This window comes from Alkalibacillus silvisoli, assembly GCF_039521975.1.
GTDB classification, from domain to species: Bacteria; Bacillota; Bacilli; order Bacillales; family Alkalibacillaceae; genus Alkalibacillus; species Alkalibacillus silvisoli.
Genome location: NZ_BAAACZ010000018.1, coordinates 57,672 through 115,342, shown reverse-complemented (window position 1 = coordinate 115,342; position 57,671 = coordinate 57,672). Strand labels below are relative to the sequence as shown.

The 57,671-nt window shown below is 37.2% G+C and carries 60 protein-coding genes (2 of these 60 cut by a window edge); 5 read left to right on the top strand and 55 right to left on the bottom strand.

Annotated features, from left to right (window positions below; all coding sequences use genetic code 11):
- Nucleotides 1–2,221 carry the 5' portion of a DEAD/DEAH box helicase gene (locus ABDZ63_RS11375; protein ID WP_343783644.1) on the bottom strand. The gene continues 935 nt to the left of window position 1, outside the view, so 2,221 of the gene's 3,156 nt are visible here — the first part of the coding sequence; it begins with the start codon at nt 2,219–2,221; its stop codon lies beyond the left edge, outside the window.
- A gap of 151 nt (nt 2,222–2,372) precedes the next feature.
- Between ABDZ63_RS11375 and ABDZ63_RS11370 the strand changes: the two genes are divergently transcribed.
- A complete protein-coding gene (locus ABDZ63_RS11370; protein ID WP_343783643.1) occupies nt 2,373–4,289 on the top strand; it encodes a 3'-5' exonuclease in 1,917 nt (638 codons plus the stop codon).
- Between the two features lie 12 nt (nt 4,290–4,301).
- Nucleotides 4,302–4,598, top strand: coding sequence for a TIGR04104 family putative zinc finger protein (locus tag ABDZ63_RS11365; protein ID WP_343783642.1), 297 nt, complete (start codon nt 4,302–4,304; stop codon nt 4,596–4,598).
- 26 nt (nt 4,599–4,624) lie between these two features.
- On the opposite strand, the gene ABDZ63_RS11360 is transcribed toward ABDZ63_RS11365, so the two are convergent.
- From ABDZ63_RS11360 to ABDZ63_RS11350, 3 genes are all read right to left on the bottom strand, one after another.
- On the bottom strand, nt 4,625–6,103 hold the full coding sequence (locus ABDZ63_RS11360) for a flavin monoamine oxidase family protein (RefSeq protein WP_343783641.1): 1,479 nt from the start codon (nt 6,101–6,103) through the stop codon (nt 4,625–4,627).
- 109 nt (nt 6,104–6,212) lie between these two features.
- Nucleotides 6,213–6,644, bottom strand: a complete 432-nt coding sequence (locus tag ABDZ63_RS11355) for a DinB family protein (protein ID WP_343783640.1) — start codon at nt 6,642–6,644, stop codon at nt 6,213–6,215.
- Nucleotides 6,645–6,686: 42 nt separating this feature from the next.
- The gene (locus ABDZ63_RS11350; RefSeq protein ID WP_343783639.1) at nt 6,687–7,523 is read right to left on the bottom strand and encodes an aminoglycoside 6-adenylyltransferase; all 837 of its coding nucleotides are present in this window, start codon (nt 7,521–7,523) and stop codon (nt 6,687–6,689) included.
- Nucleotides 7,524–7,713: 190 nt separating this feature from the next.
- On the opposite strand from ABDZ63_RS11350, the gene ABDZ63_RS11345 reads away from it, so the two are divergent.
- Nucleotides 7,714–8,667 (top strand): arsenic resistance protein, encoded by a 954-nt coding sequence (locus ABDZ63_RS11345; RefSeq protein ID WP_343783638.1) that lies wholly within the window; start codon nt 7,714–7,716, stop codon nt 8,665–8,667.
- Nucleotides 8,668–8,692: 25 nt separating this feature from the next.
- Here ABDZ63_RS11345 and ABDZ63_RS11340 read toward each other — a convergent pair whose 3' ends face one another.
- The 34 genes from ABDZ63_RS11340 to paaA all read right to left on the bottom strand — a co-directional run bounded on the left by ABDZ63_RS11340 (nt 8,693) and on the right by paaA (nt 43,595).
- Nucleotides 8,693–9,319 carry a metal-dependent hydrolase gene (locus ABDZ63_RS11340; protein ID WP_343783637.1) on the bottom strand — a complete coding sequence of 209 codons (627 nt, stop codon included), beginning with the start codon at nt 9,317–9,319 and terminating at the stop codon, nt 8,693–8,695.
- Between the two features lie 262 nt (nt 9,320–9,581).
- Nucleotides 9,582–11,105, bottom strand: a complete 1,524-nt coding sequence (putP, locus tag ABDZ63_RS11335) for a sodium/proline symporter PutP (RefSeq protein WP_343783636.1) — start codon at nt 11,103–11,105, stop codon at nt 9,582–9,584.
- 306 nt (nt 11,106–11,411) lie between these two features.
- Nucleotides 11,412–12,506 carry an ABC transporter permease gene (locus tag ABDZ63_RS11330; protein WP_343783635.1) on the bottom strand — a complete coding sequence of 365 codons (1,095 nt, stop codon included), beginning with the start codon at nt 12,504–12,506 and terminating at the stop codon, nt 11,412–11,414.
- Entirely contained in the window at nt 12,503–13,774 is a 1,272-nt protein-coding gene (locus tag ABDZ63_RS11325; RefSeq protein WP_343783634.1) for an ABC transporter permease, read from the bottom strand. Before ABDZ63_RS11325 ends, ABDZ63_RS11330 begins: the two co-directional genes overlap by 4 nt.
- Before the next feature lie 12 nt (nt 13,775–13,786).
- Entirely contained in the window at nt 13,787–14,716 is a 930-nt protein-coding gene (locus ABDZ63_RS11320) for an ABC transporter ATP-binding protein (RefSeq protein ID WP_343783633.1), read from the bottom strand.
- A 125-nt stretch (nt 14,717–14,841) separates the two neighbouring features.
- Complete coding sequence (locus ABDZ63_RS11315; protein WP_343783632.1) at nt 14,842–15,477, bottom strand: response regulator; 636 nt, start codon at nt 15,475–15,477, stop codon at nt 14,842–14,844.
- Nucleotides 15,470–16,615 carry a sensor histidine kinase gene (locus ABDZ63_RS11310; RefSeq protein WP_343783631.1) on the bottom strand — a complete coding sequence of 382 codons (1,146 nt, stop codon included), beginning with the start codon at nt 16,613–16,615 and terminating at the stop codon, nt 15,470–15,472. Before ABDZ63_RS11310 ends, ABDZ63_RS11315 begins: the two co-directional genes overlap by 8 nt.
- A 58-nt stretch (nt 16,616–16,673) precedes the next feature.
- Nucleotides 16,674–16,850: a hypothetical protein gene (locus ABDZ63_RS11305; protein ID WP_343783630.1), complete on the bottom strand. Its 177-nt coding sequence runs from the start codon at nt 16,848–16,850 to the stop codon at nt 16,674–16,676.
- A gap of 600 nt (nt 16,851–17,450) precedes the next feature.
- Nucleotides 17,451–18,851: an SLC13 family permease gene (locus ABDZ63_RS11300; RefSeq protein ID WP_343783629.1), complete on the bottom strand. Its 1,401-nt coding sequence runs from the start codon at nt 18,849–18,851 to the stop codon at nt 17,451–17,453.
- A 12-nt stretch (nt 18,852–18,863) separates the two neighbouring features.
- Complete coding sequence (locus tag ABDZ63_RS11295) at nt 18,864–20,357, bottom strand: tripartite tricarboxylate transporter permease (RefSeq protein WP_343783628.1); 1,494 nt, start codon at nt 20,355–20,357, stop codon at nt 18,864–18,866.
- A gap of 12 nt (nt 20,358–20,369) precedes the next feature.
- Complete coding sequence (locus tag ABDZ63_RS11290; RefSeq protein WP_343783627.1) at nt 20,370–20,828, bottom strand: tripartite tricarboxylate transporter TctB family protein; 459 nt, start codon at nt 20,826–20,828, stop codon at nt 20,370–20,372.
- A 67-nt stretch (nt 20,829–20,895) separates the two neighbouring features.
- Nucleotides 20,896–21,918 (bottom strand): tripartite tricarboxylate transporter substrate-binding protein, encoded by a 1,023-nt coding sequence (locus tag ABDZ63_RS11285; protein WP_343783626.1) that lies wholly within the window; start codon nt 21,916–21,918, stop codon nt 20,896–20,898.
- A gap of 267 nt (nt 21,919–22,185) precedes the next feature.
- The gene (locus ABDZ63_RS11280) at nt 22,186–22,866 is read right to left on the bottom strand and encodes a response regulator (RefSeq protein WP_343783625.1); all 681 of its coding nucleotides are present in this window, start codon (nt 22,864–22,866) and stop codon (nt 22,186–22,188) included.
- A gap of 4 nt (nt 22,867–22,870) precedes the next feature.
- Complete coding sequence (locus tag ABDZ63_RS11275; protein ID WP_343783624.1) at nt 22,871–24,454, bottom strand: ATP-binding protein; 1,584 nt, start codon at nt 24,452–24,454, stop codon at nt 22,871–22,873.
- Nucleotides 24,455–24,888: 434 nt separating this feature from the next.
- Nucleotides 24,889–25,683, bottom strand: a complete 795-nt coding sequence (locus tag ABDZ63_RS11270) for an ABC transporter ATP-binding protein (RefSeq protein ID WP_343783623.1) — start codon at nt 25,681–25,683, stop codon at nt 24,889–24,891.
- Nucleotides 25,676–26,671 carry an ABC transporter permease gene (locus tag ABDZ63_RS11265; protein WP_343783621.1) on the bottom strand — a complete coding sequence of 332 codons (996 nt, stop codon included), beginning with the start codon at nt 26,669–26,671 and terminating at the stop codon, nt 25,676–25,678. Before ABDZ63_RS11265 ends, ABDZ63_RS11270 begins: the two co-directional genes overlap by 8 nt.
- Before the next feature lie 93 nt (nt 26,672–26,764).
- The gene (locus ABDZ63_RS11260) at nt 26,765–27,769 is read right to left on the bottom strand and encodes an ABC transporter substrate-binding protein (RefSeq protein WP_343783620.1); all 1,005 of its coding nucleotides are present in this window, start codon (nt 27,767–27,769) and stop codon (nt 26,765–26,767) included.
- A gap of 69 nt (nt 27,770–27,838) precedes the next feature.
- Nucleotides 27,839–29,272 (bottom strand): dihydrolipoyl dehydrogenase, encoded by a 1,434-nt coding sequence (gene lpdA, locus ABDZ63_RS11255; protein ID WP_343783619.1) that lies wholly within the window; start codon nt 29,270–29,272, stop codon nt 27,839–27,841.
- The gene (locus ABDZ63_RS11250) at nt 29,273–30,493 is read right to left on the bottom strand and encodes a dihydrolipoamide acetyltransferase family protein (RefSeq protein WP_343783618.1); all 1,221 of its coding nucleotides are present in this window, start codon (nt 30,491–30,493) and stop codon (nt 29,273–29,275) included.
- A gap of 18 nt (nt 30,494–30,511) precedes the next feature.
- On the bottom strand, nt 30,512–31,480 hold the full coding sequence (locus ABDZ63_RS11245) for an alpha-ketoacid dehydrogenase subunit beta (protein WP_343783779.1): 969 nt from the start codon (nt 31,478–31,480) through the stop codon (nt 30,512–30,514).
- A 52-nt stretch (nt 31,481–31,532) separates the two neighbouring features.
- Nucleotides 31,533–32,588, bottom strand: a complete 1,056-nt coding sequence (pdhA, locus tag ABDZ63_RS11240) for a pyruvate dehydrogenase (acetyl-transferring) E1 component subunit alpha (RefSeq protein ID WP_343783617.1) — start codon at nt 32,586–32,588, stop codon at nt 31,533–31,535.
- 21 nt (nt 32,589–32,609) lie between these two features.
- Nucleotides 32,610–33,764 (bottom strand): Leu/Phe/Val dehydrogenase, encoded by a 1,155-nt coding sequence (locus ABDZ63_RS11235; RefSeq protein WP_343783616.1) that lies wholly within the window; start codon nt 33,762–33,764, stop codon nt 32,610–32,612.
- A 41-nt stretch (nt 33,765–33,805) separates the two neighbouring features.
- The gene (locus tag ABDZ63_RS11230; protein ID WP_425541986.1) at nt 33,806–34,207 is read right to left on the bottom strand and encodes a thioesterase family protein; all 402 of its coding nucleotides are present in this window, start codon (nt 34,205–34,207) and stop codon (nt 33,806–33,808) included.
- A gap of 136 nt (nt 34,208–34,343) precedes the next feature.
- Nucleotides 34,344–35,318, bottom strand: a complete 975-nt coding sequence (locus ABDZ63_RS11225; protein WP_343783615.1) for an NAD(P)H-dependent flavin oxidoreductase — start codon at nt 35,316–35,318, stop codon at nt 34,344–34,346.
- Between the two features lie 35 nt (nt 35,319–35,353).
- Nucleotides 35,354–36,553 (bottom strand): thiolase family protein, encoded by a 1,200-nt coding sequence (locus tag ABDZ63_RS11220; RefSeq protein ID WP_343783614.1) that lies wholly within the window; start codon nt 36,551–36,553, stop codon nt 35,354–35,356.
- Nucleotides 36,550–37,425 (bottom strand): 3-hydroxyacyl-CoA dehydrogenase, encoded by an 876-nt coding sequence (locus ABDZ63_RS11215; RefSeq protein ID WP_343783613.1) that lies wholly within the window; start codon nt 37,423–37,425, stop codon nt 36,550–36,552. Before ABDZ63_RS11215 ends, ABDZ63_RS11220 begins: the two co-directional genes overlap by 4 nt.
- Nucleotides 37,426–37,455: 30 nt before the next feature.
- Complete coding sequence (locus ABDZ63_RS11210) at nt 37,456–38,973, bottom strand: aldehyde dehydrogenase family protein (RefSeq protein ID WP_343783612.1); 1,518 nt, start codon at nt 38,971–38,973, stop codon at nt 37,456–37,458.
- Between the two features lie 30 nt (nt 38,974–39,003).
- Nucleotides 39,004–39,786 (bottom strand): enoyl-CoA hydratase/isomerase family protein, encoded by a 783-nt coding sequence (locus tag ABDZ63_RS11205; protein WP_343783611.1) that lies wholly within the window; start codon nt 39,784–39,786, stop codon nt 39,004–39,006.
- 3 nt (nt 39,787–39,789) lie between these two features.
- Nucleotides 39,790–40,563, bottom strand: a complete 774-nt coding sequence (locus ABDZ63_RS11200; RefSeq protein WP_343783610.1) for an enoyl-CoA hydratase/isomerase family protein — start codon at nt 40,561–40,563, stop codon at nt 39,790–39,792.
- The gene (locus tag ABDZ63_RS11195) at nt 40,556–40,867 is read right to left on the bottom strand and encodes an EthD family reductase (protein ID WP_343783609.1); all 312 of its coding nucleotides are present in this window, start codon (nt 40,865–40,867) and stop codon (nt 40,556–40,558) included. The genes ABDZ63_RS11200 and ABDZ63_RS11195 overlap by 8 nt, the downstream gene beginning before the upstream one ends.
- A gap of 20 nt (nt 40,868–40,887) precedes the next feature.
- Nucleotides 40,888–41,385 (bottom strand): 1,2-phenylacetyl-CoA epoxidase subunit PaaD, encoded by a 498-nt coding sequence (gene paaD, locus ABDZ63_RS11190; RefSeq protein WP_343783608.1) that lies wholly within the window; start codon nt 41,383–41,385, stop codon nt 40,888–40,890.
- Between the two features lie 30 nt (nt 41,386–41,415).
- Entirely contained in the window at nt 41,416–42,252 is an 837-nt protein-coding gene (gene paaC / locus ABDZ63_RS11185; RefSeq protein WP_343783607.1) for a 1,2-phenylacetyl-CoA epoxidase subunit PaaC, read from the bottom strand.
- Nucleotides 42,228–42,587 carry a 1,2-phenylacetyl-CoA epoxidase subunit PaaB gene (gene paaB / locus ABDZ63_RS11180; RefSeq protein ID WP_343783606.1) on the bottom strand — a complete coding sequence of 120 codons (360 nt, stop codon included), beginning with the start codon at nt 42,585–42,587 and terminating at the stop codon, nt 42,228–42,230. The genes paaC and paaB overlap by 25 nt, the downstream gene beginning before the upstream one ends.
- 18 nt (nt 42,588–42,605) lie before the next feature.
- Nucleotides 42,606–43,595: a 1,2-phenylacetyl-CoA epoxidase subunit PaaA gene (gene paaA / locus ABDZ63_RS11175; RefSeq protein WP_343783605.1), complete on the bottom strand. Its 990-nt coding sequence runs from the start codon at nt 43,593–43,595 to the stop codon at nt 42,606–42,608.
- A 254-nt stretch (nt 43,596–43,849) separates the two neighbouring features.
- Here paaA and paaX point away from each other — a divergent pair, with 254 nt between their 5' ends.
- Entirely contained in the window at nt 43,850–44,671 is an 822-nt protein-coding gene (paaX, locus tag ABDZ63_RS11170; RefSeq protein ID WP_343783776.1) for a phenylacetic acid degradation operon negative regulatory protein PaaX, read from the top strand.
- Nucleotides 44,672–44,747: 76 nt separating this feature from the next.
- Here paaX and ABDZ63_RS11165 read toward each other — a convergent pair whose 3' ends face one another.
- Nucleotides 44,748–45,281, bottom strand: a complete 534-nt coding sequence (locus ABDZ63_RS11165; protein ID WP_343783604.1) for a gamma carbonic anhydrase family protein — start codon at nt 45,279–45,281, stop codon at nt 44,748–44,750.
- 159 nt (nt 45,282–45,440) lie between these two features.
- Here ABDZ63_RS11165 and ABDZ63_RS11160 point away from each other — a divergent pair, with 159 nt between their 5' ends.
- Complete coding sequence (locus ABDZ63_RS11160; protein WP_425541989.1) at nt 45,441–46,439, top strand: NAD(P)/FAD-dependent oxidoreductase; 999 nt, start codon at nt 45,441–45,443, stop codon at nt 46,437–46,439.
- 56 nt (nt 46,440–46,495) lie between these two features.
- On the opposite strand, the gene ABDZ63_RS11155 is transcribed toward ABDZ63_RS11160, so the two are convergent.
- The 16 genes from ABDZ63_RS11155 to ABDZ63_RS11080 form a co-directional block, all read right to left on the bottom strand.
- A complete protein-coding gene (locus tag ABDZ63_RS11155) occupies nt 46,496–47,008 on the bottom strand; it encodes a hypothetical protein (RefSeq protein WP_343783602.1) in 513 nt (170 codons plus the stop codon).
- Nucleotides 47,009–47,037: 29 nt separating this feature from the next.
- Complete coding sequence (locus ABDZ63_RS11150) at nt 47,038–47,247, bottom strand: hypothetical protein (RefSeq protein WP_343783601.1); 210 nt, start codon at nt 47,245–47,247, stop codon at nt 47,038–47,040.
- An 18-nt stretch (nt 47,248–47,265) separates the two neighbouring features.
- Entirely contained in the window at nt 47,266–47,928 is a 663-nt protein-coding gene (locus tag ABDZ63_RS11145; RefSeq protein WP_343783600.1) for a Tad domain-containing protein, read from the bottom strand.
- Nucleotides 47,928–48,326, bottom strand: a complete 399-nt coding sequence (locus tag ABDZ63_RS11140) for a TadE/TadG family type IV pilus assembly protein (protein ID WP_343783599.1) — start codon at nt 48,324–48,326, stop codon at nt 47,928–47,930. The genes ABDZ63_RS11145 and ABDZ63_RS11140 overlap by 1 nt, the downstream gene beginning before the upstream one ends.
- 55 nt (nt 48,327–48,381) lie before the next feature.
- Nucleotides 48,382–49,203 (bottom strand): hypothetical protein, encoded by an 822-nt coding sequence (locus tag ABDZ63_RS11135; RefSeq protein ID WP_343783598.1) that lies wholly within the window; start codon nt 49,201–49,203, stop codon nt 48,382–48,384.
- Nucleotides 49,204–49,213: 10 nt separating this feature from the next.
- Nucleotides 49,214–50,038: a hypothetical protein gene (locus tag ABDZ63_RS11130; RefSeq protein ID WP_343783597.1), complete on the bottom strand. Its 825-nt coding sequence runs from the start codon at nt 50,036–50,038 to the stop codon at nt 49,214–49,216.
- 36 nt (nt 50,039–50,074) lie between these two features.
- Nucleotides 50,075–50,905, bottom strand: a complete 831-nt coding sequence (locus tag ABDZ63_RS11125) for a hypothetical protein (protein WP_343783596.1) — start codon at nt 50,903–50,905, stop codon at nt 50,075–50,077.
- A 174-nt stretch (nt 50,906–51,079) separates the two neighbouring features.
- The gene (locus tag ABDZ63_RS11120) at nt 51,080–51,880 is read right to left on the bottom strand and encodes a hypothetical protein (RefSeq protein WP_343783595.1); all 801 of its coding nucleotides are present in this window, start codon (nt 51,878–51,880) and stop codon (nt 51,080–51,082) included.
- A 101-nt stretch (nt 51,881–51,981) separates the two neighbouring features.
- Nucleotides 51,982–52,623: a pilus assembly protein TadG-related protein gene (locus tag ABDZ63_RS11115; protein WP_343783594.1), complete on the bottom strand. Its 642-nt coding sequence runs from the start codon at nt 52,621–52,623 to the stop codon at nt 51,982–51,984.
- Nucleotides 52,620–53,015, bottom strand: coding sequence for a TadE/TadG family type IV pilus assembly protein (locus ABDZ63_RS11110; RefSeq protein WP_343783593.1), 396 nt, complete (start codon nt 53,013–53,015; stop codon nt 52,620–52,622). Before ABDZ63_RS11110 ends, ABDZ63_RS11115 begins: the two co-directional genes overlap by 4 nt.
- Complete coding sequence (locus ABDZ63_RS11105; protein WP_343783592.1) at nt 52,999–53,451, bottom strand: hypothetical protein; 453 nt, start codon at nt 53,449–53,451, stop codon at nt 52,999–53,001. The genes ABDZ63_RS11110 and ABDZ63_RS11105 overlap by 17 nt, the downstream gene beginning before the upstream one ends.
- A gap of 10 nt (nt 53,452–53,461) precedes the next feature.
- Complete coding sequence (locus tag ABDZ63_RS11100; RefSeq protein WP_343783591.1) at nt 53,462–54,121, bottom strand: hypothetical protein; 660 nt, start codon at nt 54,119–54,121, stop codon at nt 53,462–53,464.
- Nucleotides 54,118–54,492 (bottom strand): hypothetical protein, encoded by a 375-nt coding sequence (locus tag ABDZ63_RS11095; protein WP_343783590.1) that lies wholly within the window; start codon nt 54,490–54,492, stop codon nt 54,118–54,120. The genes ABDZ63_RS11100 and ABDZ63_RS11095 overlap by 4 nt, the downstream gene beginning before the upstream one ends.
- 82 nt (nt 54,493–54,574) lie before the next feature.
- Nucleotides 54,575–55,417 carry a hypothetical protein gene (locus tag ABDZ63_RS11090; RefSeq protein WP_343783589.1) on the bottom strand — a complete coding sequence of 281 codons (843 nt, stop codon included), beginning with the start codon at nt 55,415–55,417 and terminating at the stop codon, nt 54,575–54,577.
- Between the two features lie 296 nt (nt 55,418–55,713).
- Complete coding sequence (locus ABDZ63_RS11085) at nt 55,714–56,295, bottom strand: hypothetical protein (protein WP_343783588.1); 582 nt, start codon at nt 56,293–56,295, stop codon at nt 55,714–55,716.
- A gap of 23 nt (nt 56,296–56,318) precedes the next feature.
- A protein-coding gene (locus ABDZ63_RS11080) for a YtxH domain-containing protein (RefSeq protein ID WP_343783587.1) crosses the window boundary here: on the bottom strand, nt 56,319–57,671 show its 3' portion. It continues 192 nt past the right edge of the window; only the last 1,353 of its 1,545 coding nucleotides appear in the window; its start codon lies beyond the right edge, outside the window — the gene reads right to left on this strand; its stop codon occupies nt 56,319–56,321.

Below are 57,671 nucleotides of genomic sequence, written 5' to 3'. Positions count from 1 at the left end.
GCTTTTGAATAATATGAGTTTTACTGTTAGTCGCTTGTTTTATATTTTGCATAATATAATCTTTAGCCTGACTTTCTAACTCTATAAAACTACCTTTTGGAAGGTTAGAAAACCCATTCTCGACGTAATGCCTAATAGCATGCCTTGTTCGTCCAACTAAAGCTCGAAACTTCTCTTCAAAGCTATAGTTTTTATGAGCTTGTCCTATGAAATCAAGGACTGTTAAACACTCTTTTCCTTCAGCAAGTCGTAAGCCACGCCCCAATTGCTGTAAAAAGACCGTCAAACTCTCTGTTGGTCTTAAGAAGAGTACTGTATTAACATCAGGCAAATCGACACCTTCGTTATATAAATCAGCAACAAAAATAAACTTAATTTCACCACTTAGTAGTTTACTTTTCGCACTTTCTCTCGTTTCATCATTAGAACCACCATGTAACGCAATTGAGTCTATTCCACTTTCATTAAAAACTTTAGCCATATATTTTGCATGTTCAACACCTACACAGAATCCTAACCCTTTAACTTCATCAACATCCGTCACATATTTATATAGGCTCTTTAGAATTTGTAGACTACGAACTTTGTTATGTGTAAAAAGATTTTCTAACTCATTTAAGTCATAACCTTTTCTCGTAAATTTCACATTAGATAAGTCAACTGTATCAGTGACACAAAAGTATTGAAATGGACTTAGTAGTTTGCGGTCGACCGCTTCAGTTAACCTAATTTCAGCAGCAATACGGTCATCAAAGTAAGTTGTCACACTTTGGCCGTCCATTCTTTCCGGAGTTGCTGTTAACCCTAATAATACTTTTGGTTCAAAATGACTAAGTAGATCTTGATACGACTTAGCTGCGGCATGGTGGAATTCATCAACTATAATGTAGTCATAATAGTCAGAGCTCATCTTATTGACTAAATCTTTACTGTTCAAGCTTTGTATACTAACAAACAAGTGATCTAAACTATTAGGCGATTCTTTACCAACAAGCAATTCTCCAAAGTTATGATCTTTAAGAATATGCCTAAATGTATCACGGCTTTGTTTAAGGATTTCTTCACGGTGAGCGACAAAGAGCAGTCTTGCAGGCCTTCCGTTTTCTTGTTTAAAACGCTTATAGTCGAAAGCTGATATAACAGTCTTGCCAACACCTGTAGCTGCTACGATTAAGTTCTTGTACCGCCCATGGACTTCACGTTCAACTTTAAGTTTTTCGAGCACTTCTTTTTGGTAGTGGTAAGGCTTAAGGTCAAATAAAGCTGAAGTGGCTTCGTCCTCATTCTGAAACTTTGACTTTTTTAACATCGTTTTCAAATGGTCACGGTCTTTTTCATTACGGTGGTCAAAAGGTATGAACTCATCATCATTCCAATACGATTCAAATGTAGCATCAACCTTTTTCATCACATCAAATGAATCTTTTTCCGTGATCTTTACATTCCATTCAAGCCCTGAAGTTAAAGCAGGGTTTGATAAATTTGATGATCCGATATAAGCTGTACTAAAATTCGTCTCACGCTTGAATATATACGCCTTGGCATGTAATCGTGTTCGCTTCGTATCATAAGAGACCTTCACTTCTGTATTTGGAAGCTGACTTAATTCATCAACTGCTTTATAATCTGTCGCTTCCATATATGAAGTGGTTATGACTTCTAGCTTTCCACCGCGTTCGGTAAATTGGCGCAACTCATCTATAATGACTCGTAAACCGCTCCACTTAATGAAAGACACAAGCATTTGAATATGGTCAGACGTTATAATTTCCTTCTTTAACTCGCTCATCATATTGGGTTCACTTTTCGCACCTGTAAAAAGCGAGCTTTCTGAAATGGGTGTTACTGGACGGATTGGTTGATGGTTATTATTTAGACTTCTGACTGAATTAATCTTTGAATATAAAGACGTTAATATTTCACCTTCATTTGTAATTTGTAACGATTTCAACTCTTCCTCTTCTAACTCTCGGCTTAAATAATCAATGATCTCATTACACACACGAATTTGCTTAATTAATGATTCACTTGCTTTCTCATTTTCCCTGACTATTTTTAAAGCACGTCTTGTTATGTATGAAATATATGCAGAAAGCTTCTTACTTGCTTCTTCTTTATCAATAGACTCCTTTCCGATCGCAAATTTCTCTTGTTCCAGTTCAGATAGATTTGTCTTTAATCTTTTATTAATGATTTCTTCATATAGACCCTCACGAAGCATACCGCCACCACCTTTTCACATGCATAATTGATTACAGCCATTATATCAAAACTAATCAACCAAGATAAAATCCCCATTTTTTACACTTTTAAAGTGATTTAGCAGCAAAATATGTTAAACTAACGTCAACAAAAACTTGTAGGTGACGATCATGGCGCTAACTGTACCCGAAACGATTAGACGAACAGCAACTTCTGGAGAGCGAACCTTGTTTAATACATTAAAAGAATATCTACCTGAGGATTATATTGTTTATTTTGAGCCTGAGATCCACGGGAGAAGGCCTGACTTTGTCATAATTGGGCCTGACTTAGGTGTTATTGTTATAGAAGTAAAGGATTGGACGTTAAATACGATTGTAAAAGCAAACAAGGATGAGTGGTTAATCTTCGGGCGGAACCAGCAACAAGCTATGGAGAAAAATCCTTACAAGAAGGCTGAAGAGTTCACGTTCCATTTGATGAATCATTTAAAGAAGGACAGTCACTTAATCCAATCAGAAGGAAAAAACAAACATAACTTAAAGTTTCCATGTGGTTATGGGGCTGTTTTTTCACGTTTAAATACGTCGCAATTATCACGAGAACAATTATATTCTGTGATCGACCCTCAGTTTTGTTTAGGTCGTGATGAGATTGACCCTGATCATGAGAATTTCTCTGAGGAAGTTTTAATCGAGAAGTTAATGAACATGTTTAAAATTAACTTCCGTCTAAGAGAGCCTTTATCCAAAGCTGACATTGATGCCATTCGTCACAAGCTATTCCCTGAAGTGCGAATTAGTGGAGAGTTTAAACAGCCTGCCCCTCACCAAGATCAAATTTTACTTTCTATGCACAACTTAAAAACGATGGATATTCACCAAGAGAATTACGCTAAAAACTTAGGCGATAAAAACCGCTTAATTCGCGGGGTAGCTGGCAGTGGTAAAACGCTCATCTTAGCGACTAGAGCCGCTCTTTTAGCGCGTGAGAACCCTGATTGGAATATTTTAATCTTGTGCTATAACATTTCATTAGCTAACTATTTGAAACAATTGATTGATATTAAAGTCACGGAGCTTGAAAGTGAAGGAGATCAAGGTTCGTTGTTTGATCATGACCAATCTGAAGTAGAGTCATTTGGGAATATTGAAGTGTATAACTTTCATTCTTTCTTATACAACCATTTTAAAATTAAAGATGAACAGATTCCTAGTTTAATTAACTCTTTGAAGGACAATAACCAACTGATGAAAAAGTACGATGCGATTTTAATTGATGAGGGGCAAGACTTTGAGCAAGAGTGGTTGAACCTTGTTAGTCATCTATTAAATCCGACAACGCAATCTCTATTACTCGTAGAAGACCGTGCACAAAATATTTACAAACGTAAAAGAAGCTATGTTGAGGATACTGGGCTAAGCTTTCAAGGCCGCTCGAAGATTTTATCAATCAATTACCGAAACACGCAACAAATTGTCCGGTTTGCTTGGGATTTTTATAGGCATAACTCTAGTTTAAGTAACAAGGTCGCTGAGCAAGAATTCGAAGGGGAAATTATTGCACCAAAAACAACACCAAGAAAAGGACCAGAGCCTTACATTCATAAAGCTAACCGCTTCACAGATGAAATGGACCAAGTATCTAGAGTGATTGATAAGCTAAACAAAGAACATAACATCCCATTCAGTGAGATGGTTATATTGTACCGGGTTAAATGGACATCAGACCAAAACTATATTGGTGCTATTAAGCATAAACTACAAAGCCATGACATACCTCATTATTGGATTAGTGAAAATGCTAAGGCAAAGCGCAACTACGCAAAAGATGATAATAAAGTTAAGATCAGCACCATTGAATCGAGTAAAGGGCTCGACTTTCAAGCTGTTTTTATTGTCAGCATTGATCAAATGCCTTTTCACTTAGTGGAAGACGAAAACCGCGAAGCCGCTCTCCTTTATATCGCCATGACGAGAGCACACAAGTACTTATGCTTGTCTTATTCTGGTGAATCAGTTTTTACACAGTATTTAGATGGGGTGAAAGAGGAGCAACAAAATTCAAAAGACCAACAATCTGGTTAAGGAGTTGAGGTTATGCCAACTTGCCAAAGCTGCTCAACGACATGGACTATGAAAGAAACGATGAAAAGTTCATTTGTTTTAGACACACGCATGACATGCCCGCATTGCGGAGGGAATCAATTTGTATCAAAACAAACGAGAAAAAAGTTTAGTCTTGTAACGTTTTTCATCCCACTATCACTTTTGCTCAACCTATTCGACATTTCACCTTGGTGGGTGTTTAGTGCGTGGCTTGTATTGATCCCAATTCTTTTCTTCACTTACTATAAGTATATGGAACTGAGCAACGAAGAAGAGCCGTTGTTTTAGTTATTTCACTTAAAAAGAAAGTACGTTTATGAGTCATTCCTTTCATTAACCTCATGTGCAGCTCGAATGCCAGATTCAATTGCGCCTTCTACCCATCCATTGAAAGATGAGGTATGTTCGCCTGCAAAGTGAACACGACCTTCTGGTAAATGGAGGTGATCTGAGAAATTTGAGAATTGATTTGGGGCGAATAAAGTGAAACAACCTCCCGAGAACTGATTGTGCCCCCAGCTATATGAAGCACCTCTAGAAAACTTTCGGTAAACTTCATCGCCATAAATTTTATACAGTTGTTGCAACACTTTACGGATTCGCTCTTCTTCTGGAAGGGCACTCCACAAATCTGCATTGCTTCCCCAGCTATAACTCGCAAGCAAAATGCCAGGCCCTCCTTCTCCAATATTAGGACTAAGACCGTATATATATCGAAACGGTAAGTCGGAGATGACATTGCTTATCCCTATTTTCTCCCAAAACCTTGACTCAAACTCTAGACCAACTTTGACGGAAGATTCATAATTAATCTCTCTCAGCGCTTTCCATTTATAAAAAGAAAAAGAATCATGAGGTTCAATGTCAATGAATTGCAACACTGAATAGGGAATGGTTACAATCGTATAATCCCCTTGGAATGTTTGATAGGTGTTAGTTGATTGATCCCGCGCTATTATGGACACCCCTTCTTCATTTTGGGTAATCTGATGTACTTTTTGGTTAAATAATATATTCTCATTAAGCTGAGGTAAAAATGAGTAAGGTAACCTGTCATTCCCCCCTATAATCTCATAAAACTCTAATTCCTCTTCAAAAATTGGCTGAACAATGTTAAGGAGAATAGATACAAATGATAATTCAGGAAAAGCCTCAACACCTAATAACACTTTAACCTTCCGAATAGCTTCAGGAGAGAGTGAGGGACCTAACGGGTTAAATCTTAGAAAATTATCAAATGAATAATGATCAAACTGCTGTTTCAGCCTTTTTTGTTCTTCGGGCCCAGCTTTTTCAAATAAATTTAAAACGGGGCGGACGGCAAATGCCAATAATTCATGAGCTGTTCTTCCCTCTTCATGAGGTGCTAACGGAAAGTTTAGGATACTTGGATTTTCCTTGTAATAATCAGCCGTCACTTGGATTCCATTTACGTAGTAGAGATCCGTTTCACCTATAAATTTATTTAATGGTAATTTAAATTGATGAATGTATTCGAATAGTAATTCGTGAGTGTTAGGAAATCGCATCGCTCCCACGTCAAAGTATAACCCCTGCGTAAAGGGGGCGCGCATCGTATAAATTCTTCCGCCAATTCGGTCGTTACCTTCTAAAATAGTAACAGTATGGCCGGCTGCTTTTAACAGTGAAGCACTTACTAACCCTGCCATTCCTGCCCCTATAATGACAATTCTTTTAGGGTTGGTGGTTTTTCTTAACCCAGTTCTAATAATGGACAACAAATCACTAGGATAAGACAGACTTCTATGGTTATAAAAATTTGTTTCATTCATATCAGTCACTCCCTACATACAAAATGCATATGAAGGGGGATAGATCAAAATTCCAATTTTTGTTTTTGGAGGGGGAATTTCCTTGAAAACTAAATTTTCGTATTTTTCATTACATACGCCAATCTTGAACCCACTGTTTAGGTAACGTTAGTCCTGATTGTTTAAACGCTACAGCGTATTGCCCTTGGTGAATGCCTTCATGTTGTATAGCTGTAGCTAATAATTCCATTGTAGTTAGGTCACCTGGGCCCATTTTTATGGATTCAAATTTTGCCTGTTTAAATTCAGCTACTAATTCGTCTGTACTCCGTTCTAATTCATAAGTTATACTACTTTCATTAAGGGGTAATTCTCCAGGAAATTGAATTATTCCAGTTTTCAGACCATCACGATAAACATCCCTTACCCGAATCATATGAGTAAAGAGTTTTCTCAATGTGCCTAATTCTGTTACTAATTTAAGATCCCAACAACTTTCAGGAACCTCTTTTGCTAGTATGTTAGTCATATTAGCAGCATATATTAACCCCTTGGTATTCATACTATTTTCACACCCTCTTAACTAATCTGCTTATGGCATGTACTAAATCGCCATGTTTATTATTCTATCTATTAACTCGGACTCTTCATTAACCTCTATTTGATCACATAGAACGTTATGAACATTCTTAAATTCTTCAACTAAACTTCTTCTCACCGTCATCATTTCCTTTTTACTACGTCCACACTCCCAACCTTCTAACAAAGACTGTTGCCAACTATCTAACTCGCTTCTTTCGCCTTCATATTTTGACCAATCGCCTATCGTATTGGGTTGAATGCCTTGCTTCATATACCACCCTGATACAACCATATGCCTCATAGAGTCGATACAATTTAGTGCATAATAGTATTCTCCTCTCATGACTCGGCGGTACGATTCATGAAAATGAGCCAAAAACTTATTACGCCAATCTTCAACTTCCTCTATTGATGGTTTATAAACAATTTTCAAAGATTCATCCAAAACTTCTGCTAATATTCCATTGGGGTCGTAAGCGATATGAATATTTTGTAGCCAGACGGACGGCTTCAGTTGTTCAGGTTCGAAGTAAAATATGTCGACTTTTACAAAACAATCAAAGTGCGCGACTGTGAACGGTAGATTTGGACCTGGATCTTCGTAAAATAACACGTTACCCCAATTCTTAGGACGATTCTTTTTATTAGATACAAACTCAAAAAAATGCTCAGGTGATACGACAATTCGAAGGTCTAGATCCGAGTATAAGTCTGTGTTCTCATTTCCAATCGAACCACCATAAAATACACCAAGAACATTCTCACCTTTTAACAAATCTTGTTCAATCGCTTCTTTTAATACCTTCTGATAGCCTGGTAACTCTAAATCTCTATCTTTATGTCTACTTAAATATTCCATACACGAAATGGCAACTCCTTTATATAGACTTTTAACCCTATATTCGATTCATCATTTGTCTTTTCCTGCTTGATCTAATTCACCCTTGTACTAAAAAGGCTAGGTTTACTTCTAGAAGTAGACAAGCCAATTAATTAGAATTATGCTAAATTTATGTGTGTACAAACTTCCTTATAGGCTGTGATATGTGATGAACTTATTAGAAAAGTTATACTCTCTTATCATCTTTTTAGCAGTGGTTATTGGTTTAGGTATAGGACAATTCGAGCTGGTAAGAGATAATGCAGAAAGTTTTATTATTCCTTTATTAGTAGCCATGTTATATATTACTTTCTTACAAATTCCCACCGAAGAAATTAAGAAATCTTTTAGAAACATCAAGTTTACATATACTTCAGTTATGATTAATTTCATTTGGACGCCTGTTTTAGCTTGGCTTTTAGCAATGGTATTTTTAAGTGATCATCCAGCTTTATACATTGGGTTTATTATGCTAATGGTAACTCCATGCACGGACTGGTATTTAATCTTTACAGGAATAGCTAAAGGTAATGTTGCTCTATCAACTGTGATTTTACCTTTAAATTTATTCTTACAAGTCATATTGCTCCCTTTTTATCTTCTAGTATTTGGTGGAGCTACTGGAGTTGTAGAACTAGGGTTTCTAGTAGAAAGTGTTTTAATTGTTTTAGTCATTCCATTAATATTGGCACTAATAACGAAAAAGCTATTTAGAAATAAACAACATTTAAAAGACGACTTCATCTCTAAGTTAAGTGTGTACCCTATAATCTTTCTAAGCCTTGCGATCATTGCTATGTTTGCTTCTCAAGGGCAATTATTGATGGATAACTTAAGTTTGTTATGGCAAATAACACTTCCTATTCTTTTGTTTTTTGTTATTAATTTTATCGTCGGACAAAAGGTCGGACGTTCCATGAAGTTTTCCTATTCAGATCGAGCTAGTCTAAGTTTAACGACATTAGCTCGGAACTCACCTATTGCTTTAGCGATCGCTATGACTGCATTTTCTGACCAACCTTTAATAGCATTAGTTTTAGTAATTGGACCTTTATTGGAACTGCCGATCTTAGCGATTGTCACTCAACTTTTATTATTTATAAATAAAGGAAGCAAGCATTGATGTGCGCTTTCTTTACTTTTTTAGGTTAGTTGACTATAGTTATACCTACTTCAATTAACAGCCAAATGTTAATTACGATAAGTCCAATTACTACAAACCTCTCAGCAGCAGAGCCTGTCCTGAAAGAAAATAGAAAACGAAAATTGCGCTTGCTAAATGGATATAGTAAAGGGACGCCTCGCCTTGTTAAAAAGTCTCCGAAAATATGTGATCCGATCCCGATCATTAAGCCGTATTGTAAATAATCTGGAATCATCATCCATGAACCCACTAACGATAAATACATCACCACTAGTCCTAAAAACACGATTGAGTGCGTCCATGTTCGGTGTGAGCTTAACACGAAAAACACTGGAACCATAGTGGCTAAAACGAATGTGAGCTCTTCGTCAATCAACGTCCAAAATTGCTTTGGCTGCCATATGTAGAGTATTCCTACTAGAATCATGACACTTATGGCGATTGGATACGCATAACGACCTAGTTTTGACGATTTCGAATCCATATCAGGAAGCAGTGCTCCGATCATGACGATGATGATAAAAAGAATTGTTTCATTTTTGCCATTTATTTCAATAGGAAGTAGATGCGAAAAAGTAATCGCCGCTACTCCCCAAGTTAACCCCATAGCTTGATGTCCACTTGCCATCATGATGTTGATTCCCTTTCTAATGCTGTTTTTATAGATTTTAATATTACCATTAATTAGCACTCTCGCATATCAGTCTTTATTCTTAAGGTGCTTTAAATTTGCGCGAACGCCTAAATAATTGGGCGTTCGCCTGATTATTATGATTTTCGCCCGAATAATTAAAATTTCGCCTGATTATCAAGAAAATCGCCTGAATAATTAACTCAACAAAACATGAAAAAATCCCTCCCACTATACAGCAGGAAGGATCCTTCACTTACGTTTAAGTATTTGCAATTTCACGCGCTTTGTCAAATTCATCTTGAACTTCTTGTTTAGGTCCTGAACCAACAAGGCTTACAACAATTGCGACAATCGTTGATAATAGGAAGCCTGGCACCATTTCGTATAGTCCGCCGAATGGGTCAATGTACTCCCAAGTCAGCACCGTTACTGCACCTACAATAATTCCTGCTAGAGCACCATTTCTTGATAAGCGCTTCCAGAATAGTGATAAAAGGATAATAGGTCCAAATGAAGCACCAAATCCGGCCCATGCGTTCGCAACTAGATCAAGGACTCGACTCGTATCATCACTTGCAATAACTAAGGCAATTAATGCAATGACGACAACTGAAATTCTTGCTACCCAAATTAGCTCTTTGTTTGAAGCCTGCTTTCTAAAGAATCCTTTGTAAAAGTCTTCTGCAACAGCTGAAGATGAAACAAGTAGCTGAGAGTCAACTGTACTCATAATCGCCGCTAAAATGGCTGCTAAAAGAATACCTGCTACAACAGGATGAGTTAATAACTGTGTCATCGCAATGAATACAGCTTCTTCATTAGCAAGCATTAGGAGACCATTTTCTTCAACCGTTTCCATCCCTCGTTCAGCTAATTCAGATTGCACAGCATCTGTTGCGATATAAGCTAACCCTGCAATACCGACAAATATAGCTCCTAATATAGAAAAGACCATCCAAGTCATCCCGATAAATCTTGCTGTTGGAACATCCTTATGAGAGCGAATCGCCATAAAACGGGCTAATATATGAGGTTGCCCGAAATAACCTAGCCCCCAAGCTAGTGAGGAGATAATCGCTAACATACCTACTCCTTGCACCATATGAAGATGGTCGCCACCCGTTAGATCTCCGATAATATTAACCGTTTCGTTCCATCCACCTAATTCTGTAATTGTAACAATCGGTAATACTATTAAAGCAAGAAACATCAATGTACCTTGAATGAAGTCCGTCCAGCTAACTGCAATGAATCCACCAAGGAATGTATAAACAATAATAACTGCTCCACCAATTAATAACGCTACCATGTAATCATAACCAAAAGTACTACTAAATAACACAGCTCCACCGACTAGTCCTGAAGCAACATAAACGGTAAAGAAGATTAAAATAACTGCAGCAGAAGCACTTCTTAATAGGCGTGAATTATCTCGAAAACGGTTTTCTAAGAAGTCAGGTAACGTAATCGCATTGTTTGAAACTTCCGTATAAACTCGTAATCTCTTCGCCACAAACTGCCAATTTAAGTACGCACCAAGCGTTAACCCTACAGCAATCCAAGCTTCCCCAAAACCTGCTAAGTAAATAGCACCTGGTAAACCGAGAATTAGCCAACTACTCATATCAGAGGCGCCCGCACTTAACGCTGCGACTCCTGGTCCTAATTTACGCCCTCCAAGGAAATAGTCAGATAGGTTGTGCGTCATGCGATAGCCAATGATTCCTAGAACAAGCATCCCTAAAATGTAAATAAAAAATGTAATAATCGTCGCTGTATCCATTATGACTTGTCACGCTCCTTCACCCACGAAATACCTGAAAGAACAACCACTAACAACATTGGAACAAACAACCAAAAATATGTACCAAATGTAATACTATACTCCTCCATATATTTTCCCCCTTTTTAATCATCACTTCTATTCTACATAATATTTTAAAAATTGAAAACTTATACACAAAACTTCACTATAATTTATAACGTAACATTAAAACTCTATTAAAAGCAAAAGAAGATTAAACTAAAAAAGTATAGCCAAATCAATAGGCTATTCTAACCTACTAGAAATGACTATACTTAAAAATTCCTATCCTCTTCGGCGTTCAACTAAATTAATGCCAATTCCCATCGCGACAACTCCAATTAATATCATAATTATAATTGGTTGAATAATGTCTTGCCATGTAGCATCATATAAAGCAATGTCAATCATAGCATCTAAAGCGTGAGATAAAGGGAATAAATCTCCAATAAATGTTATAACAGAATCATTTAGCGGGAAGTATGCACCACTAATTAACGGAATAAGTGGTATGATCGAAGGATAAAGGGCATAAAATTGTTCTGGCCCTTTGACGATTCCTGTAAATAACATCGCAATGCTTACCATACTAAACGTAAAGACTGCTACGACAATGACTAACAAATCAAAGCGTTCACCGAGATCGTATTGTAGCACATAGTTAAAGATGACTAATACGATTAAAGTTTGAAGCAAGCCAATGAAAAATGCATAAGCAATATAACCTGAATACATACTTGTTTTCCCTACAGGTGATAAAATGATCCGGTCCCAAATGCGGGATACTTTATCGTTTGATACATTATTTACCCGAAAGCCGATGATAAACATGGCAACAAGTAAAGTAAAAGCGAACATTAATTGAGTACCCATATCATAAGAAGACAGTTCTCCACCTGAAGTTGACTCAATTTCCATTGTTAATGATGGGTCTTCTAGAAGTGAAGTGATCTCTTGACGCATCTCTTCTGGATTACTTGCTGCATCAGTAGCTGCTTGGATTCTTGCTTCTCTTTCAAAGACCGCCCTTACATGTTGATCAACATATTGAATCGTTGGTAAGTTAGAAGAAGTGACTATTTCATAATCATCTTCTAACAATTTTATTGCAAGATCTGTACGCCCTTGACGTACATGATCTCTAGCATCTTCTACATCTGTCACCACAAACTCCATGTCGCCTTCTTGATTCAATAAGCTTTCCCACTTATTTTCAATTTCTTCAGCACGTTCTTCTTCACTGAAAATTTCAATCGTAACTGGAGATTGCGTCCCTCCTGTAAATAGAGCCGTTGCAACGACACTTCCTACGATAAACAAGATAATTAACGCCGGATTTCGGATGTCTTTTGCTAATTGTGCTAAAAAGACTGGCATCATGAGATATCACCTCTTTTCGGGTACAGCTTAATACCAATAATTAATGAAACTATGACCATTAAAACTAATATAGTCATCGGCATAAAAAGAATAGATAAATCTTCATATTGAATCCATTCGATTAGTGTTGCTAAAACGAGTCCATTTGGTGTCATTTCACCAATTTGTTGGAGCCAACCCGGCAATAAGTAGATCGGTACAAAATTACCACCAATAACCCCAAACACCATGAGGATCAGCATAAAGATTCCATCACCTGTTTCTTGCTTTTTCAATCTGAGCATGATTGAGGTCATAATAGAAGCAAGCGCAGCAATAGCCAGTGTATAAACTGTAGCCATTAGAATAAGCCCGATCCAAAAGGTGACACCTTGATCAGAAAAAACATCTAATAATAAATGGGACCCCACGAAAATAAACATGATTTGAAGCCATGATAAAATAAACGTACCCATTGTTTTACCAAATAAATAATGAAGAGGTGGTGAGTTAGTTAAAGCAATACGATTAAATGTATGCTCACGCTTTTCTACCCCAGTTCTAGTGGCCACTGTAGCAGCCATAAATAAAACAAACAATGCTCCCATAGCAATAGTGAAATATTGTTCCATACTAAAGGATTGCTGTCCTTCCACATCTTCAATCTGCCCTTGAGGCAAATCATCACTAGAAACTTCTACACTACCTCCAGCACCTGCAATAGCATATTGTAAATTCATATGATCTAAATAACTTTGAATCACATTTGATAGAATTTCAATTTCCATCGTCTGGCCATCAGCTTGAAAGCTTAATGATTGTTCTTTTGGTTCATTTAAATACATATCAGCTAATAAATGAAAGGTATAATCCTCAGGAATAATAAGAGCCGCATCGAGGTTACCTTGCTCAACTTCTTCTTGTGCTTCTTCTTTCATCATACTTTCCACTGTTACCAGTTCAGCTAAATCAGGGTTATTCAAATATTCAACCAACCCTTCTACAGGCGGCATGGCATTAACCCCTATTAACAACTCTTCAATTTCACCATCTTGGAATTCAGATGCCTCTTGAAGATGTTCTGCAAAACGGTCTAAACCTTGTTCTTGGTCGTCCTCTATGACAAGCCCTAGGTCTAAATCATATTCTTCTTCATTGTCATCACCAAACATACCTGGCATGACTAGACTCAAGATGACAACTAAAACCAGAGGTAATAATAGAACAGTTGCGACTTCTTTACGGTCACGCCAAAATAATAATAAATCTTTCTTAAGAAAAGTCCACATCTAAACCACCTCCTAATCCCTCAAGGTTCTTCCAGTTAGATGAAGGAATACATTCTCTAAACTTGGGTTTTCCATTTGAAAATTCATGATCTGCACCTGGTATTGATCACCAATTTTCACTAAATCACTCACAATGTTACTTGATTTTTTCGCAATGATATTGATCTCATCTCCTGAGATCTCTACTTTTCTAACTCCATCAATTTCTTTAACAGCTGCCAAAAATGCTTCATCCACTCTATTTGGCTGAATACTAATCGTGTCCTCATTAGAAAGGATACTTAACAACTCGGACTTGGTACCTTTAGCAATAACTTTTCCATGATCCATAATGTAGACGCGATTACAAAGCTGCTCTACCTCTTCCATATAGTGGCTCGTGTAGAGAACAGTTGTGCCTTTTTCATTTAACTGACGAACCATTTCTAAGATGTAATTTCTCGATTGTGGATCAATCCCCACTGTTGGCTCATCTAGAATGAGGATTTTAGGGTTATGCAATAAAGCAGTGGCAATATTAACACGCCGCTTCATCCCGCCAGAGAATGTTTTGATCAGATCTTTTTGCCTTTCTTTAAGGCCAACAATATCAAGTGTCTCCTGTATTTGTGTTTCAAGTTCACCTTTAGGGACTCGGTAAATACGTCCAAAGAACTTTAAATTTTCATAAGCTGATAACTCTTCATATAACGCTATTTCTTGAGGGACAACCCCGAGAACTTTCCTCAATTCACCTGGATTTTTAATCGTACTCTTACGATTTAATGTGACGTCACCTGATGTCGGTTTTAATAAAGATGAAATCATCGATATTGTAGTCGACTTACCTGCTCCATTCGGGCCAAGCAAACCAACAGATTCCCCTTGATCTAAATATAAATCAACTTCGTCAACGACCGTTTTTCCTTTAAACGCTTTCGTTAACTGAATCGTTTCTAGCATGGAATTACCCCTTCCTTCACACTTCTTTTATTAATCATAGGTTAATCATAAACGAAAAAAACTAGAGCCAATACTGACTCTAGTCATTAAATGCCATTAAACCGTGACTTCGGTCATTTTATTTTTTAAACAATGTTGTGCCGGATTGCATAAATAGCAAGTTGGGTGCGATCTCGTAGGTTAAGTTTATCCAAAATGATACTTGTGTTATTTTTGACTGTACCAACTGATAACCCTAAACGATCAGCTATTTCCCGGTTACTTAACCCCTCACCAATACATTTTAAAATAGCACGCTCTCTTGGTGTTATTTGTTCATCAACCTTCACTACTTTGCTTTGGTCGTTAACAAGCGTTGGGACAACTTTAGCTGCGACTTGATCCTCTATAGTTAACCCGCCTGATAAAGCGCTTCTAATTGAACGAATTAATGATTCTGTATCTCCATTCTTTAGCATATAACCATTTACACCGAGCTTTAATGATTCCATAACATAATCATCATCATCAAACGTCGTTAGCATTAATATTTTCATTGTTGGCCACCTTGTACGGATCACCCTCGCTACTTCAATGCCATCCATCTCAGGCATACGTATATCTAAAACAGCAATATCAAATAATTGCTTTTCACACAGTTCTATTGCCTCTTTACCATCATTAGCCTCACCCACTACACGAATTTTTGGATCAGATTCAATCATGACTTTTAAACCTTGACGAACCATTGTTTGATCTTCAGCTAAAAGGACTTTAATCATCTATTTCCCCCCGTTCATTCAGTCTGATCCAGGCTCGTAAAACAAATTGTCTCTCGCCTTTATGAACCTCGACTCCACCACCTATTTTCTCTAAACGCTCCTGCATTGATGTTAGTCCGTATCCCTTTTGAAAAGAGGTGTCAGAATGCGTCGGGTTTACTATTTCAAAGCGAAAAATACTACCACCTGGTGAGTCGAACGTAATTTGTGCCTCCCTAGCTTGGCTATGCTTCATAATATTAGTTAACCCCTCTTGTACACATCGATAGATCACAAACGATTGCTCACCATTTAAAGGTGCAGCAAATGCTCCATGCTTTACGGAAAAGTGGATTTGAAGGAAGCTCTCCATTTCAAGCTTTCGTATCAACCTCATAACACCTTGTAGCCCACCAATTTCTCTTTGCTTAAACGTCTTTACAGCCTTACGTGTTTCTTCTAAACTTTCATTAGCTAATGCCTTAAGCTTATTTATCTGTGGCTCATTATGCGTATCTGAGGTTAAACGAAATGCTTCAATTTGCATAATCATAGACGTTAGTTTATGGCCGACTGAATCATGGATCTCTTGACCTATCATATGCCTTTCCTCTTGGCGTACTGCCTCTTCATGATCAGTAATTCGCCTCCTTAGACGACGATGCTCACTGTATAATTCCTCATATTGAGCCAATAAATCTTCATGTTGATGTTGTCTAATCTTATAATAAATGATTGCAGATAAAATAATGACCATATATAACAAGGCAAACAGAAGCGTTTGTAAGGATGTAGTTCCATATAAGACGAAGGTACTGATCGGAAGTAAACTAAACAACGATACAACAATAAAAGGGGTGAACGATAACCTTTCAGATGCTTCTATTAGCAATAAAGTAAGAGCAAGCCAAATTAGCAAGTGATAGTCTATTGAACCGATCGGAAAGAAAGTTAGCATCAGAATAATGATTTTCAAACAAAAGACTATACTTAAATAAACAGGCCTCTTATAAAATAACGGCACGACAAACAATAGAGCGAAATAAGCCGCCACACCGAGTAAACGCCATAAGTGATTATCTAAATCCATAAACAATGGATAAGCCAATCCACTCCAAATCATTAACTGTAAAATAATCCAATACATATAACCTTTCACAATACTCCCCCACTCCGATGACTCAAATACCTTCTTTAGCCACAAAATGATCCATTATTCATATTAATTCAATCAACACAAGTACAATCATGACAAATATTAAAATAGTAAGACCAATTAAAAAGTAAGAATAGCCTTTTTTCTTGCTTTTAATCACATCCTTCAGTACATAAGCAACCAACACGGCAAAACCAAGTAAAACAACAATAATCATCAGTTCATTCACAATAAACATGTGTTTCCCTCCCTGAATTTATTACAGATTCACTGACTTTAAGGAAACGTTGCAATTTTATTATTAACCTTTAATTTAATCATAACAAAAAATTGCACATCACAATTGTGTTGCGCAATAAAATACACCCCTAATCGCCAAAACCTTAACCAATGAGCCACTATAATGAGGCTCTTGTAAAGCAATTCTTAGCTGTGATCCACTTAGGTGACACCAGAGACCTAATGACACTTTAATTAAATCATTAAAGAAATAAAATAACGCCCAGGAAAAATCCTGAACGTTGTAAACTAAACTTTATTATAAATTTTACCAACCATACCGAGCCATATTAATTAATATGGCAAAAATCGAAATCAAAATCGCAATCGTCATCGTCCCAACAATTAACTTATTCATCATGACCCCCCATTACATGGATATGCCTGTAAGAGAGGGGGTATTCCATTGTTTATAAAACATTCTATGTCTTTATCACTTAATGTTTAGCTACTAAACCCAACATTTCATAGAACGACACATCGCCTTTTTCATCATTTACATCAAACGAAAAAGCTATATGAGGCTTTACTATTAGTGCTTTAACGCAAGGGAAGCTACTTACCAATACAAGAAAACGGCCAATAAAGCGACACCTGAGGCAACTGAACTTGATATAACACCAACAACAAACTGTTCGCCTTTTGTATAGACACCAGCCTGACTAGCATAGTATGTCGTCGGAGCGTGTATTGGAATTAAAATCGTGCCTCCTATTACAGTCATAATTAACAAGGCTAAGGCAACAGGGGAAATGTCGACTAGACTTGCATATGACATCATAATAGGGAAGATCACGACAATCGCTGAAGTTGAATTTGTAAACATCCAACGCATAATCCCCATTAACAATATAATATAAACAACCATAATCCATCCACTTGCACCATTTGGCACGAGCTGTATTAAGCCTGTTGCTACCACTTCAGCCGTTCCATTATCTGCCATAATGAAACCTAATGAAAAGGAAGTTCCTAAAAGCAAAAAGGTCTCCCAGTCAAAGCTTCTAATAAGCTTGTTATCCACAAGTCCAATCGTAGGTATCGCTAAAAAGGCAAGCATAAACATCGGAGGCAAGATTATCGGCATTACTGTTGGATCAGTTACAATCCAAGCTACAACCATGAATGAGAAGGCAACGATTACATACCATCGTTTAGGGTGTTGTTCTTCTCTCACTTCTTTTAAATGTCCTGCCTCTTGTTCAACCACCTCACTACCCTCTTCACCTGATCGCCATTTGAAATAAAACCAAACTAACAATGATGTGATTAATGTAATTAGAAAAAGAGGTGGTGCCATCAATGTAATCCATTCTAGCCACTGGATTTGTGCAATATCATACTCAACCATAAGCTGATATGCAATAACCGCGAAACCTCCACCTGTAAAGACGATAAAAGTACCTTTTTGGTTCAAGAAGCTAATAACGAACAAACCAAACTTATTAAAAACACTTTGCTTAGAAAATCCACTTAAATCATTCATTCGCTTAATTAATGGTTCTAATATTTTATACCTAGCGACTGCAGATGGTAAAATAATTGGGAGTAGCACCATTAACACTGGCAAGCTAATAACAATTCGTCTTACTTTTCCACGACTGAACTTTTGAAAAGCTCTAGCAACCATTTGATCAAAACCAATGATAACGAGTACTTGGCTGATCAGTGATAGCAAGACAATAAAGTAAAGTCCAGTTGTCAAAAAGCCTTGAAATGCTTGATCTGGTTCATCAACTACACCTAAACCAATAATTAACGCCAAAACTAGAATGCTAGAGGCACCTTGTGGCATTGTAGAAATTGTCCATAAGTAGATTGCAATCACTAGTACAAGTAAAGTATATTGCTGCTCAGGCGAAAGTGGGCCGAGGAATGTGAGCTTTCCTATAAAAAACAACCCAATTATAATCGCCCAAATCAACAATGTAGCACGGCTAGATTTTATAATTTGGAGCATATTAACAACCTTCTATGCAGTTTTTTTCTTTTCACGTACTGATTTAATGATCGGGAATGCGAATGATAAGACAGATAAGATAATTAAGACTAATGAGATATTGTTTGTAAAGAAGATTGAAATATCTCCATTCGAACTCGTCATCGCCTGTCTAAATGACTGTTCCATCATTCCACCTAGAATAAATGCTAAAATAAATGGTGGTGCTGGAAATGCAAACATACGCATCAAGAAACCAATGACACCAAACGCTAATAATAAATATAAATCAAATGTGCTAAAACTAATCGCATATACACCTATTAAACTAAACACGATCACTAGAGAGATCAGTAATGGCCTAGGTACTGTTAAGACTCTCGCAATGTATGGGATTAGCGGTAAGTTTAAGATTAATAGAAAAATATTCCCGATATACATACTAGCAATAATCCCCCAGAAAATTTCCGGATTATCACCCATTAACATAGGACCTGGCTGTACACCAAGTACTAGAAACGCACCTAACATAACCGCTGTTGTACCTGAACCTGGTATACCTAAACTTAATAGCGGTACAAATGAACCACTTGTTGCTGCGTTGTTTGATGCTTCTGGCGCAGCAAGCCCCTTTACAGCGCCTTTCCCAAATTGTTCGGGCTTTTTAGCAATTCTTTTTTCTGAAATATAGCTAATAAATGAGGCAATCGTCGCACCAGCACCTGGTAAAATACCTAAAACGAAACCTAGAATTGACTGGCGACCAGAAGGACCAGCAATTTCTTTCATATCTTGTTTTGATAATTTCAAGCTCCCTAGTTGTTTACCATCTGTAGCTGATTTTTTAAAACGGTTAATAATTAAATAACCGACTTCTGCAATCGCAAATAAACCTAATGCGATAATTAAGAAATCAATACCGTCTAATAAATTTGTGCTGCCAAATGTGTACCGAGCTGTACCAGTTTGTGGGTCAATTCCAATCGTTGCGACAATAAAACCAATTACAGCTGAAATTAATGCTTTAATCGTCGAGCCTTCTGAAAGACTAGCAATCGCCGTCAGACCAAGTAGCATTAAAGCAAAATAAGCTGGAGGCCCGAATGATATTGCTACACTTGATAGCATTGGCGCAAAAGCCATTAGCAAGATAACACTGATCGTACCACCGATAAATGAAGCAATCGCCGCAATGGCTAATGCTTTACCAGCTTGACCGTTTTGTGCCATCGGATAACCATCAAATGATGATGCCACTGTCCCGGAGATTCCAGGGGCATTTAATAGAATCGATGACGTCGAACCACCAAACACTGCACCATAATAAACACCAGCCATCATAACAAGCGCAAGTGTTGGGTTCATGCCATAAGTGATAGGAATCATAATGGCAATCGCACTTATAGGGCCTAATCCTGGTAACATGCCAATAAAAGTACCAACAAACACACCAAGCAATACAAATAAAATTCCTTCAAGACTTAAAGCAACTTCAAAACCTGTTAAAATACCTTCAATTGCTCCCATGATCCCCCTCCTTTAAAGCGGCAATACACCTTGTGGTAGATTAATATTTAATAAGAAAACGAAAATACTATATAGAAATAGCGGAAAACAAATTGACACAATGGCATTAACTAAATTACTTTTATAACCTAAAAACTTTGAACAAGTAAAGATAAATAATGCTGTCATAATAACAAACCCAACAATCTCTAATAATGAAATAAAGATTAGTGCTAAAACAAACACGCCAACAATAGCTTTAACGTCCTTTTTCGGAATGTGTCGCTTTGCTTTTTGCTCTTCTGTATCACTGTCTTTTGTGAAGAATAATGCAATTGATAAAACGACTAAAATCCAGCCTAAAGTTTTTGGAATCGCATCGGCATCTACAGGTATATATGGATAAGTTGGTAGTTGATAGCTCATAAACAAGTAACCAGCTGATAATAAAAATAAGATTAAACCAATTTTTCGATTAACACCTTGTAACACTCTTAGGCACCTACCTTTCTATGAAATAACCAGAAGTCAACGGGACCCCGTTGACTTCCTCTTCTTATTATTCATCTGATAGATCTAATTCATCTAAGATTTCTTTAAATACTTCATTTTCTTCTTCAAGAAACTCTAGGTACTCTTCACTACCCATAAACATTTCATCCCAACTATAGTTATCTCGAACTTCAGCAAATGCTTCAGAATCACTTAATTCTTTAAACTTTTCCTCGTAATAGTCTACAGCTGCTTGGTCCATATCACCTGTACCAAAGATTCCGCGCCAGTTAACGAATGTTTCGTCTATTCCTTGCTCGATTGCTGTTGGAATTTCAGATAGAACTTCGCCTTCTAGACGTTCTTCAGATGTAATCGCTAGTGGCCTAATGTCACCAGAACGGATTTGTTCAAGAACTTGACCTATCCCAGTTGAAAATACATCTGCACTACCATTTAACAATTGTGTAACCCCACCAGCATCTGGGTCGGATACATAGTTGATTTGTGTAATATCAACACCTGCTTCTCTTGCAAAGCGAACGAATTGAATATGGTCCATACTTCCTGGAGAAGATGTACCTACCACAGTAATTTCAGAAGGATTTTCCTTCATATCATCAAATAAATCGTTTAAGTCTTCCCATTCTGCATCATCACGTACAGCGAAAGTTGCGTATTCAGCAATTATATTTGCAATGGGCGTAAAATCTTCGTAATTGTAATCAGATTGGCCATTTAACGGCACTAATAGTAATGGTGAAGATGATACGAATAAATCATATGGGCTATCGTCTTGGTTAGCAATGTGTGCCCAACCAACCGCACCACCAGCTCCTGGTTGGTTTACAACACCTATATCTTGCTCAATAATTCCTTCTTCAGTTAATGTTTGTGCTGCCATACGAGCTGTTGTATCCCAGCCACCACCAGCTCCTGCTGGCGCAACTAATTCAATTGACTCTTCCGGTTCCCAGTCTTGTGCCTCGTCATTGTTGCTTCCTTCATCTGCTGCCTGATCATCGCCACCACAAGCAGCAAGAATTAATAACATAAAAGCAAATAATGAACCTACTAATATTCTTTTCATTTCATTTCCCCCGTTCAAAATTTATTAATAAAAATGTCACAACCTTTAAGTAATTCTATGATAATTCGAAATTTCTAAAATGTAACCGTTTTCAAAATAAATCGCATTAGATTCATTTTTATCATTTTGTTCATTTTGTTCACAGGAAGACCTATATCCTATAACAGACGATATACTAAGTCGAAGTCTATCTATATTACATGTTGACTGTGATAACAACGAGCTTAAATAAAAAAATCTAAGGCTTTATTTCACCTTAGATTTTCATCAATTTTGATAATATCTTCTTTCTGGCCGACCCACAATGCCATATTCTAACTCGGCTTGACATTCGCCTTCTGAAATAAGGAATTCTAAATAACGACGGGCTGTAGTACGCGAGGCACCCATTTCCTCACCCATCTCTTCGGCAGTGACGCCTACTTCTTCTTGCAATATGTCTTTGACCTTCTTTAGTGTAAGCGGGTCAATTCCTTTTGGTGTATTTTGATTCAGTGGTCTCTCTTTAGGTTGTGACCCTCTTCCAAAATACTCGTCTAAAAATTGCTGATCTACTTCTTCTCGGTTCAATAACTCTTTACGAAACTCTTTAAAGTTCTCAACCGCTTCAATAAAACGATCAATTGTTACCGGTTTTATAATATAGTCGAAAACCCCTTTGTGAAGGGCTTGTTCAACTATATCACGTTCTGTACCAGCACTAATCATTATAATACCGATTTGTGGATTAATCGATTTAATATCTTCTATTAGTTCAACCCCTAAACGATCTGGCATATAAATATCTAAAAGTAATAAATCAATTTTTGTCTGTTTTAGTTTCTCTAATGTATCCTCCGCTGTTAAAGCTTTAAAGATAACTTCACATTGATCAACCTTTTCTAAAAAACCTTCATGAATAGAGGCTACGCGGTAATCATCTTCTGTAATGGCAACTTTTAATGTCATGCACTCACCTTCTTCCTTTTGGTAGATATACTGTAAATCTAGTACCTTTACCTTTTTCTGATTTTAATTCAATCGTTCCATCTAATTCACGAACAACTTCCTGAACAATTGATAGACCATAGCCACGATCACCCCCGCTTTTAGTAGAGTAACCTTTTTGGAAGATCTTTTGTTGAATCTCCCCTGATACTCCATCACCTTTGTCACTAACTTCAAAAATCACATCATGTCCATAATCCGTCACAGAAAAAATAACTTGTCTGTTTTCTGAATCCCTCACTGCTTCAAAGGCATTATCAATTAAATTACCTAAAACCGTGACTAACTTTGACGTACTCATATAATCTGGTAATGGTGATAAGACACTTGCAGGATCAATCACTAGATCCACCTTTTTCTCAGATGCTTTTCCTAGCTTGCCTAGTAATATAGCTTGGATCGATTGGTCTTCAATATTCGAAAATAGCGTTTCAGTTTGCTGTTGGTGATGCTCTGATTCTTCTTGAATCAAATTAATGGCCTCTTCATAGTTTCCAAGCTGTAAAAGACCCGAGATCACATATAGCTTATTCGTATATTCATGTGTTTGAGCACGCAAATCTTCTGAATAATTCTTCACCTCAGAAAGTGTATTGATCATGTCTTGGATCTCTGTTTTGTCACGGAAACTAGAGACAACACCAACAACTTGATCACCTTCATAAATAGGTATCCGGTTAACTATATAGACACGATTTCTTAAAAACATCTCATCGTCATACTCGGGTTCACCTTTTTCTAAAACTTGAATCATTTTCGTATTTGGAAGTACTTCATTTATATTTTTACTTTTACATGCTTCATCTAGCTCTAACATTTTCCGTGCTGAGTAATTCATAATTGATATTCTACCCTCTTTATCGATCGAAATAATCCCCTCTTTCACTGATCGCAATACAGCTTTGCGCTCCCGATAAAAAGTAACAATCTCATGCGGTTCTAATCCCAAAATATCTTTTCGGATGCTTCGCGTTAGAAAAATACTACCGACAACTCCAAGTGCTAAAATAATTGATGAATTAATAAACAGAACTTGAAGTCGTTCATAGATCATACTACGAATGTCATCTACCATAAAACCAACTGAAACTATCCCAATTATATCTCCATCATTATTAAAAACTGGTGCTTTTCCACGAAGGGATGGACCTAATGAACCGACAGCTTCAGATTTATAGTATTCACCATCAATTAGCGCCTGGTCGTTATCACCGCCAACCATCCCATGCCCGATTCGATTTTCATTAGGATGAGAATAACGAATACTGTTTTCATTACCAACAACAATAAATTCGGCACCTACTTTTTGTCGAATATCTTCTGCAATAGGTTGAATTACCTCTGATGGATCATCTAGTTCATATGCTTCAATTACTTCTGGTGATAACGAAATAGACGTTGCCACATCCAATGCACGCTGCCCCATTTGCTCTTTTGTCTGTGTCCATTCAATATATGAATAAATGGCTGTAATAAGTAGTGTCACAATAATAAGTAATGAAATAATTGATGTTAAAATCTTAGTTCGTAGTGAAATTCTTTTAAGCATAGAAGCTAGGAGCCTCCTTCAAATCAAAAGTCCTAATTTATTTTAGTTTATAGGGTTACTCGTCGAACGACAACAACTATTTGAAAAATCGTAAAATAAGTACGCAACAACACAACTTATTTATCATGCTATACTGAGATTAATCTACAAGCAGGTTTCAGAAAGGAAGCGTCTATGAATTATTATCAAAACATCGTCGTCATCGATATGATTTTAGTTATGGCTTATTAATATTTCATTATTGAATGGACTCCAAATTATATGGGTGGATCTTGTTAATTATCGCTGCCTTTTATGAAATAAGGATGAACGTCAGAGAGGTCTTTAAGGAAAGGAGAACTTACACTTAATAGTAATGGTATTTACCATGATGAACTTTATGTAGACCTACCTATAAAAAAGAAGCTGGGCGCCACTTGCACCCACCTTCTCTATTAGCCTAATACCGCTCGATCACTATCTATTTGTCTTCCTCTAATGCGGTGGAATTCATCAAGTAGGTTTTTGATTGTTAGTTCTTGTTTCTTCTCACCTGATACATCAAAGATAATTTGACCTTTGTCCATCATGATTAGGCGATCACCTAAGTCTAATGCTTGTTGCATGTTGTGCGTTACCATTAGCGTTGTAAGGTCAAACTTTTTCACCACGTCACCTGTTATTTCAGTAATAAGTTCAGCTCGTGATGGATCTAATGCCGCAGTGTGTTCATCAAGTAATAAAATATAAGGTTCAGTAAACGTTGCCATCAGTAAAGATAAAGCCTGGCGTTCACCACCTGAAAGTAAGCCAACTTTCGCGTTGAGTCGATCTTCTAAACCAAGATTTAACGTTTCTAAATATTCTCTGTACATTTCTTTTCGCTTTTTCGTTACACCTGGAATGAGTTTACGCTTCTTATCTCGTGAAAATGCCATTGCTAGATTCTCTTCAATTGTCATAGAAGGTGCTGTTCCGGCCATTGGGTCTTGGAATACGCGTCCGATAAACCCTGCTCGTTTATATTCTGGCAAGTGAACAACGTGCCCTTCATCAATTAACACATCACCAACATCTGGGATTAAACTACCTGAAATGACATTCATTAACGTGGATTTACCAGCACCATTACTCCCGATCACCGTCACAAATTCACCTTTATCAAGCTCAAGGTCGACTGATTGTAATGCTTTCTTTTCATCTGGAGTTCCTTCATTAAATGTCATGGATGCATCTTTTAATTTAAGCACCATGAACCTCTCCTTCCTTACGTTGGAGTAGTTCGGCTTTCTTCTGAAGTCGCCGTTTCTTCTCTCTTCTTGCTTGTAAAATACGTGGTGTTACAAGGGCAGCAATGACGAGTATAGCTGTAATTAACTTCATATCACCAGAGTCTAGGAAATCGACTCGCAGTGCTAGTGTCACTACAATTCGATAAACTATCGCCCCACCAATAACCGCTAAAGTTGCTATAATAATCGTCCGTTTACCGAATAATGCTTCACCAATAATTACAGATGCTAAACCAATCACAATCATGCCAATCCCCATGTTAACATTGGCAAAACCACCATATTGGCCAATTAGGGCACCTGATAAAGCGACTAATCCATTTGAAATACCAATTCCAACAATGATTAAAAAGTCTGTATTCGCTGATAAGCTTCTTATCATCTTCTGGTTATCACCTGTAGCACGTAATGCCAGTCCGATTTCTGTTTTTAAGAAATAATCAAGAAATACTTTAACTAGCAACGTTAAGATCACCATCACAGTAAAGACGAGCCATGTTCCAGAGAAGCGCTCCGCTCCTAACGTTAAAATTATATTATTAAAGAACGAATCAAATCCTGATGCGACCCACCATGACTGTATTTGGCTAAATAGTGTTGATTCATTAAGCATAGAGACAGTTGGTTGTCCCATAAGCCGTAAGTTAATCGAGTATAACGCAATCATCATTAATATCCCGGCTAACAAGGCATTGATTTTACCTTTCGTGTGCAATATTCCAGTAATACATCCCGCTATAAAACCTGCGAAAGCACCTAGTAATGTGGCGAGAATGGGCGACATTCCTCCTACAATTGCAACGCCTGCCACCCCTGCACCTGTTACGAAGCTACCATCGACTGTTAAATCTGGAAAGTGTAATATTCGAAATGATAAATAAACACCTAAAGCCATCAAAGCATAAATTACACCTGATTCTACTGCGCCAAATAATGATATTAGCATGACGTCCTCCTTCGACTGCGATATAGAAAAGTAAAGCAGATTCTATTGATGTCTGCTTTACTTTTCTCCACTTGTTTTATTAAATTGATAGATTTAATCTTCGTTCTCAACAAATTGTGCTTCGTCATCCCATTCATCCTGCCATTCAACACCTTGAGTCTCTGAGGCTTCTTGATTAATAAAGAGCTGAATTTCTGGTGGATACTCTGCAGGGATTTCACTTATGTCTGACTCACCTGACAAAATGTCTGAAGCCATCTCACCTGAGCGATAACCAATTGTATAATAGTCAATTCCATACGTGGCAAATGCCCCTTTACTTAACGAATCAGGCTCACCGGTAATGAGAGGGATCTCATTGTTATTCGCCACACCAACCACACTATCTAAGGCTTCTACTACTGTGTTATCTGTTACGATAAAGAATACATCAATGTCACTCACTAATGTAGTCGCTGCTTGTTGTACTTCAGCTGCGTTTGCTACTGTACGTTCTTGTAGAGTTAAGCTCGTACCTTCAGCCGCTTCTTCAACCGACTCAATTTGGGCAACAGAGTTCGGCTCACCAGCATTGTAAATTAAGCCTACTGAAGACCCTTCAAAATATTCATCAATAAATTCAATCGTAGCTTCGATCGCACCCGGGTGTAAATCAAGAACGCCTGTTACGTTCCCACCTGGATCATCCATTGAATCAATGACACCAGCCCCAACAGCATCTGTTACTGATGTAAATACGATTGGAATATCGTCCGTTGCTTCATAAGCACCTTGAGTACTTGGCGTTGAGTTAGTAAAGATTAAATCTACACCATCTGCAACGAAAGCATCTGAGATTGGTTTAACATTGTTTGGATCATTTTGTGCATCTTGAAAATCATACTCTACATCTAATCCTGCATCCTCTAAAGCATCCTGAAAACCTTCATATGCCCTGTCCAGTGAAGGGTGTTGCACGATTTGTGTTGCGCCTACAGCGTATGTTTCACCAGATTCAGCATCACCATTATCAGAACCTCCACCTTCTTCATCCCCACAAGCAACGAGTAGCAATAAACCAATTAAAACGACTGAAAATAATAGAAAAATCTTTTTCATCCAACATATCCCCCTAATATATAAAATTTTGGCTTAAATCACCAAGCTTTTAAAACTATCTCAACTGCTTTAGGTTGTGACCTGAGATTGCTGTTTCGGTGTTGTATGAATAGATTGACCCATTAAGGCTTCTATTGCTTCTAGTAACCCTTCATTGACACTTGGATGAGCAAAATGCGGGAAAGTAACATCTTCTATCTTCGCTGCCATTTCGAGTAATTGAACGAAGTGACTCGATAATTCAACAGCTCCTTCACCAACCATATGAACTCCTAGAATAATGTCTGTGTTAGCGTCACTGATTACTTTGATCAAGCCGTCTTTCTTGCCTGAAATTAGTGAATAACCGTTGCCACCTAAATTGAACTGGCCAACTTGATACGCTATGTTATGCATTTTGACTTCTTGTTCAGTTAAACCAACTGATGCAATTGGTGGATTTGTATGAGCGACTAATGGTAAGAATGTAAGATCTACTTCAGGATTCTCATTAGCAATCGATTCTGCAGCAACCTTACCTTGTTTAATCGCCTTAACTGCTAGTGATTCACCTTCTGTTACATCACCTACCGCATAAATGGATGGAACAGTCGATTCCATCTTGTAATTAACTAAAATACGCCCTTCAACTGTCTGCTTTACTCCTAAGCGGTCTAGGCCTAGTGAGTCAACATTTGGTTTTCTTTGACCACTCACCAATAAGTGAGAACCTGTTATTGCCTGTTCTTCTTTACCTTTCTTGACGTAGGCTGTAATGCTTTCTTTTGTTTCTTCTACTAATCTTATAGTTGATTGTTTTAATATATGAACCTTTTTCTTTTTAAATAATCTTATTATTTCTTTTTGAATGGATTGATCAATTGAGAGTTGTTCATGATCTTCTATAATTAACGTGACCTTCGAACCGAAGCTTTGATAGGTTGATACCAATTCTAAAGCTAAGTAATCAAAACCAATAATGATGATATGATTAGGTATTTCATTTAGCTGGAAGATCTCTTCGGATACAAAAGCCCGTGTACTATTGGCTGGGAAATAATCTGGTTGGATTATGCGACTACCCGTTGCTATAATCGCGTTATTAAATATGTAGTGATCAAATTGATGACCCTTCTCAACACCTATTCGGTAATCACCTGTAAAAGTCGCCGTACCATGGATCACTTCTATTTGATTTTTTTTAAGTAAAGATTGAACCCCTTGCTGTAATTGAGACGTTACTTGCGATTTATAATTTAGTAGTCGCTCTAAATTGATCGATGGCGATTCAATATCGATTCCCAATTCTTTCATATGAGGAAGTTCTGCTTGTTTTTTAGCAGCATAGGTCCATACTTTTGATGGAATACAGCCTTCATTCAAGCAGACTCCTCCTAACTCTCCTTGTTCAACTAAAGTCACGTTAAGTCCTAATTGGGCAGCTCTAATAGCAGCATTATAACCACCTGGGCCACCACCGATTATCATTAAATCTCTTTCTTGTGTAATTTCACCGACTACCATCTATACCAGCTCCAACATTAAATTGTTTGGATTTTCGATCAGACTAGCTAAACGATTTGTGAAAGCTACAGCTGTTGCTCCATCTGCCACCCGGTGGTCAAATGACATAGATACATTCATCATATGACCAACAACGATCTCTTCATGTTCATTAAAGACTGGCATTTTCCGCGTCTTATGAAAAGCAATTAAAGCCGTCTCAGGATAGTTAATGATTGGTGTGGCTCCAGTGCTACCAAGTGGTCCAACATTACTCATAGTAAATGTGCTTCCTTGTAATTCCCTTGGTTGTAGGCCACCGTTCTGTGCTTTATTATTAATCGACTTAATTTCTTGATGGATTTGACGTAATGATTTTTGGTTTGCGTTGTGTAACACAGGGACAACAAGGCCTTCATCTGTGTCTGTTGCTAATCCAATATGATAATTCTTCTTTAAAATGATTTGTTCATTTTCTTCATCTAATTGTGCGTTAAATATTGGGAAGTCCTTTAATGCCATGACAAGTGCTTTAAGTAGGAAGGCAGAAACTGAAATGTTTTCACCAGACTTTTTTAGATCTTCTCGAAGGTGAAACAGCCTTGTCAGATTGATTTCATCAAAGTGTGTCACATGAGGTATTGTGTATATAGATTGAGTCATTTTATTAGCAATCGTTTTACGTATACCACGAAAAGGGATTGTTTCTTGTTCTTTTGGCTGTTGTAATTCTAATTTGATTGGCTGTTCACTAGATTCTATAGTAGGTGGTTGGTTGTTAGACTTATTAATATATTGGTAGACATCTTCCTCTGTTACCCTACCTGATGGGTCAGAAGCAGATACTTTCTCTATATCAATATGATGATCACGGGCAATCTTTCTCGTATAAGGGGTTGCTAATACCCGGTTAATCGTCGTTTGAACTCGTTGTTGTTGTAAGCCTTGAGTAGGTTTAATAGTTGTTTGATCATTCGGTTTTTTAGCTTGTGTAGATTTAGATGGGCCAACACCTTCTATGTATATTAGTGTTGTACCGACTTGAACGGTTTCACCGATAGGGATTAATATTTCATGGATCTCTCCGTTTCCAGGCGAAGGTAGTTCAGCAACCATTTTATCCGTTTGTACTTCAACAAGAGGTTGGTCGGTCGTAACGGTGTCGCCTTCTTTTACGAAGTAGTGAACGATTTCCCCTTCAGTCATTCCTTCGCCGATATCGTGTAATTTAACTTCTAGCAATGCTTTTCCCCCCTTTAGTTAAAAGTGGACTGCTTTTTCAATACTCGATAAGACGCGTTTAGCAGTTGGTAAATAGTGTTCTTCTAATGCGAAAAATGGCACAGGCACATCAAATCCGGTTACGCGTTCAATTGGCGCTCTTAAATATAAGAATGATGTATCATTAATGACTGATAAAAGATCATTTCCAAGTCCACCAGTCCCATGCGCTTCATGAACTATGACAGCACGGCCCGTTTTTTGGACTGACTCGGCAATTAAATCTCGGTCTAATGGATACAATGTTCTTAAATCTAATACTTCACAGTTTATGTTCTTCTGTTCAGCTTGCTTAGCTGCTTTGAGTGCCACTGGTACCATCGCACCCCAAGCAATCACTGTCACATCCATACCTTCTTGTAATGTAGCTCCTTTTCCAATTTCTACAGTGTATTTTCCTTCTGGTACTTCTTCTCGTTGAGCCCGGTAACTTCGCATCGGCTCCATAAAAATAACTGGGTCTGGGTCTTCGATCGCTTCTATTAATAACCCTTTGGCATCATAAGGGGTAGCCGGGCAAATGACTTTCATTCCAGGCATATGAGTAAACAATGCCTCAGCACTATCTGAATGAATTTCCGGTGCTCGAATACCAGCCCCATATGGCGCTCGAATAACCATTGGTGCTGAGTAATGACCCATTGTTTTCATTCTAAGGCGTGATACATGAGTCATAATTTGATCATAAGCCGGGTAAATAAAGCCCATAAACTGCATTTCTACAACTGGCTTAAAACCATTTACAGCCAGTCCGACTGACGTTCCAACGATCCCTGACTCTGATAAAGGTGTATCAACAACACGTTCTTCACCGAATATTTCTTGTAACCCTTCTGTTGCTCGAAATACACCACCATTTTTCCCGATATCTTCTCCGAGTAAAATCGTTGTATCGTCTAATTCGAGCATCGTTTTCAAGCCATCATTAATTGCTTGAATCATTGTCATCTGGTGGGTTTTATTGTTTGATTTCGGTTTCTGTTCGACCTTTAAATCCACATTAATCCCCCTTTAGATGCATTAAATATTGATCTTTTTGCTCTTCTATCTGTTCTGGCAATTGTTCGAATACATGGTCAAATAGATCTTTAGGATCAGCTGCAGGACTGTTTTCCATCGCTTCAACAGCCTCTTCAACTTCAGTATCCAATCTCTCTTTCGTTTGTTTAATCCAACTCTCATCCCAAAAATTATAGTTTTTCATAAACATTTCTAAACGATCGATTGGATGAACGATCTCATCACCTTGGCCTTCAGGGCGATACTTCGTCGGATCATCAGCTGTCGTATGTGCTCCTGTTCGCCACGTCACAGCTTCTAATAAAGTTGGCCCTCCACCTGTTCTAGCGCGTTCGACTGCACGTTTTGTTTCAAAATATACAGAAAAACAATCATTACCATCAACACGCACACTCGGTAAATCATAAGCCAATCCTTTTTGAGCAATTGTTTTAGAATTCATCTGTTTTTCGATCGGGATTGAAATTGCATAGCCGTTGTTTTGGTTAAAGAAGACGGTTGGTGTCCTAAAAACTGTTGCGAAATTTAACCCTTCATGAAAGTCACCTTCAGACGTAGCACCATCACCAAAGTAAGCTAAAGCAATGTGATTGGTTCCTTTACGTTTTTCAGCCCAAGCCGCGCCAACAGCGTGTGGAATTTGTGTAGCGATCGGAACTGCTTGAGGGAAAATATGTTTACCGCTTGGCGGGACACAGCCTTCTTGACGCCCATTCCAATACTGAAACGTTCGGACCATATCTGCACCGAAAGTTAAAGTCGCTCCATGATCACGATAAGTTGGAAACATCCAGTCCCCATCCTTTAAGGCAAGTGCACTACCTACCTGAGAAGCCTCTTGACCTTCAAATGGTGGATATGTCCCTATTCGTCCTTGCCGTTGCAAATTGATAGACTTTCGGTCAAATGTCCTTATCCTTAACATGTGGTAATACATTGTTTGTACAAGCTCTTCATTAATCTCCAATTCATGTGATGAATCAATTATATTCCCTTGGTCATCGATCATTTGTTTCATTGGGAATTGTTCTTCCATTTCAAGACCCCCAATACTTATTTAATGACGTAAGTTCCATTTTGGACTAATCGAACGTGTGTAAAAACTATTACGTTTCTCACGGTTAGCCATAACTCTTTCACAAAGTTGATTAGCTGCTTCAACTGTTGATATTTGGTATAAATCAGCCTGTTTATAAACTTCTAAAATCGTATTATAAATCTCCTTGGTTTTAAGTAAGACACGTTCTTTGTTAGCACCATATAACTCATCAGAAACTTGAATGAGCCCTCCTGAATTAATAATATAATCTGGCGCATAAAGAATGCCTTTTTTAGCTAATTCGATTCCATGCTTTTCCTCAAGCAACTGGTTATTCGCAGAACCTGCTATCGCTTTAAATTGGAATTGGTCAATTGTCGTATCATTAATAATGCCGCCCATCGCACATGGAATATAAACATCTGCTTTTTGCGAGTAGATTTCATTTGTTTCAACAATTGTTACAGTTCCTTCTGATGTCTGGGCTGCTTTCTCTTGGATCGCTTGAATCGAATCTACATTAACATCTGATACGCAAATTGTTGCTCCTTCTTTAAGTAAGCGTTCAGCTACTTTAAACCCAACTTTACCTAAGCCTTGAATCGCATAGGTTACAGGTTGTAAGCTTTCATTACCAAATAACATTTTGTTCGTCGCTTTTAGTCCATATATAACACTTTCTGCGGTAGGAACTGACGAGTCCCCACCACCCCCATATGCTTCAGGAATACCAACGACATTATTTGTTTCTTTCATTGCGTGGATAAAATCTTCCATTGTCGTTCCCATGTCTGTACCGGTATAAAATCGACCGCCGAGAGATTCAACAAATTGGCCGAATGCGCGGAATAGTTCTGGTGATTTATCTGTAAGGGGATCTCCAATTATGACAGCCTTGCCTCCACCGAAGTCTACGTCAGCTGCTGCACATTTGTAGCTCATACCTTTGGAAAGTCTTAATACATCATCTAATGCTTCATCAAAACTTTCGTAAGGATGCATACGGCACCCACCAATAGCTGGACCAAGCTTGGTACTATGTATTGCAATAATTGCTTTAAGGTTAGTAGAAGGATCATTACAAAAGACAACTTGCTCATGTTCAGACATTTTTTCGAGAAGTGACATATTCTCGATTTCATCATTTTTTGATGATGCCGTTAAAAAGCTCATAGTAAACCTCCTAATTAAGGGAATTGTTAATTAACATACAATTATCCAATTCGCTTCTCAATTACTTCTTTAGGGAGAATCACTTGCTTGACATTACCTTTACCGATTAGTGTCTGATCTCGATATGCTTTTATAGATGTAATCACCTGATGGTTATGATATTCTGTCAAAGTTGCTGTTAGGACCACTTTAGTATTTAAAGGGGCAGCATCAATGTGCTTAACTTCAACTGAAGCTCCCATCCCTTCTTCGTGCTCCTCTAAGAATGGTAAAATAATTTTTCGTGACACCCACTCCATGTGGTAAACCATAGCTACCGTTGAGTAGACTGGGTGAATGACATAGCCTTCAAAATTCGCAAACATATCCTCTGTCACTTTAATTTCGATTGTTTCAGTTCTACCGATTTCCATACCAGGCTTCATACCATCGCCCACTTCCATAACGTATGATTAGAAACTCCATCAATTAAAGCGCTTTCATAATTCGACAGCTTTATACATATGACGTTATTATAACGCTATTGTATCATTTTGTAATAACGAAAACAATCTATTTAATTAGAAAATTGTTTATTTTCTAATATTTTAATTGATCATTCTCTACTTTTAACAAAGATCGGGACTGTTCCATCTGTTCAGCCGCTTCTTCTATCATTCCTTCAATTAATTCTTGAACGGTCGGAATATCATCAATCAACCCAGTAACTTGACCACTGTTTAAAAAACCATTATCTAAATCGCCGTCTAATGCACCTTTAGAATGCAATTTTTCAGAAGTTAAGTGTCGATAATCATCTAGGGTGATCCCTGACTTTTCAAGGTGCTTCAGTTTTTTCGCGTATGAGGTGTTTAGTATCCTTCTAACTTGGCCAACCGTCCGACCTACAATTGTCGTCCCCGTCCCGTTAGCCTCTAGAACCCTCTCTTTATAATGATCATGAAAAGGAGCCTCTTCCGTTACGATAAAACGTGTCCCCATCTGTACACCGCTAGCTCCAAGCATTAAAGCAGCTGCTAACCCCTTACCATCCCCAACGCCACCGGCTGCAAGAACTGGTATATTAACATGCCTCACTATTTGGGGAATTAATGTAAAAGTTGTTAGTTCAAGGTTCGAGTTAATTCCAGCTGCTTCATAACCTTCAGCGACAAGCAAGTCTGCTCCTGCTTCTTCTGCTTTTTTAGCATGCTTTACTGAGGCGACTAACGCCATCACCTTAATACCATGTTCTTGTAAACGAGGAATATAAGGGGCTGGGTTTCCTGCTGAGAGTGATACAACGGGGACTTGTTGGTCAATGACTAATTGAATCATTTGCTCGACATCAGGTGCAACAGCCATTGCAATATTGACTGCAAAAGGATTATGAGTCATTTCTTTTGTTGCAATGATTTTCTTTTCTACTTCTTCTAGTGACATTGTCCCGCACCCGATTGTTCCTAAACCACCAGCCTCAGATACCGCTTGAGTTAATCTAGGGCTACTAATATTTCCCATTCCGCCTAAAACGATTGGATAGTTAATGTTTAATAGGTCACATACTGAGTTCATAACATTCCTCCTTAAACCTTTAGGACTTCCTTTAATTATACATTCTCTATAAGTGTTGATATTCCCTGCCCAACACCAACACACATTGTTGCTAGGCCTAGTTTCGAATCACGCTTTTTCATTTCATGAATTAAAGTCGTTAAAATACGCGCACCACTAGCACCAAGTGGATGACCAAAAGCAATTGCTCCACCATTTACATTAACGATCTCTTGGTCTAAATTTAATTGCTTCATACACTCTAAAGATTGCGATGCAAAAGCTTCATTTAACTCTACTAAATCAATTTCGTCGATTGAGCGGTTTGTGCGTTTTAACAATTTTTGAGTAGAATAGATCGGACCAAGTCCCATAACATCTGGCTCTAAACCAGCTGTAGCCCCACCAACATATTTGGCTAAAGGCTTTATACCTAACTGCTTTGCTTTCTCTTTACTCATAAGAAGTAAAGCCGACGCACCATCATTAACACCTGAAGCATTCCCAGCTGTAACCGTACCCTTTTCAAAAATGGGCTTAAGCTTTCTAAGCTGATCACGTGTTGTATTAGGGCGTGGATGCTCATCTAGTGTAATTTCGAACTCATTTCCTTTTTTGTCATAATATTTGACTGGAACAATCTCATCTTGAAAGCGGGCGTTTTCGGTCGCTTCTTTAGCCTTCATTTGACTACTATAAGCGAATTCATCTTGTTCTTCTCTCGTAATCCCATAACGTTTCGCCACGTTGTCAGCTGTTTGAGGCATCGGGTCAGCCCCATACATTTCTTCTAATTTTGTATTTGTAAACCGCCAGCCAATCGTCGTATCATACATCTCCATATTGCCTCGTGGAAAGTCTTTCTCTGGTTTAGCCATGACATAAGGCGCTCTTGTCATGCTTTCAGTCCCACCAGCAATATATAAATCACCATCTCCAACTGCGATTGCACGAGCTGCTGAGATAACCGCATCCATACCAGATCCACAAAGACGATTAACTGTTGTTGCACTGACACTAGTAGGCAAGCCTGCTAACAAAGTCGACATACGTGCAACATTACGGTTATCTTCACCTGCTTGATTGGCATTACCAAAAATGACTTCCTCTATCTCTTCAAGAGGGATTTCACTATTTCGTTCTAATAATGCCTGGATCACTATAGCACCCAAGTCATCAGGGCGAACCGTTTTTAATGCCCCTTTATATCGACCAATCGGCGTTCTCACAGCATCTACAATAACCACTTCATTCATCTTTTAATCAACTCGTTTTCATCAGTATAGTCATAAACCCCGCGACCTGTTTTTCGCCCTAGCCTTCCTGCTTTTACATATTTTTCGAGCAGTGGTGCGGGACGGTATTTTTCTCCTAATGTTTCATACAAGTAGTTTAAATTATTTAACCTTGCATCTAGGCCGACTAAATCACCTAACTCTAGTGGTCCCATTGGATAGTTGAGTCCAAGTTTAATCGCCTTATCAATATCCTCAGCAGAAGCAACCCCTTCTTGAAGCATATGAAAGGCTTCGTTTCCTACTAAGGCACTTATTCTACTGGTTACAAAACCTGGAAATTCATTGACTTCAACTGTTTCTTTCCCCATCAACTTAGCTGTTTGATGAATGATTTCTACTGTTTCATCACTCGTCTCTAACCCTCTAATTATTTCAACTAATTTCATGACATGCACTGGGTTAAAGAAGTGCATCGCGACTACTTTTTCAGGGCGTTTGGTATAAGAACCTAATTCTGTTGGACTAATGGTTGATGTATTGGATGCTAATATAGCGTGTTTTGGTGCGTGTTGATCAGCTGTTTTAAGTACATGTTGTTTTAAATCTGACTTTTCAGGAACAGCTTCAATAATTAAGTCTGACTGTGAGGTTGAGGTCTCTAAATCTATTGATGTATGGAGGTGATCTAATAGTTGTTCAGCTTGTTTCTCTTTCACTTTCCCACGTTTAACACCTTTTGCCGCGGTTTTTTTGGCGTGTTCATAGGCATCTTGTAACTGGCTTTCTGATACATCAACAAGCTCAGTTTGAAAACCTGAAAGGGCCGAGACATATGCTATGCCTCGCCCCATAACACCAGCCCCCACGACAGTTATATGATTTATCGTCATGGACACTCTACCTTTCTTTTAATCTATTATTTAAATATTGAATGGATTAAGAGGTTTTGAGCCATAGTATGAAAGTACACTCTTATCTTCCATATATAAATCTAGCGTTTCGACTGTTAATTCACGGCCGAACCCTGATTGCTTATAACCTCCAAATGGTGTACCAGGGAATGCTGAGAATGGACTATTCACCATGACGATACCTGCTTGAATTTGATGGGCTACACGCGTTGCACGACCTTGGTTTGTCGTCCAAATTGCAGAGCCTAATCCATATTTCGTATCATTTGCCCGCTTAATTACATCTTTTTCATCTGTGAACTTCTCAACGACAACGACTGGTCCGAAGATCTCTTCTTGAACAGCTTTCATATCAGGTGTCACATCCGTAATCACTGTAGGTGCATACCAATAACCGTCTTCAAAGCCTTCAGGGAAAATTTGCTTACCACCTGTTGCAATCGTCGCACCATCTTGAACAGCTGATTGAACGTAATTGTCTATAATGTCTAGCTGCTCTTGGTTAACGATTGAACCAAGGTGAGTGCCTTTATTAAACGGATCGCCTGATTGAAGTTTTTCTGTTTTCTCAATAAATTTCTCCATAAACTCATCATAAATGGACTCATGAACAAACATACGTGAACGCGCTTCACATGATTGTCCTGTATTGAAATAGATACCAAATAAAGACCCAGCAACAGCCGCTTCCATGTCTGCATCTTCAAATACAATATTCGGTGATTTACCACCAAGCTCTAGTGTGACACGCTTTAGCGTTTGGGAAGCTTTTTCCATAATATCTTTACCAGTTGGTGTTGACCCTGTAAAAGCTACTTTATTAATATCTTCATGTTGTACTAGATAGTCACCAACAACGCTCCCTGACCCTGGAACTGTATTAACAACACCTTCTGGAACACCTGCTTCATGGCAAATTTCATTTAATAAAATTGCCGTAATAGGTGTTAGACTTGCTGGTTTAATAACAACAGAGCAACCCGCTGCGATTGCAGGGGCAATTTTCCACGCTGCCATCATCATCGGATAGTTCCACGGAATAATTTGTGCACAAACGCCAACTGGTTCTTTATGTGTATAGTTAAAAAAACCATAAGGCATGTTATTTACTTCACCACGATGACCTACAATTGCACCTGCATAAAATTCAAAGTCCTCTATTGACTGGTTGATTTGCACTTGTGCTGCACCAACTGATTTACCGCTATTTAATACTTCCATTTCAACGAGCTCTTTAAAACGAGAACGCATAATCGAAGCAATATTGTTTAAAACTCTTGAGCGCTTACCTACAGGGTATTTCCGCCATTTTCCATGATCGAAGGCTTGTCGGGCCGCTTGTACTGCCTTTTCAGCGTCTTCCTCATTTGCCTTAGCAATTGTTGCAATAGCCTCACCTTTTGCTGGGTTAAAGGTCTCAAAAGTATCCTGTGAGCTACTTTCAACTCGTTCACCATTAATAATCATCGCATAATGGTCACGTTTCATCTCGCCTACTTGTTCGATTGTTTCTTTCGTTAATTCCATTTTAGAAACACTCCTCATTAATCTACTTAATTATTTTCCTTGGAAATTCGGTTGACGTTTTTCCTTAAAAGCTTGCATACCTTCTTGATGATCATTTGATAAGCCAGCAATACGCTGAGCTTGTGCTTCCTTATCCAACATGTCTTCGTATGGCGAATGCATGCTATCCATCATATAACGCTTCACTAACGCAATGGCTTTTGTTGGCATATTAGCTAACTGACTTGTAAAGGCATCTACTTTCTCATTCCACTCTTCAAAGTCCACCACTTCAGTTGCTAAACCTAATTCAAAAGCTTCCTTACCTGTAATAGGCTTACCTAATACCGCAATTTCCATCGCTTTAGCATAACCAACTAAACGCGGAAGGTTATAAATAAATCCTGAATCTGGTATTAAGCCTATGCTCATAAAAGCACTAACAAACTTTACATTCGAATGCACTAATCTAAAGTCGCATGCAAGTGCTAAGCTCATTCCAGCACCAGCAGCAGTTCCGTTTACAGCAGCGACTACTGGCTTAGGCGTTTCTTTAATAGCTTTTAACATCGGGTGGTACCTATTTCGTAAAAAGGTTGCGTGATTCGTGCTTTCATCAACACCTTGTAAGTCTTGCCCAGAACAAAACGCCTTTCCTTCACCCGTAAATACTATGCAGCGTACATTTGGGTCTTTGTTTGCCTGCTTTAGAGCTCGTGTCACCTCATAATTCATACCTTCTGTAAATGCGTTGTATGCTGATGGGCGGTTTAGTTTGATCGTCGCAACACCCTTAGCCTCTTCATAAATAATTGTTTGAAAACTAGTTCCCATCAACTACACTCCCTTAAAAGAAGGTGAACGTTTCTCAGTAAAAGCTTTCATACCTTCTTTTTGATCGTCTGAGGCGAATGTTAAATAAAAGTTTTTCCGCTCTAACTTCATACCATCCATTAAAGGTGTTTCATCTGCCACCTTTACTGCTTCTTTAATCAACCTCAATGATATTGGCGCCTGGTTTTTTAACTGATTAGCTAGGCGAAACGTTTCTTCTACGACTAACTCATCTGCTACAACTCGATTAATTGCACCTAAGTTCATAGCTTCTTGAGCACTCATTTGTTCACCTAACCAAATCCACTCAAGTGCTTTTCTTTTACCAATTGCTTTCGTTAGAAGCTGTGTACCGCCTGCACCCGGCATAACCCCTAACTTCACTTCAGGAAACCCGAACTTAGCTGACTCTCCTGAAACAATTAAGTCACAATGAAGGGCTAGCTCAAACCCACCACCTAAAGCAACACCATTAACTGCTGCAATAATCGGCTTATTAATTAATGTTATGCGATCCCATACTGCAAAAGGGTCTTGTAACTCCATCGTTAAAGGTGTTTCATCAATCATTTCCTCAATATCTGCCCCAGCTGCAAATGCACGCGCGTTACCTTTCATAATAATGACACGGACATTGTCATCTTCGTCATATTTTTCTAGTTTCTCTACGATCTCACCAATCATTTGCCGGTTTAAAGCATTTAATACATCAGGACGATTCAGTTGAATTACCCCGATTTGATCCTCTACATACGATTCAATGTATGTATTAGACATTAACAGCAACTTCCTCACCAATTACTAGTGTTACAATATCACCGGCAAATTTCATGACATCTTTTCCAGATGCTTTTCCTTCATCTGTCTTCATTGCTTCTTGCAAAGCTTCATGACTGTCGTAATACATCTCACAGAGTAAGTAATAATCCGTTTTTCCCATCGGAGAACCGACAATTTTTGTCACTTTCATGTCTTTTAATCCTGGAATCTTTTGCGTTAGTGGTGTGTGTACGTTATAGTAATGCTCATCAAACCTCTCCTGATCTTCTGGTTGTTTGTAAATCGCGATTAATTTAACCATTTAAAGTCCCCTCTCATTTATTAATTAATTATATATTCCACAACAGGTTTCATTGCTTCAAACGGGTTTTTACACGAGCTGCAATACAAAATACTACGGCATGCTGTTGGACCAAAGACATTATCCATCGAGGTGTAGTCTGAACCACAATACGGACAATCAACTGACCATTGTTGTCCTGGTTGATAATCTTCTGGTGGAGGTGCTATTCCATGCTTCTTTAGTTGCCTCTTCCCTTCTTCTGTAATGGCATCTGTTGACCATTTTTCTTGGAACGAAAACTCAACTTGGCAGTCTGTCACCAAATCTAGTTCTAAAACAGCTTTCTTAACATCTTCTTTAATGAAGTCTAATGCAGGACACCCCGCAAAAGTCGGAACCATAGTGACAAACACTTGATTGTTGACGACTTTGATTGTGTGAACCATTCCGAGGTCAGCGACACTAACAGAAGGAAGCTCAGGGTCATCGACAGTCTTTAACACCTCTTTAACTTCTTCTATCAATCCATCAGTCACTTTGCCGTCACCTCCTTTTCGTAATCAGACTTACCATACAGCCTTCTCATCACTTCGGTACACTTCAGATAGAGTTTTTAGTGCTTGATTTAAATCTTCAGTATACTCACCTTCTCTGCCACTTCCTAGATTTTTGGCTAGTGGTTTTTCCGGAAATGTTCCGATTGTACTTTCTATCTCCTTTAAAAAACGTTCTTTCAGCTCATCTTCCCCTACAATAATTCCAAAATGCTCTAATTCAGTCGCATGTGGACCTAACTCTAGCACATCGCTAAACTGCCCCCACGCTTCTTCTAACCGCTCTTCTAATCTAGCTTTCGCATGTTCAGTCGAGTTGTAAAGCTGGTTAAACCAAATGCGCCAATGTGCTAAGTGATAGGGTTGTTCCATTAACACTTTTCCAGAGACATTAGCGAGTGGTGTGTACGAACTTTTTGTTAACACTTCCAACTTAACCTTTTTGAAAGATTCATAGAGAAAGTTTCGAACGACTGCTAATGCCCAGTCATAGTATGGTTCTGTTAGATAGTCACCTTCACCGTTTTTCTTCTCAAAGTAAATCGCATTTTTCCTCTCACTCGGGCCACGCTCATGTGCAAGCACATCAGCTTCACCCTCACCTAATTCCTCAAGTAAGGTGTAATACATAAGTGCATGACCCATCGTATTTTGTGTGATCGAGGAGAATGCGACATCTTCTTCAATGTGCGGTGCTAAACCAAGCCATTCAGACCCGCGAAAAGAAATGAGAAAGTCATCATCTGCTAACTGGTAAAGTATATCTTTTAAAGCTTTTAAGTAAGTTTCGTCATTCATTGCATCCTTAGCCGTTTCAACTTGCGTCATTTCTTTTTCACCTCTTTCCATGACATTATTTCTTTCTCATCTAACATACCTTGTTCTTTTTCTTTCCATTTCTTACGTAAGTAACCATATCCTTTTGTTTTACGGTAGTCTTTATTGTCCAGACGTTTCGTTAGGTCTATTCGTTCTTCACTTGTCATCGAACGAATATTACTACGTTTAACAACCCAAACATCTAGTACATCTTCACGTCGCATGAAGTTTTCAACTGCCATATTTAAAGCCATTTCCTCATTAGGGGCTAACAAGCTAAATTGATATTGCATGGGCGTTTTATTACTTTTCTTACTAAAAACTTCATATTCTTGGTAAAAGTTAGATTCATGCGATTCCGACATAAAACCTCTCCTTTCTCCTTATTGACCAACAGCCTCACGTGATAAAGCTTGCCTTACCCAACGGTTGTTTTCATAGGCAATCTCACGTAAACGTAGACGTTCTTTAGAGCGTGGTCCTTTGTTTTTAATAATTTGTTTAAATTCATTCCAATCTGGTTGTTGATAAACCCAATGTTGTTTCTCTTCATCATAGTGAACAGTTTCATCTGGTACGCTCAGTCCTAATGAAAATACACGAGGCAGATATTTATCGAGAAATGCTTGTCGTAATTCTTCGTTGGAGTTTTTACGAATGCGGTATTTAATCATCGTGTCTTGTTTGGAAGATCCGGTTGTGTCAGCTGAACTTGGCCCGAAGAACATAAGAAGTGCTGGCCACCAGCGGTTAAGTGATTCTTGTAAAATCTGTCTTTGATGCTCTGTACCTTCAGCTAATGCCATAATGATGGCTTCTCCATGTTGTGCGTGGAATACTTCTTCCTGGCATATGCGTTGAAGTGCACGTTGGTAGGGGCCATAAGAAGCATCTAACATGTTTGTTTGTGAAATGATGGCTGCACCATCAACTAACCATCCGACCATGCCAGCATCCGCCCAAGTTTTCGTTGGCATGTGAAAGACGTTGTGAAATTTAAGATCACCACTTAATAGATCTTCCATTATGTTTTCACGGTTTTGATCATATGGTTTCATCAAATCCTCAGCGACTCGTAGTAACAGTTGACCATGGCCCATCTCATCTTGAACCTTTGCCATAATCCCTAGCTTTCGTTTCATGGTTGGTGCTTTAGGTACCCACTCTTTCTCAGGTAAAGCACCCATTATTTCACTAATACCGTGCATTGAAATTAATTTAATAAGGCCTTGCCTGTAATCATCTGGCATCCAATCATCTGGCTCGATTTTCTCTCCTGCCTCAATTCGTGCCATGAATTTTGTATATTTCTCTTGGTCATGATTTGATTCATGAGGCTTTTCAGAACCACCATATTCAATATAGTTATACATACAGAAGCATCTCCCCATCACGATTATTTAACGTAATCATATCAAAACGTTACATAAACTTCAATATAAATATTTTAATTTTCAAAAAATATAATGAACTACTCATTTCATTATATGTACGGTGAAAAGGTTAATATTCGTAGATTTGCTTACGTTCAATTGGACATATTGATAAAAAAAGAATGAATAATTCACCAATGTGTAGTAAACTAGTTATTAAACAATCAACTAGAAAAGAAGGATCTGATAAAGAAATGGATAAACAGTTTAAGACACGCTCGATGATTTTTACGTTATACGGTGACTACATAAGGCATTATGGAAATGTTATTTGGATTGGAGGTTTAATACGTTTATTAGAAGAATTCGGACATAATGAACAATCGGTACGAGCGGCCATTTCTAGAATGAGCAAACAAGGCTGGCTTCAGTCTGAGAAAAGAGGGAATAAAAGTTACTATTCCTTGACTGAACAAGGGAAAGCCCGAATGGAAGAGGCTTCAAAACGAATCTATAAATCTGAATCACCTCAATGGGATGGTAAGTGGCGAATGCTTGTCTACTCCATTCCTGAAAGTAAAAGACACTTAAGGGATGAACTTAGAAAAGAATTAGTTTGGAGTGGTTTCGGTTCATTAACAAACAGTTGCTGGATTACACCAAATCCACTTGAAGAACAAGTTCACCGCTTAGTTGAGAAGTACGATATTGCATCTTACATTACATTTTTTAATGCAACATATGAAGGAATGAGCTCACCTCACGATTTAGTTAATGAGTGTTGGGATTTAGGTGATGTTAATGCTAAATATTCACAATTTATAAAGGCGTACAGTGAGAAGTATTATATCGATAAAAACTTAGTCGAAAAAGGGGAGATTAGTGATGGGCAATGCTTCGTAAAATGTGCATCACTAGTTCATGAATACCGGAAGTTTTTATTTGTCGACCCAAACTTACCTGAAGAACTGTTACCTGATCAATGGTTAGGGGATTCCGCTGCGGCATTATTCTCTGATTATCATGAATTACTACAAACACCAGCCACACGCTTTTTTGAATCTGTCTTTGAATAGGGAAGTCATCGGATTATTTAGGAATCCGATGACTTCTTTCATTCTCCGATTAATCTACTTGCTTAGATAACACCATTTATGTCCTTGAAACTCGTTCAAAAATATCCGGGTCATTAAATTCTTGCCCTTTTTCCGCGTAAACTTTAATTGTTTCTTCGATCATTGCAAGATCATCATCTGTTAACTCACGAACGACTTTACCTGGTGATCCTAATACAAGTGAACGTGGTGGGATCACTTTACCTGATGGAACTAAACTGTTCGCACCAATAATAGAGTACTCACCAACTTCAGCTCCATCTAACACTGTTGCGCCCATGCCAACGAGCACACCCTTTCTTAACGTACACCCATGGACAATGGCGTTATGGCCAACTGACACTTCATCTTCTAGAGTAAGCGGAAACTGTTCATACAGGTGACACATGGAGTTTTCCTGTATATTGCAACGATCACCAATTCGAATAGGTCCTTCATCACCTCGTACTGTGACATTGAACCAAATGCTAGATTCCTTTCCGATCTCAACATCACCAATAACTCTAGCGTTATCTGCAATAAAAGCTGTCTCATCTATTCGTGGGGTATGATTCTTGTAGCGGTAGATCATAACCATCCCTCCTCATTAATCTGCAACTTTAATATAACATATTTTTGTCATGTCGTTTTTAGTTCATAATATATTGACAGTGTAAAGTAACTTTTGTATTCTTTTATATAACATAAATGTTAATTACCGTTTAAAAAACGTTATAAAGGGAGGGTGGTCATATTGAATGACCGCATATATGATATTACAGTAATTGGAGCTGGGCCAGTAGGGTTGTTTACAGCTTTTTACGCAGGAATGCGAGAGGCTTCGGTCAATGTTATTGATAGCATGCCCCAAGTTGGAGGGCAATTAGCAGCTTTATACCCTGACAAATATATTTATGATGTTGCTGGGTTTCCTAAGGTGAAAGCACAAGAATTAGTCGACCACTTATACGAGCAAGCTAAAACATTCTCACCTTCCATCCATTTAAAAGAATCAGTGACAGAAATTAACCGCATCGATGACCATTTCGAAATATTCACCAACAGTAGAACACACTACTCCAAAACAATTATTATTACTGCAGGTGCCGGAGCATTTCAACCACGAAAGCTTAAAATAGATCAAGCCGAACAATATGAAGGTGGAAATTTACATTACTTCGTTCATAAATTAAATGCGTTTAAAAATCGACGCGTACTTATCTGTGGAGGCGGTGACTCAGCAATTGATTGGTCATTAGCGTTGGAGCCAATCGCTAAGCAAGTCACACTTATTCATAGACGTGAACGCTTTCGTGCCCATGAACATAGCGTAACACAGTTAAAACATTCAACAGTTAACATTATGACGCCATTTGAAGTTGATAATATAACCGGAGAACACAACCGCATCGAACAAGTTGCTGTTAAAGAGGTTAAAGGAGAAAGAATTAACATAATCGATGTAGATGATGTCATTGTAAACTATGGCTTTGTTACTTCATTAGGACCACTAAAAACATGGGGAATTGAGCTTCAAAAAAATAGCATCTTCGTTAACTCCAAAATGGAAACGAATATATCAGGAATCTTTGCTGCAGGTGACATTTGTACTTATGAAGGTAAACCGAAGCTAATTGCAACAGGATTTGGAGAAGCGCCCATTGCAGTTAACCATGCTAAGTCATTAATTGACCCTAAGGCTAAGCTAAGCATTCATAGTACCCATCTATTTGAGAAAGCAAGGTCGTAAACGAATCAAAAATAGCCCAGCTAAGACTAATATAGTCAGCTGGGCATTCTAATGCTCTATTCCTCAATTTCCTCTAAAGTAAAATCATGTTCCTCAGATAACTCTTCTATTTTATCATCTGCTTCCATCATTAACTGCTCAGCCTCAATGTACAAGACTTCAACGTCTTCATATAATTCAAATGATTCTTCCTCTGTAATTTCACCGTTAGCAAGTTGTTCAAGAAGCTCAAAATCAGCATATACTGCTTCACTCCATACCTGAACCTGTTCATCTCTCATACCATGATACTCCAAAGCAACGTCACTATCAGGAGACTGTGACGTCACAAATTCCACAATCTCATCAACAATTGGTAAAAACTCATCACGTTCTAACTCATAGACCTCTTCTATTGAAGTTAAATTCATCGCTTCTTGAGCAAGTACATCCATCTCTTCACCTTTTTCTTCCCATAAGTCTACAAAACCATTGTGGTATTCAATTAATTCTTCTGTTTCCGCAGATGTACATGCTGCTAGTAATACCGCCAAAACAAGTCCCATAAGTAAACTTTTAAACTTCTTCAAATCCCTTCATCTCCCTTTATATTTTTATGCTACACCGCCTCGTGTAGTTCTTTATGTCTTATTGCATTAAGGTGGTTTTTTCGTATTAACGGTAGAGCTGTACCAACTATAATAGCTGTATAAGGAAACCCACCTGAACCTCCTAACCAATCAATGGCCATTACAGGTACAACAATAATGTAAATAAATAACATTAAAATCATATAAAACCTGCGCCATCTTTTTTCGGATTTTGACAATTTGATTCTCTCCTCTCATTAATCCAATGGAATAGTATTAGAACTAGGCCAAATGACTTCTAAAAAATCTATCGTTGGACCCGCTGATTCTTGATACACATTTTCGTTAATCTGCCCCACAATACTATCTAAAGATGTTGATTCAAACTCATTGGCAGCCCTTACATAAAAACGATTGTCACTTACGGTTAATACAGCACCATCTAAAACTCCGTTGTTTCTTTGAATAGTATTTCTTGCTTCATTAATTACACTCGTTCTTACTTCTTCGTCTTGAAGTAAACCACTTAAAGTTGTTCTGACTATTGGCTCATTTAATTCTTCTGTTAACACTTGGTTAAATGCCTCTATATTAATTTCATTTTGCGACCAACCTGTATAACCGCCTGAACTAGAAAGTTGGTCAACTCTGTCGGAGACTTTTTCATTGAAATCCTCGAAAAATGCTAGTAAGGATCCTTCCAACGTCTCATCTTCATATTCATCTATAACCCTACTAACCTCTTCATAAAATACACTTGTCGCAGCCAAGCTTGCTTGTTGAACTGTAGTAGAGGATTGTTCTTTAGTAGCTAAAGCACTCGCCATGTTTATAACTAATATAAACATGACCATTATGATACTTAGCATCCCAAGAACGAATATGGCAATGTTTCCTCTTTCATTTAGATAATTTTTCATTACTCAATCACCCGACCATGGGCTGAAGTAGTGAAACTTATTGAGGGTGTACTCCAACCTAAAATCTCATCAGGTAAGAATATTAGACTTATACTCACATTGATGTCGGCGTCAAAGTTCTTTCCAGTTACATTAAGACTAGAAACTGAACCTTCTAAGTAATCACCCGTTGATGTTAAAATTCGATTAGCTGCACTTGATGCTTCAGTAGAACTTTGTGTTACTGAATAAACCTTTGCGTACTCATTGGCAGCTGACTGAGCAACCAAATATCCGTTCACACCAACAATAAACTGAATTAATACAGCTAACAAAATCAACACAAGTGGAATGATCCCCAAAAATTCAATTGTAACTGAACCTTTGTTGTTTCTAACCCTTTTACTCAGTGTTTGCATAGGATTCACCTTTACTTTTGGATTCTTAAATCCCCTAAAATCTAATCTTCTCGATCTAAACAGTAAGTTTTTTGGGATACCTTAAGTGGCTTATTAAAACTTTATTGGACCTCCTTTGTCTTTCTTCAAAATCTTTTTGTACAGACTTAATATATTCCTCTTTGCTCATACTCTCTGGGTTATTTATGAATGTAATTTCATTCAAATTTTCCATTATATTACCTTTATCTTTACAGTGTTCGTCAAGATAGGTTTCTACTTCACTATTAAGAAGATTTTTGCTTTCCGATTTATATTTAACAACCTCTCTGATACTTTTAAAAGTATCAATAGAGTCATAGAAACCTTTTACTTGGGTGTACTGAATATAATCGATTTCATTATTCACTCTGTTCAAGTATTTAACATCTTCTAGTGAATACTTATGATTTTGGCTTTTTAAAGCATAAAACTGGTCAAAGTCCTTCATTATCTTAATTAAGTCACCCTGTAGTCTCAATGACTTGTCTATAGATTTAACTCCAGCTTGCAATAGGTTAAGTTCTTCTGTACTTAAATGTACTTGATTAATTACACTGTTTAAAAATTCCTTAGTCTTTTTAAACCCAGTCATGTTAATGTTTCTTCTTTCTTCACCTAAGTCTTTTATGGTACTCAATCGTCTGATCAACAGAACAAACCAATGGAACGCGTTATGATAATCTTCTTTAGAGACATTCTGATTAAGTGTAAAGAAAACAGCACCACTTGTTTTACTAAACCTATAATAATAAGCAAGAGAATAATTATTGTTGTTATAAACCAATTCATGTTGATCAATTCTATAGGATTCTAGAAACCTTTTATACTTTTTTACAAAACCATGTTCAGTAGACATTCTAGATCCCTCACATTAATTTAGGGTATCTTAACTCTTTCATTAGACTTCGATTCGATAATTGTTGCCTCTTAACAAAATCTTTCTGTACAGCATTAATATATTCTTCCTTACTCAATTCATCGAGTCCTTCCACATGAGTAATGTTATCTAGTGTTTTCCTTAGTTTTTCTTTATTCATACAATGTTCCTTTAGGTAAGTTTGAATTGCAGTATCCATTAATCCCTTTATCTCTCTTCGCTTATATACAATGTTATTAATCTCTTGAAAAGTGTCTACAGATTCATAAAAATCCTTTACTTGATGGTATTGTATATAATCGATTTCATTATTTACACATTGTATATATTCTACATCTTCTATTGAATACTCATGATTCGGTTCTTTATCCTTTAAGAACTGATCAAAATCATTCATTAATTTAACTAAATTTTTTTGTAGCGATAATGCATATCTAGTAGAGTCAATACCTTTTTGCACCAATTCGTATTCACTTTGTGACAGACTTACTTCTTTATCCACTCTCTTCAAGAATTCATTAACCTTCTCAAAACCAGTCATATTAATATTTCTTCTTTCTTCACCAACGTCCTTTATAGACCCTAAGCGCATTAATAGAAGTGTAAACCACTCAAATGCTTCTTTGTATTCCCTCTCTGAAGCACCTGGTTCAAGTGTGAAAAACGCCCCTCCCGTATCTTTTTTTAGTACTTTATAAAAAGCTAAATAATATCTTTTATTGTTATAAACAAGTACTTGCTGATCGATCCAATAACTTTCGTAAAACTTCTTGTATTTCTTTGCAACCCTGTGAATATCATTTACTTTCACCACATTAAACCCAACTCCTTAGCCTAATAATCTACAGCACTATAAAACCAAATCATTTGGAAACCTTAATTCTTTCATTAAATCTATATTTAATCTTTTCTGCCTCTCAACAAACTCTCTTTGCACAGCATCAATATATTCGTCCTTATTCATTTGGTCTGCACCTTGGATAAATGTAATATCATCTAGGTTTTTCCTTATGGATTCCTTTCCTTTACAGTGTTCATTAATATAAGTTGCCACTCCATGGTTAGTTAATTTCTTTACTTCACTATTATTATTAGCAATATCTCTAATTCTCTTAAAAAGGCTTATTGAATCACGGAACCCTTTTACTTGTGTATACTGTATATAATCTATTTCATTGTTCACTCGTTGTAAGTATTGAACATCGTCCGTTGAATACAAATGGTCAGGGCTTTTAGAGTTGTAAAACTGGTCAAAGTTCTTCATTAGTTTTAATAAATCATCTTGTAACTTCAGTGATTCAGAAATAGACTTAATCCCTTCTTGAAAAAGTCTATGTTCTTCAGATGATAATCTCACCTCATTTACAACGCTCTCTAAGAAATTTTTAGTCGTTTTAAACCCTATCATATTTATGTTTCTTCTTTCTTCACCCAAATCTCTTATGGTTGCTAAACGCCTAATTGAAATGATAAACCACTCAAAAGCTTCTCGGTATTCAACCTTTGAAGCACCAGAATCTAATGTAAAGAACACAGCTCCAGTATCCTTTTTAAAGGCTTGGTAAAACCCCATATAGTATTTTTTACCGTTATATAGAAGGGTTTGCTGGCCAACCCAAGACCTTTCATAAAACTTTTTATACTTTTTAACGAATTTTTGAACCCTTTTATCATTTGTCATTTAATTACCCCACATTACTATGAAAACCAACCTTTAACAGTCCCCCATGCATTCTTGGCTGTTTCTTTCGTCGTATTCCACATAGCTTTCCCTGTGTCTTTAACATTGCCTTTCCAATGGTTATCTACAAGGTAATTAGTTAAGTTTTTAACTCAACATTTCTTAAATCTTTCTTTAATTTTGGGAAATACTTTTTTGATTGTTAATGGCTGACTCTTTGAAAAGCCGTTTGTGCTCCTCTTCCGTCAAAGACTCCATATGATCAACACGTTTTAGTTCTTTTAAATTTCTCTTAGCTTCCACTTCACCTCTTACTATTAACTTTATATAAAAAGCTACTTCTCGATCGATATACTTTTTAATCTCGGGTTGTTGCTTTTTGACCTTTTTAGCTTGCTTAAGTAACTTAGCAGCATCTAGTGACGCTTTTACTTGGTAATATTGGATATAATCAAGATCTGCCATTACTTCTAATACATGATCAATATCAGATTCATAAAACTTCTGACCTGTTTCTGATTTGTCATCTAAATAATCTTGATAACTATACATAACTCGATCATGATTACTTTGACATTGTTGAACTTGTTTTAATGCTTGAGAACACTGTTCAAACAATTTCTTGTTACTTTCAGTTAAATTAACATTAGATAGCACTTCCTCGACAAAACCCTGCGTCGCTTTGAACCCTTGCATGTTACTTTCTAACTTAAATTCTCCTTCTAAGGCTGAGATAATAAAACTTAGTAAGTAAACCAATTTTTCATATGCATAATTAACTTCTTCTCGGGTTAAGCTTTTCTTTGTTGAAATTAGAGCTGAACCATTGTGTTTTTTAAAAACTTTAGTATTAAAAGAAGAAATATAATAGTCTTCTCCATTTATGTTTATATGATTTGGAGATATTCTGTAGTTTTCATAAAACTTTTTGTATTTTTCCGTTTTATTTATAATTAAACTATCGGTAACTTTCATGAATCACCTTCAAGAATATTAAAATTTTTGTGAAGTCATAGAAAAAGGAAGTGTTAGGCATGGCCATTTATTCTTGTGGCCTAGAGTCCTTTTTATAATTTTTACTCAAATATATTTTTTAAGAATATTAATTGTGGTCCATAACCTTTATTAGGGATCTGTTCTTCAAATGTTGGAATGATATCACCATCAGAAACACTACTAAATGTTGCTGTCGATTCAACTTCTAAACGCCAATCCTCTTCTGACAAAATTACTATAGTATCCTCTATACTCCCATTGTTATCAACAATTATGGATTGAACAGCGGAAAGTATCTGATTATGCAAACCAACATTCATAAAATGGTTCTCTATTGTTACTTTTAACAAATGTCGCTCTTCAATCTCATCGGGCAGCACATCATTAAGTGCATAAACATAAGCCTGATGAGGATTCATTCCAGTTGAGACATAAGATTCTTGTTGTTCATCAATTAATTCTTGAACTTTCTTGAGTCCTTCTTCTATTTCTTCTGCTGGTACCAGCATTTCATCGTACTCTTCAACAGCTGTTAAAGTTTCTTCAATGATGACACTTGACCCCGCAATGGCTGCTTGTTCAGTAGCTGATGACGCCTCCATATTAACCACAAATGCCTTTGAAATATTCACTAACAGTAGAAAGATGACTGACATGACGATCATTAAACCTAGGAAATATAAAGCAACATTACCTCTTTCCTCACGTAAAAGCCTCTTCATTCTAATAACACCTGACCAGTTGTTTTTTCTTCTAGCTTTATAGATGTTGAAGGTCTCCAGTCAGTGGGGACAAAAACTAGAAAGTGATTAACTTCTAAACTTAATTCAAAGCGACCATTATAATGGTTGTTAATACTCATGTCTTCATAACTTAATACTGTCGTATCACCAATTACATCAATCATTATTTGCTCTGATTCGCTCAAATCCCTAGTAATAGCATAGTTTTTTGCCCCTTCGTTGGCAGCTAATTTTAAAGTATAGATAGCATAACCAGATGCCACTACTTGCCAAAGAATTAAAAATAGCATAAAAAATAATGGCAGAATTCCTAAAAACTCTAAGCTGAAAGATCCTTTTTCATTGTTTATAAGCTTAAGCCGTTTGTTCATGGAATCGCTCCTGGTTAACCTCACTTAAATACCGGTTAATCTTGTATTGCAAATAAAAAATGTGAAATATGAATAGTAGGTATTTGTTAATTTCAAGCCCCTCAAATTCTTCTAACAACTCTTTCACTCTAAAAATTGAGAAGTACAGTAATGCTAAGAAAAAATATACTAGGATAAACTCCAATGATTCTATATGAACTAAGCCATACGGTGTAAAAATTAATTCACCTACTAAGGCAAGTAACAAAGAGATCACTAAATAAATCGTTGCAACAACCCACCATCTAAACGGTATATAATGTTGTTGGTTGATAGATTGGAAGTGTTTCTTCCTCTTTAGAAACCAAAAGCCTATATAAGCGCCTAGTGTTATAAAGGTCATAATGATCATGAGAATCAAATAAGTTTTAGGCAACGGGAGTACATCTTGTTCCATAGCAATCCTCCTATGCGGTTGTCAAAGCAACACTTCTATACCTTTGTGTTAAATAAAAGATTAGTATAGGAAAAATTAATGCATTTACTAATGATCTAGCAAACCCAAAAACGATCACACTATTCTCAAAGTTCGAAAGCGACATCATCATCAATCCCCACACAAGTACATGAAGGCTTATAATGATTACAAAATCAAACAGTAAGGATATATTTTCTTTTAATAAAACTCTTCCTACTTGTCTAAAGATATCTTTTATCTTCTTATAATCTACAAAGAATGGAACGAGAAGTATGATTAATAAAGCCATTATTGTTGGGATAAATAAAAGGACACTTCCCAACACTCCTGCGATATAGACAGGGATTGTAATCATTATGATAAAACCAAAGTGTTTAGCAAACTCATAGATTAAATCCATCAAAGTACTTTCTTCTTCATCTTGCAAATCATTTTCTGCCATCCTTCGAAAAACCGGAATTACAAGAGTAAAGTTCACAATGATTAGGAACAAAGCATACAAGTTTGCATATTGGCTTTGATCCAACTCTTGCATTAAATAAACCATTCCAAAATAACAAATAATTGATAGAGGAATAATGATTATAACCGATAACAACATAATTTGAATGAGATAACGATTATATATACTAAAGCTTTCCTTAATCATATAGCTACCTGCTCTCTTCTCTTAATAATTGGTATAACAATAATTGCAGTTAGCATCGATACAAACGTACTATAAATAAAGTTCTCTTGTATTAAAGCTGGATTTAATAAAATAGGAATGCTTAAAACAAAATTTGAAAATATAAAGTTTATTACAGTTAATGTAATGCATCCTAAAAACGCCGCGAAGTACGGTGTTTTCATATTCCAAAGAGACGCTAATATTCCGATGCTAATATATGAAACTAAAAAACTAATGATAATCATCCATTCAAATGCAAATAGAGAAAAGAACCCCATTAGAAATGAAATAACAATTGTAATGATTAGTGATACACCAATTGCTTGGATAAATGCACGCAAGCTAAACATATTAGGCCTCCTCTTTTTCGTTAAACCAATTATCGGAATAAGTCGGTATTTTAAGATCATAAACTACCCTAACTCCATAACGTCACTTAGTGTCCACCAAGATTGGTAATCTCAAGTCTTTCTTTAAATCTGGCAAAGCCTCTTTTTGATTACTTAGAGCTAACTCTTTAAAAACTTCTTTGTGCTCTGCTTCTGACAAATACTCAATATTTTTTACATGTGTTAGTTGTTTCAAGTTTTCTTTTGCTTTTGTTTCTAAGTTAATTAATTCATTGATGTATGTTTGTAAACTATTATTAACTAGTTCTTTCATGGAGTTTGATTCATTAATTTGTTCACTTATAAATGAGGTCAGTTTTGATGCTTCCAGTATATTTCTTAATTGCTTAAACTGAACATAATCAAGTTCTGCCAATAAACCTAGTAATTCATTAATATCAGTTTCATAAAACTTCTGCTCTTCATTTGCTTTGTTCAAAAGGTATTTTTCACTCTCAGACATAATGTCATCATGTTTTTCCTGATATTTTTGAACAGCTTTTATAGCATCTAAACATTGTATATATACTCTCTTATCAGATTCAGTTAATTCAAATTCTGATAATACTCTAATAATAAAATCCTGAACGGCTTTAAAACCTGCCATATTATTATCTTTTTTCTGTTTTCCATCAAAGATAGAATTTATAAAATTGTGTAAGTATGTTAATTTTTCAAAAGCTTTTTCAAGCTCTTCAATTGTTAAGTCATTCTTTGTAGACACTACAGTGAGAGCACTTACTTTATTAGCAAACTTTGGCCTGTAATAAACAACATAAAAGTCTTCTCCATTAATGTTTAAATGATTTGGTGATATTTTATAATTTTCATATATGCGTTTTAACTTTTTAGTTTTTTGTACTATTAACTGATCTGTTACTTTCATAGTAGTACATCATCCTTTCAATTTAACCTACTACGAATCCCAATACACTTGGTGGTATAAAAGGTATTGAAATGATTATGAGAAGACCTAAGTGTTTAACAAACTAAAAAATTAACTCCAACATGGTACTCTTTCTTGCAATTCATTATCTACCAGTCATCGAAAAACTGGAATTACTAGAGTAAAGTTCACATATTGACTTTGAGTCTCCTCATTTTCATTAGACCAATTACTCTTCCGCCATAACCTCTTCCATTCTCTTCGGTTTGATCAGCATGATTGGATATATATTATATTTACTCCTCCGCCAATACTTCATCCATCTTCCTTGGTTTGATTAAGAGAACAGGTGCAACAAACCAACAAAACAATGAGAAAAGAAAAGTATATAAAGAGGCTTGTAAAGGATCAGTAGTTTGAGAATACAGGCTATCAGCATAAACACCTGACCCAAATATCAATAACATACTTGATAAAATGATATAAACCCTCCCTAGCCTCGTCTTATAAGGCTTATTTACACTTAGTGCAACCTCTTCAGAGAAAAGATAAGGAACTAGCAACATCGAAATAACAAGTAATACGCCGACCCAAAATGAAATTGAACCATAAATAAATACTAAAAACGGTACAGCAAAAAAGATTGCAAATCCGTTTAGCATTACAAAGCTAGCTAATGAAAAATACCTTCTACGCTGCCCCTTGTATAACATCCATAAAATAAAATAAGAAGTGCTACAAACGGTTGCAATAATTAAGTTTAGAATCAAAATACCCCAAGTTTCTAAAAACGCACTTGCAAGGACGGCACATAGATACATCAATAATGATAATTGGATCACTTTACTCTCTTTTAAACTAAGATTGGCTTTAGACAAAATACGCCCCTCCTTTTGAGTTATTAACCACTAAAAAATGAAGTAACCTTAGAAACTCCAGACTTAGCCATTTCCTTTGCGCTATTTGCTGCTTTCTTATAACCTTCAACTACTTGCTCGCCAGCACTTACAACGCCATCATAACCTTTTTTAATAGCTTTATTAGCTCCCTCTTTAATTCGACGACCTGCACTTGTATGATTAATAGAAAATGTTGTTACTAACCCTACTGCTAGCCCTGCTCCAGCTCCAACTATAGTTCCTATTGGTGTAGCTACACTCCCCATTGCTGCCCCAGCAAACATACTTGAAGCGACAGATCCTGCTATAGCCCCTGTTGCTGCAGATGCCACCCCGACTCCTGCCTCAGTAGTTAGATCTGCAGCAAAGTCTGTAGTTCTTAACCCTGACCAATTTTGAAAACCACTTGAATGTTCATAAACTGGTTCAGCAGCTGTTAAACCTAGTCCAACAGGTCCTCCAAGTGTCGCAGAGTTTGATAGTCTCCAAAAATCTTTATTAAAAATATTTAATGAGCTATTTATAGCATTTCTAGCTGATTGAGTAACACTATTGGATGAACCTCCTAAGCTTTTGTCTGCTAAAAACTGGTTGTAAGTTTCTTGGTTTATATGTCTGGATTGGGGTCCAAAGGTGTGCTGTACACCGTTATTATTAAATGTTCTATATCGGTTATAAAACGAATTTGCAACTGAATTATTTAACTGGTTTTTGCCAGTAATTGAGTATCTCCCATTCCCTAAGTCCCTAAAATCAAAGTTAGCATAATTGGCCACTAAACCTTGTGCTATATCATCTGCAGCAGTTATCACTTTACCAGCATTATCCAAAGTGTTTGATAAACCAGGAACCCAGCTCGATTGCTGTATTTTTCGGTCACTTCTTTGAGGGTTCAAAAATGTTCCTACAGTTCCATTTCTATAACCTATACCTTCTTGGTAAGCTCCTTCCCAATTATTCAAGGAACCCCTTTCATACGTAAGACTCGCATCCAGTATTAGGTTTCCACTGCCTAACTCATTCCCACTTGTAGTTTCTCCATATATTGAATTTCCGCCTTCAAAGAACTGGCCTGACTCGACACCATGACCTCCACCAGTAGCTTCCCCTGGTCCAACAGGGTTTCCATTACCAGCATAATTACCTGTTTGAGTATGATCGCCTCTAGCAGGATCTCCGGGCGTTGTTTGATTTCCGTATGCTGGGTCTCCAGGTTGAATGTTGTTACCCGGGCTAATAAATAATCCGTTATTAGGTTGGTAAGGCGCATTCGGGATTAAAAACTTACCATCCCGATAAGCATTCCCGCCAATTATTGGTTCACCAGATCTCAAGCCTTCACGACGTTCTAAAAA

Bases quoted from the DNA above. Each gene is read 5' to 3' on its own strand.
- ABDZ63_RS11345 (WP_343783638.1), top strand. From the start codon at position 7,714: ATGAACTTATTAGAAAAGTTATACTCTCTTATCATCTTTTTAGCAGTG.
- ABDZ63_RS11265 (WP_343783621.1), bottom strand. From the start codon at position 26,671: ATGCTAATATCATTATTTGGCGCAGTAGAATCAGGTGTAATTTATGCT.
- ABDZ63_RS11365 (WP_343783642.1), top strand. From the start codon at position 4,302: ATGCCAACTTGCCAAAGCTGCTCAACGACATGGACTATGAAAGAAACG.
- ABDZ63_RS11230 (WP_425541986.1), bottom strand. From the start codon at position 34,207: ATGGAAGTGGGCGATGGTATGAAGCCTGGTATGGAAATCGGTAGAACT.
- ABDZ63_RS11115 (WP_343783594.1), bottom strand. From the start codon at position 52,623: ATGAAGAGGCTTTTACGTGAGGAAAGAGGTAATGTTGCTTTATATTTC.
- ABDZ63_RS11225 (WP_343783615.1), bottom strand. From the start codon at position 35,318: ATGAACTCAGTATGTGACCTATTAAACATTAACTATCCAATCGTTTTA.
- ABDZ63_RS11320 (WP_343783633.1), bottom strand. From the start codon at position 14,716: ATGCTAGAAACGATTCAGTTAACGAAAGCGTTTAAAGGAAAAACGGTC.
- ABDZ63_RS11305 (WP_343783630.1), bottom strand. From the start codon at position 16,850: ATGTTTATTGTGAATGAACTGATGATTATTGTTGTTTTACTTGGTTTT.
- ABDZ63_RS11100 (WP_343783591.1), bottom strand. From the start codon at position 54,121: ATGATTAAGGAAAGCTTTAGTATATATAATCGTTATCTCATTCAAATT.
- ABDZ63_RS11220 (WP_343783614.1), bottom strand. From the start codon at position 36,553: ATGAATGAAGTGGTTATTGTAGATGCTGTGAGAACGCCGATTGGTCGA.
- paaX (WP_343783776.1), top strand. From the start codon at position 43,850: ATGGATAAACAGTTTAAGACACGCTCGATGATTTTTACGTTATACGGT.
- ABDZ63_RS11285 (WP_343783626.1), bottom strand. From the start codon at position 21,918: ATGAAAAGAATATTAGTAGGTTCATTATTTGCTTTTATGTTATTAATT.
- ABDZ63_RS11110 (WP_343783593.1), bottom strand. From the start codon at position 53,015: ATGAACAAACGGCTTAAGCTTATAAACAATGAAAAAGGATCTTTCAGC.
- ABDZ63_RS11165 (WP_343783604.1), bottom strand. From the start codon at position 45,281: ATGATCTACCGCTACAAGAATCATACCCCACGAATAGATGAGACAGCT.
- ABDZ63_RS11260 (WP_343783620.1), bottom strand. From the start codon at position 27,769: ATGAAAAAGATTTTTCTATTATTTTCAGTCGTTTTAATTGGTTTATTG.
- ABDZ63_RS11280 (WP_343783625.1), bottom strand. From the start codon at position 22,866: ATGACATTAAAAGTTGCCATTACAGAAGATGATTACCGCGTAGCCTCT.
- ABDZ63_RS11295 (WP_343783628.1), bottom strand. From the start codon at position 20,357: ATGGGAGCAATTGAAGGTATTTTAACAGGTTTTGAAGTTGCTTTAAGT.
- ABDZ63_RS11355 (WP_343783640.1), bottom strand. From the start codon at position 6,644: ATGAATACCAAGGGGTTAATATATGCTGCTAATATGACTAACATACTA.
- ABDZ63_RS11360 (WP_343783641.1), bottom strand. From the start codon at position 6,103: ATGAATGAAACAAATTTTTATAACCATAGAAGTCTGTCTTATCCTAGT.
- ABDZ63_RS11205 (WP_343783611.1), bottom strand. From the start codon at position 39,786: ATGGGAACTAGTTTTCAAACAATTATTTATGAAGAGGCTAAGGGTGTT.
- ABDZ63_RS11200 (WP_343783610.1), bottom strand. From the start codon at position 40,563: ATGTCTAATACATACATTGAATCGTATGTAGAGGATCAAATCGGGGTA.
- ABDZ63_RS11120 (WP_343783595.1), bottom strand. From the start codon at position 51,880: ATGAAAGTTACCGATAGTTTAATTATAAATAAAACGGAAAAATACAAA.
- ABDZ63_RS11125 (WP_343783596.1), bottom strand. From the start codon at position 50,905: ATGACAAATGATAAAAGGGTTCAAAAATTCGTTAAAAAGTATAAAAAG.
- ABDZ63_RS11350 (WP_343783639.1), bottom strand. From the start codon at position 7,523: ATGGAATATTTAAGTAGACATAAAGATAGAGATTTAGAGTTACCAGGC.
- ABDZ63_RS11275 (WP_343783624.1), bottom strand. From the start codon at position 24,454: ATGCTTAAAAGAATTTCACTACGAACTAAGATTTTAACATCAATTATT.
- ABDZ63_RS11210 (WP_343783612.1), bottom strand. From the start codon at position 38,973: ATGGAATTAACGAAAGAAACAATCGAACAAGTAGGCGAGATGAAACGT.
- paaA (WP_343783605.1), bottom strand. From the start codon at position 43,595: ATGTATAACTATATTGAATATGGTGGTTCTGAAAAGCCTCATGAATCA.
- ABDZ63_RS11330 (WP_343783635.1), bottom strand. From the start codon at position 12,506: ATGATGCCAGTCTTTTTAGCACAATTAGCAAAAGACATCCGAAATCCG.
- ABDZ63_RS11235 (WP_343783616.1), bottom strand. From the start codon at position 33,764: ATGAGCTTTTTAACGGCATCATCAAAAAATGATGAAATCGAGAATATG.
- ABDZ63_RS11195 (WP_343783609.1), bottom strand. From the start codon at position 40,867: ATGGTTAAATTAATCGCGATTTACAAACAACCAGAAGATCAGGAGAGG.
- ABDZ63_RS11315 (WP_343783632.1), bottom strand. From the start codon at position 15,477: ATGATTAAAGTCCTTTTAGCTGAAGATCAAACAATGGTTCGTCAAGGT.
- lpdA (WP_343783619.1), bottom strand. From the start codon at position 29,272: ATGGTAGTCGGTGAAATTACACAAGAAAGAGATTTAATGATAATCGGT.
- ABDZ63_RS11090 (WP_343783589.1), bottom strand. From the start codon at position 55,417: ATGAAAGTAACAGATCAGTTAATAGTACAAAAAACTAAAAAGTTAAAA.
- paaB (WP_343783606.1), bottom strand. From the start codon at position 42,587: ATGTCGGAATCGCATGAATCTAACTTTTACCAAGAATATGAAGTTTTT.
- ABDZ63_RS11325 (WP_343783634.1), bottom strand. From the start codon at position 13,774: ATGTGGACTTTTCTTAAGAAAGATTTATTATTATTTTGGCGTGACCGT.
- ABDZ63_RS11370 (WP_343783643.1), top strand. From the start codon at position 2,373: ATGGCGCTAACTGTACCCGAAACGATTAGACGAACAGCAACTTCTGGA.
- paaC (WP_343783607.1), bottom strand. From the start codon at position 42,252: ATGGAAAGAGGTGAAAAAGAAATGACGCAAGTTGAAACGGCTAAGGAT.
- ABDZ63_RS11095 (WP_343783590.1), bottom strand. From the start codon at position 54,492: ATGTTTAGCTTGCGTGCATTTATCCAAGCAATTGGTGTATCACTAATC.
- ABDZ63_RS11300 (WP_343783629.1), bottom strand. From the start codon at position 18,851: ATGCTCCAAATTATAAAATCTAGCCGTGCTACATTGTTGATTTGGGCG.
- pdhA (WP_343783617.1), bottom strand. From the start codon at position 32,588: ATGGAAGAACAATTCCCAATGAAACAAATGATCGATGACCAAGGGAAT.
- ABDZ63_RS11145 (WP_343783600.1), bottom strand. From the start codon at position 47,928: ATGAAAAATTATCTAAATGAAAGAGGAAACATTGCCATATTCGTTCTT.
- ABDZ63_RS11135 (WP_343783598.1), bottom strand. From the start codon at position 49,203: ATGTCTACTGAACATGGTTTTGTAAAAAAGTATAAAAGGTTTCTAGAA.
- ABDZ63_RS11105 (WP_343783592.1), bottom strand. From the start codon at position 53,451: ATGGAACAAGATGTACTCCCGTTGCCTAAAACTTATTTGATTCTCATG.
- ABDZ63_RS11215 (WP_343783613.1), bottom strand. From the start codon at position 37,425: ATGACGATAAATCATATAACTGTCGTGGGGGCTGGTGTTATGGGGCGA.
- ABDZ63_RS11140 (WP_343783599.1), bottom strand. From the start codon at position 48,326: ATGCAAACACTGAGTAAAAGGGTTAGAAACAACAAAGGTTCAGTTACA.
- putP (WP_343783636.1), bottom strand. From the start codon at position 11,105: ATGGATACAGCGACGATTATTACATTTTTTATTTACATTTTAGGGATG.
- ABDZ63_RS11340 (WP_343783637.1), bottom strand. From the start codon at position 9,319: ATGATGGCAAGTGGACATCAAGCTATGGGGTTAACTTGGGGAGTAGCG.
- ABDZ63_RS11245 (WP_343783779.1), bottom strand. From the start codon at position 31,480: ATGACAATGATTCAAGCAATTAATGATGGCTTGAAAACGATGCTCGAA.